Below are 53,814 nucleotides of genomic sequence, written 5' to 3'. Positions count from 1 at the left end.
GGGTGTCCAGCAACAAGAAGAACGGAAAGGCGAACGCGCCGGTGGCGCCCACCCCGCCGAGGTAGAGCCGCTTGCGCCCGAGCCGGTCAGAGAACCTGCGGATCCGGAGGGGCGGTCGCCGAGCTGGCCACGCGGTTGTTGCTGGATTTCGGCGGAGTCGAAGGGCTCGCTCGCGCCGAGGCCGACGAGCTGTCGAGACACACCGGAATCGGTCTCGCCAAGGCGTGCCGTCTGGTCACCGCCTTCGCGCTGGCAAATCGGGTTCGAACGAGCGGAGATCTCCCCGAGGTGCGAACGTCCGCCGATATCGCCGCGGTCGCCGCTCCGCGCATCGGACGGGCGAGAACCGAGCAGGTGCTGCTGATCCTCGACGACCGCCACCGGATACATCGAGTACTGACAGTCGCCACCGGTAGCGCGACGTCCAGCATCGTGCCGGTGCCCGAAGTTCTTTCGCTCGCACTCCGGCACGACGCCGTGGCGTTTGCCCTCGCCCACAACCACCCCAGCGGATCACCGGAACCGAGCCGGGAAGACATCGCCGTGACCGACCGGATCCGGCGCGCCGCCGCCGAAGTGGGGCTTCGCTTCCTGGACCACGTAGTCGTTTCGGGCGACCAGTGGCGCAGCATCACCGCATCGAGCTGAAGACCTCGTTGCGAGCGGCGGGGAGGAGAGCCTCCGACAGGACAGAAATCCTATTTGCAAGACCTCGAACCGAATCGATCTTATCCAGGCGCGTAGCGATGCGGCGCTGCTCGGCGATGTCGGGAAGCTCGCTGAAACTCAACCAAATTTGTAGTTCTGCGCTCCTGCGCTACGTCAAGATACAAATTCGCGCAGTCGGATCTCGCTGGAGCAGTCGGGTAATGTGCCTCGCCGCCAAGCCCGTCCTGGCGAGAAGCCGGACGATACGTTCGAAATCCCTTGTACTGTACCGGCCCTCCGGAATCGCCCTGCCGAAGCGGTCAAGCTGCCCCGGATCCGGTTCCCACCCGTCCGCATCCGGGCTGAGCACGACTCTCCTGAGCCGATAGGGCGCAAGGTAGCCGTCTTCTACACCCTGCCGCAGAAAAAAGGATGGCCGCGTTACCGCCCCGGTCAGTTCCCCCGCGCCGAACACCTCCACCGCCACACCCTTAAACTTCCTGTCCCCCACGACAATGACGACCTCGCAGACCTCTACCTTCAGGCGTTCGCGAAAGTGATCAGCAACTACCGCGACCTCAAGGAGGCCCACCCGGCATGAGCCTGCCCGACGTCAATGACCTCACCCGCCAAGACATCGCTGACGGCATCCAGCAGCAAGTCGTCGGTGCCGTCATCGACCACAACGGACAGATCCTCCTCCTACAGCGACCGCGCAACGACTTCCGCGGCGGCACCTGGGAACTTCCCTCCGGCAAAACCGAACCTGGCGAAGACCTCACCACCGCCCTGCACCGCGAAGTTCTCGAGGAAACCGGACTTACCATCAAAGCCATCACCGGCTACCTCGGTGCCTTCGACTACACCTCCGGCAGCGGCAAACGAACCCGTCAGCACGCCTGGTCCGTCACCGTCACCCACGACAACGAGGTGCGGCTGAGCGAACACGACGCCCACACCTGGGCCATCCCGACCGATACTCTTCCGGTCAGCGTCGCCACCGTGATCACCCAGCACACTCACCGGACGAACACCTGACAAATCCTTCTGGTCGGCTCGGACCAACTCCGGTTCGAGCCGACCAGACAGCGAGATGAGCCACGAGTAGCACTGCGCAGCATGACCTGCAACGGATGCGGTTTTCGGCAAGGGCAGCGTTGGTAGGGTGCGTAGCGTGAGGTCAGGTGCTTGGCGACGATCCCTTCCAGGTAATGCTGTGCCGCGATCTCTAAGGGACTGGAGATTATTAACACGCAATCTTCAGCGTTCGCGGGTGAATCCGGTTGCACCGGAGATGAATTCGTGTATGTCTGCGGCGGTGGTGAGGGTGGTTGCTGTCGGTTCGGGCAGGTGGTCGGTGTCGTCGAGGAGCGCGTGGGTGCGTTTGATGGCTTTGGCTATGGCGGCTGGGCTGATTCCGATGAGTTCGGCGAGGACGGTCAGGGGTGTGGAAAAGCGTTGTTTCTGCAGGGTGATGGCGATCCGGTCGGCGAGGGAGGTGGCGGGGTGGCGGCCGTTTGCCCGGGCACGGCGGCCGGCTTGGTCTTTGGGGGTGAGCGCGGTGACGAGCTGGTCGAGTCGGCCGGGTGGGAGGCCGGTCAGTTCGGGGGCGTGGAGCCAGAGAAGGTCGTCGCGTTGCCGCCCGGTCGAGGTGGTGGTGGTGTCGCTGGTGCCCGATTCTGGCGTGGAGGTGAGGGGTTCGGGGCTGATGGTGTAGTTCCATTCGCCGTGCCAGTCATGACGGGTGATCGGCACGGCGGCGAGTTGTTCGTCGCTGACGGTGACGCCGGTCGGGTAAGTGCCGGTATCGAGGTGCGCTGCCACGCTCAGCCCGGTGCGGGTGGTGGTCGCGGCGATCGTGTTGATGATGACGTCGTGGCTGATCAAGGGACGTCCGCGCCAGTTGGTGGAGATATGGGAGAACAAGCGGTGCTCGATGGCGTTCCATTTGCTGGTGCCTGGCGGGAAATGACAGACGGTGATCTGCAGGCCGATCTCGGCGGCGAGCGCGGCGAGCTCGGTTTTCCAGGCGCGGGTGCGGTAGCTGTTGGATCCGCCTGCATCGGCGGTGATCAGCAGGTGCGTCGCCTCGGGGTAGGCGGTTACGCCGCTGCTGACCCACCAGCGGCGCAGCGATGCCACGGCGAACGTGGCGGTGTCGTGGTCGGTGCCGACGTTGACCCACCCGGCGTTGCTGGTGGGGTCATAGATCCCGTACGGAATCGCCTTGCCCACCGCCGAACTGGGGAAATCATGGGTGTTGACCTGTACCGGGTCACCCTTGCGGCACCATTCGCGCCCGGCGTTGGCGAACTGACCGATGAGTTCCTTTTTCTTGGTATCGACGCTGACCACCGGTTCACCGGCGTCCTGATGAGTTTTGACCTGGTCGTTGATGTACCGGAACTGAGCATCGCGATCCGGGTTCTGTTTGCCCTCCAGGGTTTTCGCATTCGCCTGCAAACTGAACCCCTGCTCGCGCAGCAGGTCGGCCACCACATCGGCGGAGACTTGGTGACCCTGGTCGCACAACGCCGCGGCGAGGTTACGGGTCGAGCGCGTCGTCCACCGCAACGGCGACTCCGGATCACCACGCTCGTCGGGTTCGACCAGCGCCAACAACGCCGGGACCAGCCCGGGATCGATCTCGGCCACCCGCTTACGGCCACCACCGGGCCGGCGGACCCGACCCACCGGCGGCGCACCCGATTCCAGCTCGGTCACCCCGCGAGACACCGTCGCTTCACGCACACCCGCTGCCCGCGCCACCACCCTGCCACCACCGTGGCCCAGCATCCGCGCCTCGGCCCCCAACACCAACCGACGCTGCCGCTCATCCAGATGCGGCAGCACCACCGAGAACTTCGCCGCAAGCTCCGCCTCGGTCACCACAAAATCGCCCATACCACAATATATTTCAAAAACCCGGGATGTTACGTCTTGTTCCCCGGCAGTCCCTTAGCATCACACCAGTCTTTCCAGACCTGGAAATCAGGGTGCGGCCCCATGTCGGACGGTCCAGTACTCCTGTCCCCAGAGCCACAAGTTCGCGGTGCCGTTCTCCGGCGACGCTGACGTGCCGCCGACCTGGGAGTGTCGCATGCACGGCACCGCGTCCACGAAGCTGCTGCGGTTGCGCTTGTTGCCCAGACGCGCCGCGATCAACGCCCACGCCTGTTCGGGCGAGGCCGGCTCGTCGTCCTCGACGTCGTTGTCCTCCTCGTCGACGGTCAGCAGTGCCGAGGCGATGGACGGGAAGTAGTCCAGCTCCGCGACGGCCTCGCGCCAGGCGTCGTCGATGGAGTCGGCAGCGGGAATCTCGTGGGTCACGTTCTCGACGGCGCCGTTGTTCGACGAGACCACCGCGATCTCGAACCCGGTCAGTTCCGGTATCCACTCGTGGACCACCCGAGTCCAGTCACCGGTCTTCCACGTGTACTTCTGGTCGGTGAAAGCGTCCTCGGGACGCGTCAGGTCAGCGAGGCGGCAGGCGCGCTGCACCACGAGTGCAGCGATGAGATCGCGCAACATCGTGGTCTTCCCGGTTCCCGGTGAGCCGTTGACCCCGAAAAGCGCCGCGTGGCCCTGCATGCTCAGAGCCGAGCCGACTGCGAGCTGGAACAGGGTGGGCTGCACGTGAGGTGCCGGGTTCGCGGTGAGCCTGGTCCTTTTCGTGCAGCCTCCCTCCGAACCACGCGGGCATCTTTCGATGCACGTGGCTCTCCAGTGACTATGCCGCGGTCGGGCTAGGAGTGGCGTGGATGGCGTCATGGCAGAGTTGGCAGACTACGAGGGTCTTCCGTCGTTTGGTTGCCATGATCGCCGCCCATGCTGGTTGGTCGGGTCCGGGTTGGCCGAGCCGGGCGAGTTTGGCGACGTGGTGAACCACCACGGGGCCAGTAGTCTCACACAGCTCGCACCTGCTCCGCACGAGCCGGTTGACGATCTCCTTGCGCGGGTAGGGAACCCGGGCTGGGGCACGGTCGACGATGACCGCGCTTTTGTTCCGTGTGAGCGGTATCCCGCCGAACCGTGCTACCAGGTCTTGCTTGCCGTCACGGTGAAGCCGAGCTTCGAAGCACGTGCGTAGCCCATATGGTGTCACGATCTTGGCCCGGTGCCGGGCCGCCATCTTCATGACCGTGGACTTGTGCTTGGCCGCCAGGGTCTTCAGCATGGACGTCTGCGCGTTCCAGTGCAGCGTGTGGAGTCGCCAGACGTCGAGGGCAAGAAGGTAGTAGTTGACTACTCCCCGATATTCGGCCGCATAGGTTCGCACGATGTCGTAGTCGTGCAGGTTCTGCATGGCCGGGCGGTGCCAGGGTTTGCCGTGGCGCCGGTAGGGGGCGCAGTGGGCCTTGATCACATCGCGGGGCACGCGCAGCGCGATCGCTCCGTTGGCCGATCGTCGGCCGTTGGTGAGCTTGCTGTCGGAGTGCTGGACGGTGATCTCGTAGCCGAGGAATCGTGCCGCGTGGGTGCGGGCATGGGTGATGAGCGTCTTGTCGGCGTTGAGGTCCAACGCGAGGTCGTCGCGCAGGAACCTGGCCAGCTCGTCTTTGATGGCCTCGGCTTCGGCCTTCGGTCCGATGAACCCCAGGATGTGGTCGTCGGCGTAGCGGCAATACCGTAGCCGCCGGTATCCGGGGTCCAGAGGATCACCCGAGGGTAAGGTGCGCAGTTGCTTGGTCAGTTCCCGCGTTGTGTCACGGTCGCCGCGCGTGCGCGCCTCTTGCCGTTGGAGCTTTACCCGCGAGTATTCAGGGTTGCGCCGTCGGCGTTGTCCTCGGGTGTACTGCGGGATAAGGATTTTCTCGACGAACTCGTCCAGTTTGTTCAGGTAGATATTCGAGAGGACGGGAGATGCCACACCACCTTGCGGAACTCCGCTTAGGTTGTCGTGGTGTTCCCAGTCTTCAAGGTACCCGGCTTTGAGCATGTTACGAACAAGCCGGAGAAACCGGTTATCGTGGAGCTTCTCCGCAAGGATCTTGATCATTATTTCGTGATCCAAACTGCCGAAACAGTCAGCGATGTCGCCCTCGATGAACCACACGGTGCCGGTCCAGGTGTGTTCCACTTCGCGTAGCGCGGTGTGGCATCCCCGTTTCCGGCGGAATCCGTGTGAGCGGTCGGAGAACGTCGGCTCGTAGTAGGCTTCCAGCAGGAGACGCACCACTTCGCCAACGAGTTTGTCCGACCATGTCGGCAGTCCCAACGGGCGCAACTTCCCGTTCTTCTTCGGGATGAAAACCCGTCGGGCGGGAGCGAATCGATAGCGCTCGTGGCGCATCGCCTCGATGATGGCGTCGATTTTCTCCCCGGACATGCCGTCCACGGTCTCGTCCGTGGCCCCGGATGTCATCGCGCCCTGGTTGGCGTAGATGTTCCCGTAGGCCAGCAAGTACAGTTCCTTGTTGAACATCTGGCGATACAGTTCATCGCACGGCAGACCTCTCCTGCCACGATCGTGGAGGACGTCCAGCACCGTTGCGGCGGTTTGCATTACGCATGCCTTTCGGTGTTGTTGATGTCCGATCACCTGGAACCCTTCGCCCTGTGGACGGGCCTTCCCCGCCCTCCCTGGCAGGTCGTTACTCCTGCGACTACTACGGCTCCTCTGTCACCATAGGACTCGCGTCCCTTAGGCGATCCCACGTTTGTCAGTGCCATACGTTCTAGCGCGACTTAGGTGCCCCACTCATCTCCTTGAATACCGTTATCCGGCATCGCCCCGTGCCCCAGAGGATTACGACAGGCCATTCCTCATCCTGCTGTAGGGGGCGGCGTTGGTTTCAGGCGTCTTTCCAACGGGTGTTCCAATTGCACCTTCTGGAGATTGGGATTCAGGCAGTCTAGCTTTCACCGTATCGCGCGGATCCCTCGGCGCGTCATCCCATACGCCTGGGCATGACCGCCGGTTTTCTGCCATGCTACTGTCCCCGTCTTTCCTTTCGGATCAAGGTTAGGCATCAGATCCAGAGATATACCTCCAATCTCTGCCCGCTGCGCGGGCGATACGACACTGCACCTCGTGGCGCAGGGAATGCTGGAGACCTGTGGATCGGCTGGGAAGGGGCGTACCTTCCCAGTGATCGGATGAAGGTTCCAAGCATGGCCGACGTTGGCGCGTCGGTCGGGAAGGTACGACCCGATGCTCAGCGTAGCCCCTGACCCCGACTCCCGTGATGACCGCCCTTCCACGGATTCCGCGTCGTTGATCGACGAGATCGTGCGCGAGGGTGCCCGCCGGATGCTGGCCGAGGCGTTACAGGCCGAGGTAGACGCCTACCTCGCGCAGTTCGCCGAGGCCCGCGACGAGCGTGGCCACCGGCTGGTGGTCCGCAACGGCTCTCACCAGCCCCGCGAAGTCCTCACCAGCGCTGGCGCCGTGGAGGTCACCGCGCCACGGGTCAACGACAAGCGAACCGACCCGGCCACCGGCGAGCGGATGCGGTTTTCCTCCGCGATCCTGCCACCGTGGGCGCGCAAGACCCCGAAGATCACCGAAGTGCTGCCGCTGCTGTACCTGCACGGCCTGTCCAGCGGGGACTTCGTGCCCGCACTCGGGCAGTTCCTCGGCAGCAGCAAGGGCTTATCCGCCGCAGTGATCACGAAACTGACCGAGCAGTGGAAGACCGAACACCGCGTGTTCACCGAACGCAATCTGTCCGAAGTGGACTACGTGTATTTGTGGGCGGACGGAATCCACATCAACATCCGCTTGGAAGAACACAAACTCTGCCTGCTGGTCATGATCGGCGTGCGTGCTGACGGCCGGAAAGAACTCGTCGCGCTGGCCGACGGCTACCGCGAGTCCACCGAGTCCTGGGCCGATCTGCTGCGTGACTGCAAACGCCGCGGGATGCGCGCGCCGGTGCTGGCCGTCGGCGACGGAGCGCTGGGGTTCTGGGGCGCGCTGCGCGAGGTCTTCCCCGGCACCCGGGAGCAGCGCTGCTGGTTTCACAAGATCGGCAACGTGCTTGCCGCGTTGCCGAAATCGGCGCATCCCGGGGCGAAGAAGGCCCTGGCGGAGATCTGGAACGCCGAGGACCGCCGGCACGCCCTGGACGCGGTGAAGGCGTTCGAGGCTGCCTACGGGGCGAAGTTCCCCAAAGCCGTCGCCAAGATCACCGACGATGTCGACGAGCTGCTGGCCTTCTATGACTTTCCCGCGCAGCATTGGGTGCATTTGCGCACGACAAATCCCATCGAATCGACGTTCGCGACGGTGCGTCACCGGACCAAGATCACCAAAGGGCCGGGCTCGCGGGCGGCTGGCCTGGCGATGGCGTTCAAACTGATCGAGTCAGCCCAGGCCCGCTGGCGCGCGGTCAACGCACCCGAACTCGTCGCCCTGGTACGCGCCGGAGCACGCTTCGAGGGCGGCAAACTCGTCGAACGCCCCGACGACCACGCCCCACCCACCGCCGCCTAAACAATCTTGATCCACAGGTATTGACAATTCCTCGCGCCAACGGGTACTTGGACTTTTTCCGGCCATCGGCCGAGTGGTACCTGATCCGGTGCCGTGGCCCGCTGGACTGTGTCTAGGTTCTTCTGCACGTCGACGCGGCGCGAGGTATCCAGCGCGGCGTCCGGTCGCAAGTATTTCTCGAGTGCGCCGCCGATGGCGCCGGTTTCGGCTCGTTCCGCCACTTTCGCCAGGTCGTCGACGATGAAGCTGCTCAGGAAATCGTGCCCGTCGACGCCGTACGCCTTGCGCTTGGTTACCGCCTGGCTTTGAACCCTGATCTCCACCGGCTGCAGCGCCGTCTCGACCCCGTTGAGCTCGGCCGCGAGATCCCGGCATTTCTCCAGTTCGTCGGTGAAGATCGGCCGTCCGACTTCGTGGCCGCGGCGACGGAGCCGTTTTGCCCATTCGTCGTCTTCGTCGGCTGCCATGAGGTCTTCGAAGTCGGCGCTGAACTCGGTCCCGACAACCATCCCGGCGTTCCGGGACCGGGATGCAGCACGCGGTCCGTCGCCCATGCACAACTGGACAGCACTTCAGAGCCGATCAACGGACGCCCCTCGCCTGAGACCACGAACGCCGCGAGCGCGCTCTCCCCGTTGGGACGTTCGTCGAAGCTGTCCGCATCCGGGGTGAACACCCGCGACAGCACCTCGAACACCGACTCCATGGGGTACACGCCCACGTAGACCACGTGCCGCCATGCCTGGTCAGGGCGCAGTCGTATACGACACAGCTCATGATCAGGTTCCCACGGCAGCGGCTGTCCCGGCTTGACCTTGAATACCCGGCGTTCCCGGCTGACCGCTTTCACCGACTGCGGGCTGAACGCTCCACGGCACGCCAGAACCGGATGATCTCCGCCCGCTCCGAGTCCTCCGCAACCACTCAGCGCCCCAATCCGAGAAGACCCCCGCGACGAAACGTGATCGCCCACTATGCGACCAGTGACCTTCGGAGAAGCCATCACCTGGCAATAATTGCGACCTGGATCACTTCTGTGTGAGTTCGTCGATCGTCACGCCTTCGTCGCGCCGGGTTCGATCACCTCGAGCGGAGGCAGAGCGTCGACGATCTTCATCGTCTCGACCGACACCGTGACCACGCGTGCCACCAGATCGAGGATGTAGCGCGGGTTGCTTACCTCTCGGGACCAGTCATTGGGGTCGTTGACGATGCCGGACGCCTTGTCGGTCTTGATGTAGTAGCGGTCGATGATCCACTCGATTGCCGAGCGGCTGCCGAGCATGTAGCGGTGTGCCTCGTCCGGGATGCCTCGCAGGGTGATCCGGTCGTTGTAGTACAGCGTGCTCTTATCCTGCTTCTCACCGGCGGCCTTCTGCTCCGGCGTGGGCTTGCCCCACTTCATCTTCTTGCTACCGACCGCGAAGAATTCGTACGGATCGCCTGTCGGCCCGACGTCGAGTCCATCGAGCGGGTACGGCTCCACCGACTCGTAGCCGATGTGCAGCTCGCTGAGCTTCCGGCCCGCCTCCACGTATCCGACGAAGTCACGGACGAATGGTATACGCGGCAAGGACTTCTTCAGATCGGCCGCGTAGGTCTCGCGATACTCCGGCGAGTGCAGCAGCCCGTAGACGTAGAAGAAGATGTCGTCCTTCGTCACCTTTTCGCCGGGGTAGATCGCCTGGAATCGCTTCTGAGCCCCATCGGTGATGTTGTCAATCCGGCGGTAGCCGTCTATTGCCTCGCCGTCGCCGAAGTCGAGCATTCCTGAATCCTCAACCTGCTCGTAGCGGTATCGACTGAGGATCCGGACAGCGCCGAGCCCTGCCATACCTGAATCCACTGCGTCGCGCAGCGCGACAGCCATGAATGGCGGCGCCATCGAGCCAGGCATGGGAATCACGATCCCTATGTTCGCGGCGCCGTTTGGGAAAATCTGGCGAAGTGCGCCTGGCCTGTCGATCCAACGCTCATCAGCGTACGTCCACAGCCTCTGGAAAGGCCGATACGTGCACGACCGGACCAATTCACTTCGGAAGCTCATTGGAGTTCGTCTCGCGAGGCGGGCTTCCAGCCCTGACGACCACTTTATCCGTTTCTCGTCGTTGGATCGTTCACCGCATAGCGCGTCTGTGTAGGTTTCAACGGCTCGAGCCATTGCGGCAGTCAAAGCTACCTTTCCGAAGTTGAAGATCCAGGCGTCGCGGTTCGACTTGATACCTGCTCCACCGGAGGAGAACACTGACTCGTCGGCATCGTTAATAGCAAAGAATGAATCGAAGTCGCCGCGCCGCTGGTTAATCCAATCACCATGCTCGTTCGGCGCGATCGACCGCGATTCAAGACCAAGTATGCTCTTCATGTTAGCAACTTTAGCTAGTTTTTGAGCGCGGGTGAGGTAGTCGCCTACATCGGTGTAGTGGATCACCGCTCGACCAGTCTTCATGGGATCCTTGACAAGGAGCGTGATCGCAACCGTCGCTCGGCTGCCGCCGCCGAAGATCTTGCCGCCTTCTTTGCGAGACTGCTCGCCAACGGTGCGCTGGTTACCGCGAAGATTGTAGACGTATATGGAAGAGAACTCCTCAATGAGCGTCTTTCTCATGCCCTCGAATGCGTTCGAGTCAAGGAATCCACCATTCGTGACGTACGCGATCACGCCACGGTCCTTGATTCGCAAGGTCGCCCACTTAATAGCGCGGATATAAGAGTCGTATAGAGAATTCTTCAGTGTCGCGCTCGAACGCTCGACATACGTGCGGCGAATCTCTTCGTCAAGGCTCGGGTACTTTTCGTTGGCGTTGTCATCGTTCGCGGAATCCTGCCAAGCCGAGTAGGGCGGGTTGCCGACAATGACAGTGATAGGTAGGGACTTGAGGTGTTCGAGACGTTCGTTGTTCTCGACAAAGATGCCGAGGTCAGGGACGTCGTCGGGCTCCCAGGACTGGAACGTATCGGTGAGGATGAGCCCGGGGAAGCCCTGCGGGTCGCCGGTGAGGTCGGCGTAGGTGGTTTCTATGTTGACGGCGGCGATGTAGTAGGCCAGCAACAGGATCTCGTTAGCGTGGAGTTCCTCGGTGTACTTGCGAGCCAAGTCGTGTGGCGTGATCAGCCCGGACTGGAGCAGTCGGACGATGAACGTTCCGGTGCCGGTAAATCCGTCGAGGATGTGCACGCCCTCATCGGTGAGACCCTGTGCGAACTCGGCGCGGAGGACTTCGTCGGCGGAGCGGAGGATGAAGTCGACGATCTCGACGGGGGTGTAGACGATGCCGAGCTTGTCGACAGTCTTCTTGAAGGCGGTGGCGAAGAACTTGTCGTAGAGCTCGACGATGATCCGCTGTTTGCCTTCGGCATCTGTGACGCCTTCGACGCGGCGGCGCACGGACTTGTAGAAGCCCTCCAGCGCGGTGTTCTCGGCGTCCAAGCTCGTCTCGTCGAGGACGGCGAGCATCTTCTCCATCGACTGCGCGACCGGGTTGGTGGCGGCGAAGTCGTAGCCGGTGAACAAGGCCTCGAAGATCGGGCGCGTGATGAGGTGCTGCGCCAGCATCTCCACCGCCTGGACCTCGGTGATCGAGTCGTTGAGGTTCCTGCGCAGGCCGGTCAGGAACTCGTCGAACTCGCGGGCCTGCGGCGAGGACTTGTCGGTCAGTAGTCCGTTGATGCGGGTGATGTGGGTCTGGGCGATCTCGGCGACGTCCTTGGCCCAGGACTCCCAGTACTTACGTTCGCCGACTTTCTGCACGATCCGGGCGAACATCGCGTCGCGGAATGCCTCGAAGTCGAGAGCCAGTTCGAGCTGCGGGCTGTCCTCGCCCGGTGTGCCTTCGCCGGGTTCGCGTTCCCGGCCGGGGGTTCCGTCGTCGATGATCAGCTTGTCGGGCCTGGTCTTGTTCAGCTCGATCGAGTTGATCATGGCGTGGAACCGGTCGTCGTGCGACCGCAGCGCCTGCAGCACCTGCCAGACGACCGTGTAGCGCTCGTTGTCCCGTAGCGCTTCCTCGGGCGCGACGCCGGAGGGCACGACGATCGGCAGGATGATGTAGCCGAGCTCCTTGCCAGGGGCTTTGCGCATCACGCGGCCAACGGACTGGACGACATCGACCTGTGAGGAACGCGGGGTCAGGAACAGCACCGCGTCCAGCGACGGGACGTCGACACCTTCGGAGAGGCACTTGGCGTTGGTGAGGATCCGGCACAGGTTCGGCTCGGGTTCCTTCTTGAGCCAGGCGAGTTTCTCGTTGCGCTCGTGGATGCCCATCTTGCCGTCGACATGCCGGGACTCGATCCGCAGCATGTTGCGGCCCTCGGCGTCGGGGTCCTCGTCTTCGAGCAATCGGTCGACCAGGATCGGGAAACCACTGGTCGCGCGTTCGGATGCCTTGATGTCGCGCGCGAACGCGACCGCGGTGTGCATCGGGGTCCGGTCGGTGACCTGCTCGTCGCTGCCGAAGTGCTTGGCCAAGCCGTTCCAGCAGCCAATCAGCTTGGCGGCCTCATCCAGGTTGATCTGGCCGGACTGAGCCATCGCGTTCTGGAAGTTCTCCGAAATGTGCTTCTCGTCGACCGCGAGAACCAGCACCTTGTAGTCGGTCAGCAGGTTCTCCTCGACCGCCTCACCGAATCCGAGCTGGTGGAACTCCGGGCCGTAGGTGTTCTCGTCACCCATGTCGGCCAGCACGGCCTCGGCGTCGTCGGCCTTTCGCTTGACCTCCTCGCCGAACACCTTCGGCGTGGCCGTCATGTACAGCCGCCGACGAGCCTTTAAGAAGTCACCGTCGTGCACGCGGACGAACGCCGACTCGTCCTGCCGGGCAAGGGTGACACCCGTCGTGCGGTGGGCCTCATCGCAAATCACCAGATCGAAATCCGGTGCCCCAAGTTGCTGGGCCTTCGCGACGACGTCGATCGACTGATACGTCGCGAACACGACCGTCATTCGCTTGCCGATCGTCGAGCCCACGTGCATCCGTGTTGCCAGCACCGTCGCGTCGGTGGTCGCGGGCTCGGGAAGATCGACGGTCGTCATGCCTGAGTCGTCGTCGGCGGTCTTGCGGCCTACCCGCACGTCAGAGCAGACCGCGAACGGGCGGATCCCGACCTCGGTGTTGGCGGTCCACTCCCGCAACGTCTGCGACAACAGTTGGATCGAGGGCACGAGGAGGAGCACGCTGCCGCCCGCGCCGACCAGGTCTTCGGCGATCTTCAATGAGGTGTAGGTCTTGCCGGTGCCGCAGGCCATGACTAGCTTGCCCCGGTCCCGCTCGGTGAACCCGTCGCGGACCGCGTCGAGCGCCTTGCGCTGATGCGGCCGCAACTCCTTCTTGCCCGTGGCGACGACGACCTCCGGCGTGGACCACGAGAACTGCGACCAGTCGATATTGGCGTCATTCAGGTAACTGATGTCGATGCGCTGCACCGGCACCGACAGCCCGTCGAGGGTGTCGCTCGCGTTCTTCGTCCAGCCCTTCGCCGTGTCGATGATGTAGCGCGCGGAGAACTCGGCCTTGCTCGACGTCGCCACGAACGAGTCGATGTCGCCCTTGGCGATCGTGGTGTCCGAGTCGTAGAACTTGCACTGGATCGCCGCATAGTCGCCGGTTTCCCGATGCTTGGCGACCAGGTCGATACCCGTGTCCGGCTTGTTGTCGCGGCCCGGCCACTCCGACCACAGCCAGACGTCGGAGAACTTCTCCGTCCACTGCTGGTCTGTTCTCAGATACGCCGCGATCAACCGCTCGAACTTGTCCCCCTTGTCCCGCTCATCCAACGACGTAGTGCGGAGGCCATCGAGGAGATCAGTGATCGTGGTCGGCATGATCTAAGTGTGTCTCACGATGCGTAGCCGCGGGGTCGAGGGCCGGAAATCGGCGAGCCGGCGTTCTTGTCGGCGGGTGCGGCCTCGAAGACGGGACATCAACTTCCCCCGTCGTTCCCTGATGGCAACAGAGCAGAGCTGGGAGGAAAACGGAGGTTTCGCTGCTCACACAACGTAACCGATGGCCCCCAGCGGCAGCTGGGGGCCATCGGATTTTCAGTGGTCCAGCTCGCCATGCTTGATCTTTGTGACGAAGCCTGTCCAGATCTCGGGCGCGACGATGAGCGTGCCGCCGTCGCGGTTCTTGGTGTCCCGGACTCCTACGATGTTGCTTGTCAGGGCAACCTCAACGCACTGGCCTTGTCCGCCGCTGCGGGACGAGACGCGCCATGTAGCGCGCGTTAACTCCTCCACGTCGTGCTCCTAGCGTGTGTCTCTCACAGGTCATGCGCCAGGTTAGCGATGAGCTGGGAGGTCTCTTCCGGAGACAACGCGAGGCTGCAGATGCGGTCGAAGACGTCGATGTACCGCGCCCGGTCCGCGGGACGTTCCAGCCAGAGGGCGCCTCGCTCGTTCTCGATGTAGACGGCGTCCATGTCGTAGCCCTCGGGGAACTTGAACAGCGTGAACGGCGCAGTCATCCCCGGATGCGGGCCAGCGGAGAACGGCAATAGCCGGAGCGTGACGTTGTCGCGTTCGCCGGCAGCCACGAGGTATTCCAGCTGTTCCTTCCATACCTCGGCCTCGCCGACCTGCCGGCGCAGTACCGCTTCGTTGAGAACGACCTTCAGGACCGGCGGATTCGGTGTCCGAAGCTGCTGCTGACGCGCTTGACGCAGGTCCGCGGACCGCTGGAGTTCATCGTCGGAGATTTGCGGCCAGTACGTCCGAACGATGGCCTGTGCGTAACGCGGGGTCTGCAGCAGCCCGTCGATCAGCTCGGGCGTGTAGGTGCGCAGCTCCTCTGCGTCTGCCTCAAGGCCGAGGAAGGTTTCGAACCACTCCGGGATCGTGTCGCTGTAGCTGGCCCACCAGCCACGTTCGTTCGACTCTCGCGCAAGCCGGATGTAGGTGTCGGCTTCAGGCGCGCCGATATCGAACAGCTGCATCAGCAAGCGCACATGGCTTGGCTTGATCGCCTGTTTGCCGAGCTCGATCTTGCTGAGGTTCGACGTGGTGGTGTCCAGCCAGTCAGCGGCGCCTTTCAGCGTGATCTTGCGATTCTCCCGCTCGCGCCGAAGCGCCTTCCCGAGCTGCCTACGCCGGATTGTCGGGCTTGGTGTGTTCGCCATCCGCACCTCCACATGATCACTGACGCGACAAGTCTGCCTGCTGGTCGATGTCGTGCCTACATGTTCCCCCTGTCGGACGATGTCCTCACGACATCAACTGAGATAACTTGATGTCGCCAGTTGATGTCGTGGAGATACTTCTGGCGCCTGCCCTGCCGCTCTCTCACAGGTCAAGGCGGCAGGGCAGGTCACGACAGGAAAAGCGTGGAAGGTACAGCGGAATGTTGGTGCTGATCGGGGCCGCCGTAGCTGTGTGGTCGCTGGCCTGCAGCGCGGCCATGGCCAGCTGGTGGGCCGACCACCGAGCACGGTCGGCAAGTCGACGCCGCCAAATCCGACGTGAGGAGACGGGATGCTGACCCAGACGTACGCCCTCTGGATTGTGCCGCCGGCGGGGAAAGTGCGGCATGCGACGACGTCCCGTCCCGGCGCCTGGATTCAAGGGGATGTCGTGCAGGTCCTATGCGAAAAGAAGGTCAAGGCGCCGTTCGCCACGCCCTACGGAAAGACCCCACGCAGCAACGGAATCGACGAACGCTGCCCCGAATGTCTGCAGGCTCTGGTGGACGAGACCTCGCGGAACTGGGACGCCTGATGGCCGCCGTCGTCACGCCAGAAACGGTCACCGTGTACGCCATGGAGCTGCGCGGCATGCCGACCTGGCACTTCGTTCCCGAGCGGAATCCGTTGACCTGCGTGCTGGGTGGCGAGCCGGTGGTGGTTGCTCTCTGCGGAGAACTCAGCCGTCACCTCATCGGCGAACCCTCGCCAGACCTGGACCTGTGTTCCCACTGCCGAAGCCTCTATGAGCTCGGCTACCGATAACCATGAACTTGGCGCTTCTCCCTGCCCCGGCACAACGACGTCCTTGGGTAAGCGCCGAGACCGGTGGCCAGGTGCGCGCTACTTCCGACACTCCCGACGCACCTGGCCACCACCCTTAGGAGAAGCCAATGGGCATTAATGGAGAAGACCGAGCCGAGCGAAAGCTCTGCCGCTGGACCGCCTACGCGCTGCAAAACCACCTCGTCCTGGTTGACCAGGGCGATTCCGAGACATCGACAATCATGGCACTCTGCGGACTGCTCGGTATCCCATCCGACGCGCCGACACAGGACAGCTCGTTGCCCAAGTGCGCGTGGTGCGCCTACGCGGAACTCGACGGGGCTATCGAGGCAGAAGGCTAACGAGCCACATAGCTCATGTTGGCGACTTTGTTCAGGATCCAGAGACTTTCTTAGCGATCTCGCTGGCCAGGGCCTGAGCCTGTTGGTTGGTTTGCGGGGGAGGCGCGGTTTGGTTCTCTGCCCGAAGATCCACATTCTCGTAGCTCAGCTGCAGGTTGAGGTTGCCGATCACAATGATGTAATCGACGGTTTTTCGGGTCTGTCCCTTGATCGCCCGCTCACCGATCCCTGGGCTTTGCTCCAGCTTCGTAGGCGAGTCTCGTTGGATGCGTTCGAGCTCGTGAAAGGCTTTGTCGGCACCCGAGGTGCTGCCATCGCCCCGGAATAGGCTGCCGTTCAGTGAGATGATCCGGTGGTAGGAGCCGTCGGGGGTCAACTCGTTGTTGGTGTAGGACCATGCGCAAGATCCGACTTGGCCGCCGCCCGACGGTTTGACCTCGGGTTGGCCACCGAGGGTGTCGGTCACGATCTGCTCAGAGAGCAGGCTGCACATGTCCGGCATCGCTTTGAAGCGATCGTACTCGGGATCAAGACCTGCGTTATTGCCACAGCTGACTGCAGCGATGCCGAGCACGCCGACCGCAGCCATACGCCCGAACTGCGCAGAGTACTTTTTCACGCCACTGCTCACTTTGCTCTGACCTTCCAATCGGTTGACTCTGCGGCAGCAGTCGGGAGTGTTTCGGGAATCTTGAGGCCAGCTGCGGCTTGTGCGATCTCAACAGCATTGCGCTGGAAGTTCGTCATGATCTGGGTCACTTGCGAGGCCGTCGAAGTGAGTTGCCGCATGAAGTTCGCGAGTGCCTGGAGAACCGCATCCGCTACTCCGAACCAGGATTCCTTGATGGACGCGATGACGCCGCCTGTCATGCTGATGATTTCAGCGCCTGTATTGCCGATGAGGAGGATGGCTTCCTTGTAGGCATTGGTGATCTGGTCGCGAACGTCAAGGAGTTTCTGTCCGAGCTGATCGAACAGGTCGGAGGTGTCCTGCATGACCTTCGAGACGTGGTCCAGGTAAGCCAGGTAGGCGTCAGCGGCCGCCCCACTCCAGTTCGCCGTGATGGAGGTGCGGGCTTCGAGAATCGTGTCATCGGCCTTGACGAGCTCAGCCTTGGCACCGGGTGACCAGCTCTTCGCTAAGTCGATAACCACTTCGGGATGCCCGAGCCAGTCTCGAACCTCGTGCACTAGCGCGGCAATCATGGCTTGGCCCGTCTTTACCGCGTACTCGTTGATCTTTGCGGCTGCTTCGTCGGGGAACGGTGCGACCCCGAATGTCGTTGACGTCATTTGTTAGTCAGCTCCAGGAAATCACTGGGTCTTCTTAAGCTGCGCGGTGATCTCTTCTTCGCGCCTGACCCGGTCTTCGGCAACGGCCTTCAGCGAGTCTGCGGCCTTCTGAAGGTTCTCCACGCCTCGTTTGAGACCTTCCGCCAGCTTCGCTGATGCGTCGTTGCAGTCCTGGATCACGCCGTTCTGCTTGCCGAGCAGACCAAGGTCGTCGGGGCCGAGAAGCTTCCCGTCGATCTTCCCGAGCGCAGCTGCCCAGCTGTCTTCGGCTTGGTGGAGGAAACGGACGTTTTTGTGGAGTGCTTCGATGACGACTTCGAAACCAGACATGGGTCACCGCCAGGAATTCTGTGCTTGTTGCTGGACGGCCGTAGCACGTTCCTCGGCGCGCTGGAGAGTTTGGACGATCTGCTGGCCAAGAGCGCTTTCGTTGGTGTAGCGAAGGTTGGCTCGTTCCAGCGTGATGTCGACCAGCTGCCCATAGCCGTTGACCACGATAGCCCCCAGATCTCCGTCGAGAGCTTCAGTGATGCGCTCCGAAACGAGGCTCTGGCCGCGTTCTTTGGCTACGGTCAGCTTCTGCTCGATCTCTTCGAGCACGAGCTCGATTTCGTCCATCGACGACATGGTCACTCTCCTGCCAGTTCCGGGGCGACAGCGCGGAACGCTTCCATCGCACTCGCCGATGCCTGGGCGCGGGCGTTCAGGATCGCTTCCTTGACCTCGGCAGCGATCGTTTCGGGGCGACTTCCGTTAAGCGCGCCATCCTTGATGGCAACGCCGGTGACCGTGCCGTTGCCACGGCACGTCGCCGTCACCTGGCCGGCCTCCGACGACGCTCGGAACATCATGTGATCGTGCTCCTCCCGCGCCGCGCGAATGACGTGCGCTTGGCGTTCGAGAGCGTCAGCTGCCTGATGCAGCGCTTCGAAGTCCAACGTCCTCCCCCTGTCTGTCAACTTGAGCTCGGATCGAGCCGCTACTCGTCCTTGTCCGGCGAAGTATCTGGACGTTCGTCGCCGAGTACTGCTGGCGCAATGACCTGACCGGTGGCAGCGTCGATCTCGGGTTCGAACACGAAGTGTTCGTCGGTGTTCTTGACGTACTTGCGCTCGTGCTCCTGGTCGTCTTCGCTCCGCCCGCGCTGGCCAGGCCCTGCTGCGCCACCGAGCGCACCTGCCCCACTACGAGCACCAGCAGCACTAGTGCCTGGGCCTCCGGAAGTGGAGGGACCGCTCAGACCAAGAGCGCCACGTCCGCCACCAACACCGGGGCCACCACGGGTGCCAACACCAGAGCCACCGCGGCCGATGCCACGACCAGTCCCGGAGCCCGGCGTACCTCCGGTTCCAGGAACCATGCCGACCCCGATGCCTCCGGCCGGCGGCACGTTGGTCCCCGCGCTCGGCGGCTGGACGGTCCCCGGCGTTGGGGATGCGGGATTTGCCCAGGCCGAGCCGGATTCAGCTGGCGCACTTGGCCGTTCGGGCTGGACGGCCCCGGGCTCATTGCCGGATGGGATGGGCGCCGTGCTGTCGCTGCGCGGTGTTCTCGCCCCAGAGACCGCTGTGGATGAGCTGGTGCCCGAATAGTTGGTGCTCGGGTCGACCGAGTTCGGTCGCTGTGTTTCGGCGACGCCGACATCGGCTACGGATGCGGGCACAGCCGGGTACGGCTGTAGTGACTGCACGGTGCTGTTGGACGACGTCCGGTACGCGGTGTAGTCCTCGCGCGCCTTCTGCTCAGCCTCGTTGTGCTTGGACTCGTGAATCTCCTGACCTGCCAGCTTCATCCCGAGGTTGGTCGGTGCCAGGTCGCTGAAACTCAGATCCAGCGGCGGCACGTTGTGGGGTGCCGGCATCGTGTTCTTCGTGCGACTGAAGTGCCCGCCTTGGTCTTCCACGCCTTTGGCCAGCGCTGCCGAGAGCTCTTCGGACTGCTGCACAACATTCCGGAACGGCGAGGACTCCTGCGTCATCGCCTCCGACGCACTGCCGGTCCACGACTTGTTGCACCGGCCGATCGCTCCTTGAACAAGCTCGTCAACGCGCCGCAGCCGCGCCGTGAACTGGCCGGACAAGTTGCCCGCCGCAATCGACAGCGGCGAAACCCCCACGCCGCCATTGAGTTCCCGGTGGATCTTCGGGTGATCGAACGCCGCCTGCGCCTGTCCTTCGATCTTCTTCGGTTGGCTGAACGGCCACACAGTCTTACCCCCTCAGTTTTTGGCTGGAAGATTCGACAGCACCATGCTCGCCACCTGTTTCGCCACGGCACACGTGTCCCGGTGCTCAGGTCGATGGCTTTCTGTCGCGTCGACGTCAACGACAAAGGTGTCCTGTGACGTTGCGGAGATGTAGATGCCGCAGCTGGTGCTCAACGGCTGCGTTGTCACCATGGGATATCCGTCGACCTGTTCGTCCGGAGCTTCCTTACGGACGCTACGCAACGCGCTCTTCAACCCGTGATCCATCGTCGTCGACGGGCTGAGCTTCACGCGAAGCACGCGGTTATCCCAGGTACATGTGTCTTGTCCCCAGGGCGAAGGGCGGTGGCTTGGTTCGCCTCCTGTGCCCAGTTGGTTCAACTGCTCGCTGGTGAGGAGCTGGCACGGATCTGCGACTGCGTCGAGGTTCTTCGGGTTCGAGACCGCTGGCATGGCCGGGTCAGAAGGCGGCGGCGGAGGGGACGCAGTACCGGGCTCGTCTTGCGACAGACCTCCAGAAGTGCAGCCGGCAGCCGCGAATGCAGCGGTAATGAGGATGACCAGACCAGTCTTGGTTCGTTTCATGACTTCTGAATCTCGTTTTCTTGGTCGATACGCTCGTACTCGCGTTGTGCGGCCTCGATCTTGTCGCGGAAGTCCTTCACCCAGCGGGCCATGTCGTCAACGGTTTGCAGTGCGGAGCCAGGACCTGATGTCAGGTGATCAATGATCTTGTTGGTCGTATCGACACTGACTTCGTCATCCCCCGGAGGCAGGATGTCTCGGAAGGCGTTCGCGTCTTCGCGTGCGAGCTTGAGCTCTTCGTGCGCGGCATCGAGATCTGCTTTGACGGCGTTGAGCTCTTCAGGTGCCACTTCGAAGCCGCTTGCCGCTGCGCCGGTGCCGGAGGCCATGATCAGGGGAATCTGGAACATCCCTGTCACGGAGTTCAGGGCAACAGCCTGGGCAATTTGGGCCTGTGCCATCGGATCGTTCGGTGCTGTCATGGCTCCCCTCTCTTGTGGCTCAGTGGCGAAGTCCGTCGGTGATCGTCGCTGCCTAGCCGCGTCATCGCCGTAGTTTCTGGGTGAGCTCGGAAAGCGTGCGCGCCACCAGTGGTGGGTCGGCTGGTGCGGTCACGAGAAACTCGCCGCGCAGGTACTGCAGGTACGAGCCCTGGCTGGTCCCGGTGAGCAGCACGACACTGCCGGGAGTCCGCAGTTTGCCCCAGCTATCACGAACTGCGACCGAGAATTCCCCGTCATGGACGCGCTCTCCAGAGACCATGCGGGCGTACTCATGAGCATCGTCGCTGCGCACCTTGCGGGCGCGTAGCTCACGAATCGTCGCCCTGACCTGCTCCTGGCCTTGGTGCTCGGCTGCTGCTTTGCTGGCGGCCTCGGCGTCTTCGAGCCGGATGCTCACGGCTGAGCCAGTTACGGGAGTGATCTCCGGCCACAGACCGACCAAGGCGCTGTATACCGAGGTCGACCACACAGGATCAATGCAGACCTTGCGGCCTTCTACTCGCGTCCGGATGGCGCGATCGCCTGTGATCGACACCAGTCCGCGGATGTGTTTGCCGCGCTTGGGCGCGAACCTCGTGTCGGCCTCGGTCGAGGCATGCGCCAGCAGCTGCATCGTGTCGGCAACCCACGGAACCGCCTCGCCGGCCCGGTTGATCCATCCTCGTGATCGAGCCTTGCTCTGGGCTTTCTCCCATTCGGCGGTCGGATCATCGGGCTCGCCAAGATCGGGGAAGTACTGGAGCAGCCGTGGTGGCGGAACCAGTCGTTCTTCGCCGCCTTCCTGGCGGGCGAGTCCAGCGCCGTACCAGAGTGGCCCGAACAGGCTGGCGTCGAACTCCAGCGCCCCAGACACGCACTTCCCCCATACGTCGTTATGCTTGATCTTCGGTGGCCAAGGGTATCCAGCCGTCTTCCCACCGTGGGCGAGTCGAACGTCTACCTCGCTCTAAGCGGACGATCTCACTCGAATGGTCCAACCACCAGGTCCTCTTTTGTGCGCCGTGCCACGTTTTCCGCCGACGTAGCGCTGTCGAGCTCGACATCAAGTGAAGCTCGTCAGTGGATCGAAGCTCGAACAATATTCCTGGTCATACGGCTGAGGAATCGGGAGTGTTCGTGCCCCAGTCCTGACATAATGAGGCTACGACCGTTTGACCCCGCCCCACCATCAACGACGGGGACGTATGTGGGTTGAGGCAATGGTGGTCGGAGCAGCGGTGCACCGGGTTCTTCTGGAACAGCACGGTGAAGCTGCATCCGGACGGATACGGCTGCTGGGCCGAACACGGTCAGTGGGTGCGGTTCTTCCTCGAATACGACAAGGGCACCGAGGCGCTGTCGAAGGTCACGCGCAAGATCGCCGACTACGGCGCGTTCCCGACCGATTCCTTCGGCATCCTGCTGTTCTCGGTTCACTCGGCGAAGCGGGAATGGGCGCTGCGGCAAGCACTCCGGCCCGCGGTCGGCACCGCGCGTCCGCCGCTGGTAATCGCCTCCACCCCGCGCGATCAGGCGCACCCTCCTAGCCGCCGACCTCGACGGCATCGACGACCGCGCCACCCGACAACGCCAAGCCGAACGCGAACGCCTCCAGCGGGTGCTCGCCGACATCGCCCGCCGACAAAACTCGATCCTGCGGCGAGCCCAGGACAGCGACCCCGACGACCCCTTCACCACGGGCCTGCGCGGTACCTACAACGAACTGGAGGCCCAGAAGAGGGCCACACTTGCCACCGTGGCCGAGCTGGACGCCGCCGATGAAGCCGAACCAGGCAGGCCCAGCGCCGACGACGCCGCGCTACTCGACACACTGCCTACCTGGCGCTCAACCTGTCCCACGCGCCCGAGGCGCTGCTTAGACGGCTGTTCGAGGTCACCCTGCTCGCCGTCCGTCTGCATGACGACAGCGACGAGGTAACCATCACGATCAACTCCCTGCCGACGACCTACCCCAGATCGCCCACGCGGCAGAATGGATCAACGAAACGACGCCATCTACACAGGAAACGCCTGCTCAGCGAGCAGGCGGGGCTTGTGTAGATGCTGTACGTGCCCCCGGTCGGGTTCGAACCGACACTTGGACGATTTTAAGTCGTCTGCCTCTGCCAATTGGGCTACGGGGGCCTTCGGCCGCGCGCACGCGCGCCGCACTAGTTACGACGCAGCCGCGGCTCGCTCGGTTCCCAGGAACCGCCGAACGTGTTGTCCTGTTGGCCCCCTCACCAGCTCCCCCGCCCGCTCGTCGCGGCCGACAGGTCCGCGAAGCGACCTCGCACCCAGTCGTGCACAGCGGTCGAGACGTCCGCGCAGTCGGCCCGGTGTTCGAACCAGCGCCAGTCGCAGTTGACGTTCACCTCGAGGAACACCCACTCGTCGCCGACCCCGAGTAAGTCGAAGGCCGCGACGTCGAGCCGCCACTGGCGACACAGCGCCAGCAGTCGCTGGAGCAGGTCCTCGGGCACCTCGACGCGCTCCACCGCGACCGAATCCGGGTCGACCCACAGCTGCGCCGGGTCGAGCTTCCGCACCCGGAAGCCGATCGCCTGGTCGCCGATGACGAACACGCGCAGCTCCCGGTCCGCGTCCAGGTACTGCTGGACGAGCACCGGTGCCGGTTCGCGCGCTTCGCCCGTGCGCCGGATGTCCAACGGCTGCGGGAATAGGCCGCGCAACGCACCCGGTTTGGGTTCGAGCAGGTGGTGGCCGGCCGTCTTGACGATGCACCGGCCGCCGCCCGGGCGGCTGCGCCCGGGCATGGTGGTCACCGCGGTCCGCGGCACCCGCAGGCCGGCCGCCGACGCGCCTTGCAGCTGCGTCAGCCGGTCGAGGTGCTCGGTGGAGCGCACCGAGTTCACCTGCTCCCAGTCGTCGCGGCAGGCCAGCCAGTTCGCCACCGCTTGCCACTGCTCGCGGACGTACGCGCCGTGCACCGTGGCCGGATCAACCGGGATGGCGGTTATGTCGAAGTGCCGCCGCCACACCAGGACCGGGCGCAGCAGCCAGCGCTGGAACTCGATCAGCGGCGTGTCGGTGTAGATGGTGAGGGGCAGGTCGAGGCAGCGGTCGGCGTCGATGCGCAAGAGGCGGATGTCGTGGTCCGCCAACGCCAGCGACAGCTCATTCATCTCCATGTCGGCGGCGCGAGCCAGCACCAGCACGCACGGCACCGGGTCGCCCGGCTCGTCGGCGACCAGGTCGGCCCGGAACATCCGCTCCTGGAAGTCCAGCGGGGTGTCGGGCGATCGGAAGAAGTAGTCCTGGCCCTGCAACAACATCGGAGTTGGGCGAAGGGACGGCTGGTCGGTCGCCCCGGACGGGTTTCCGAGACCTGAGGGCAGCCCCTCGGCCACATCCATGCTCAGTCGTCCTTCTTCCGGAAGACCCGAGATGCTTCCTGGTAGTCCACCGCGAAGTCAGCGAGCGGTCCTTCCTCGACCTCACCGCTGCGCAGCAGGGCGGCTAGCTCCTTCAGCGTCAAGGGATTCACCCCTTCCCCCGTTGACCCATCCTTTCAGGTGAAGACCTTGCCACAGTCTTCGATTTCCCACTACGGATTGTCAAGGATAGTCGGCCCCCATGTAGCCCGCACGGAGCATGCATTGGGAACAAAAAGGCCGCGTGCCCAGTGCGGCACGCGGCCTGGTTGCTGCGAATGCCCGGCGCTCGGCCGGTCAGCTCGCGGCGGCGCGCTCGAAGGCTGCCCTCGGGTTCTGGATCTGACCCATGGACACCACCTCGCGCTTGAACAGGAACGCCAGCGTCCAGTCGATGATGATCCGCAGCTTGCGGTTGAACGTGGGCATCCGGCTCACGTGGTAGGAGCGGTGCATGAACCAAGCGATAAAGCCCTTGGCCTTGAAGCCGTAGACGTCGGCGACGCCCTTGTACAGCCCCATGCCGGCGACCGAGCCAGCGTAGGCGTGGCAGTACTCCTTGGTCGACTTGCCACGCAGCGAGGCCAGCAGGTTCCTGGCCAGCTGGTTGGCCTGCCGCACCGCGTGCTGCGCGGACGGCGCGCAGGTGGCGCCGGGGTTCTCCTCGGTCTTGGACAGGTCCGGGACCGCGGCGCAGTCACCGGCCGCCCACACGCCGGGCAGACCCTCGACCTGCAGGTGCGCGGTTGCCTTGACCCGGCCGCGCTCGTCCAGCGGCAGATCGCTGTTCTTCAGCACCGGGTTGGCCTTCACGCCCGCGTTCCACACCAGCGTGTCGGTGTCGAACTCGGTGCCGTCCGAGAGCACGGCGTGGCCGCCCTCGACGGACTTCAGGAAGGTGTTCAGGTAGACCTTGATGCCGCGCTCTTCGAGTGCCTTGACGACGTAGACGCCCATCTTCTCGCTGACCTCGGGCATCACCCGGCCAGCGGCCTCGACCAGCGCCCAGGACATGTCGTCGGGCTTGACGTTGTCGTAGTAGCGCGTGGCGTAGCGGGCCATGTCCTCCAACTCCGCCAGCGCCTCGACGCCCGCGAAGCCGCCGCCGACGAAGGTGAAGGTCAGCAGCCGGTTGCGCAGTTCGGGGTCGCCGGTGTTGGCCGCGGCGTCCATCTTGCCCAGCACGTGGTTGCGCAGGTAGGTGGCCTCACCAACGGTCTTGAGGGAGATGCCCTCTTCGGCGAGGCCGGGGATCGGCAGCAACCGGGAGACCGAGCCGAGGGCCACGACCAGCACGTCGTAGGCGATGGTCTCCGCACCCGTCTGCGGGTTCTCGACCGTGACGACCTTCTCGTCGTGCTTGATCTCGGTGACAGCGGCGGTGATCACGTTGCACCGCTTCAACACTCGTCGCAGTGGCGCTACCACGTGGCGGGGTTCGACCGAACCCGCGGCCGCTTCCGGAAGGAAGGGCTGGTAGGTCATGTGCGGCTGAGGATCGACGACCGTCACGGAGGCCTCGCGGCGACCCAGCTTCTTCTGCAGCTGAAGTGCCGTGTACATGCCGACGTAACCGCCGCCGAGGATGAGAATCCGCGTGGGATCGGATTTACCAGCCATGCGCTCATGGTCGCACCACTGCCCGCATTCGCGCTGCGCCGACCCCCCTTAATGTGACGCCAGTCGCGGATGGCATCGATCACGATCAACGCGCTGTGCACGGACAAACGCGCTGCGTACGCGCCCGGAATGGGCGGCGGGGGATGACGTCAGGGTGACATCACCGAGGTGTCATGGAGGCTGGTTTTCGCCACCCTACCGAATCTTGAACCCGGATGCCCACGCCCGAGCAATTTCTTCCGGGAGATCGGCGCCGTTGTCGCGCTCTACGACCTGACCATCGAGCAGGCGCCCGGTCAGGAGTCGATAACGCGGCTGTCCGACCAGAGCAGTTGAAGGCGTTCCGTTGCACCCCCACGCGAGTGGGGAGACTGACCTGATGGTCTGACTCTCGAGCTGGCACCCGCAGCCGAGCAAATGCACGACCTGGAGACCGTGACCGCGATCCGGCGGGTGGTCGAGCGTCACGGTGGCGGGCCGTACCCGCCGGACGAACTGGCCGGCGTCGCAGGCATGGAGGACCTCGCCGAGCTGCAACGAGTGTCACGGGCGGCGTGGCGGCTGGAGCAGGCCGAACGGGAACGGGTGTGGGCGCTGGTCTCGGCTCGGGCCGAGGGCGTCTCGATCCGGACGCTGGCGAAAGCGGCGGGGCTCTCGTCGCCGGGGCCGACGTGGAGGCGGCTGTGGAGGCGGCTGTGGAGGCGGCTAACGGATAACAGCCGCTGCCAGCGGCGACACCCACGAAAGCCGAGGGGCCTCAGGGCGAGGCAGGGCAGCTCAGCTGCTGGTCACTGCGACGCACAACCAGCCATCCGGGACAACCCGTTCCGTCCCCGCTGAGCACGCGCCGATTTTCGCAGCTCAGACGGCTCGATTCATTGACTTATGCTCCGAACGGGCGTGTACTAAAAGTGCGGTGAATCGATTGAGAGGGTCGGTGAACCGAAGGGGCGAGTCGCGACAGCCCCGAAGGAATGCAAGGTCAACTCAAGGACCGTTTCGTAGTCCTGAGCCCTGCCGGAAGTTCTGGAGCAGGCGGAGTTCAGTAGTACGAAAGACGCTCGTCAAACTCGATCGAGCTGGCGTTCCGGTAAGGGCCTCCGCAGCTGGGGAGGCATATGAAAAGGCTTCCGCAGCGCTGCGGAAGCCTTTTCATATGCTCAAAAGCGCCGCCTGCTTGGCGATCAGCGCCCGTGATCACGCGATTTTGCGGCCTGAGAAGCCCGGTTCCGTACCGCGCATAATTCCACGCGGACCTCCGCGACGCGCTGCGCCTCGTCCCCTCGGAGCGCCGCAACCTCGACCTCATGGAGCGCGAGCTCATCGAGGCGTACATGGACTGTGACGGGACCTGGCAGGCGCTGGCCGAGGCGACCGGCCAGCGTTCCGGCGACGCGGTACGCCTGCGGTACCGCCGCCTCGGTGGCACGCGTATCTGGCCCGCCGGCCGCCCCGCGACCAGCAACACCACCGCCAGCAGCGCCGCCGAGCAGCAGAGCAACGACGAGACGGAGGGGCGATGACCAGCACCGATGAGGTTGCCGTCGACGTCAGGACCGAGCTGCGGCAGTGGCAGGAGCAGCTGCAGGCCATGATCAGGCACGCGGACACCAAGGCGCAGGCCCTGGTCGGCGTGCACAGCCTCGCGATGGCCGGCGCCGTGGCGCTGGTGAAGACCTCCGCTGATGCGTCGCCGTGGTTGACCGGCGCGGCCGTCCTGGTGGGTGTGGCGCTGGTCGTGACGTTGTCGGCGCTGCTGCCCCGGCTGGGGCACGGCGGGACCAGCATCACCGCGTGGTCGCGGATGTCGGCGGCCGCCGTGCTCGCGAGCGTGGCCGACGGCGGCGCGCCGAACGCCTCGCCGAGCACGTCACGCGGCTGGCGAGGATCGCCACGCGGAAGATGCGCGCCGTCCAGCTCGCCATCTGGCTGCTGATCGCGGGCGTGGTCGGAGTGGCGCTCGGCCTGGTGTGACCAGCAGGCCAGGCCGCCCATGACCGGTGGGCCAAACTCGCCGCCGACACCCCCGACGTCACCCGAAGCACAACCGCCTGACCAACCCCTGAAGTTTTCCGCGCGGGGCGGGCGCCGCCAAGCACTCCCGCCCCGCTCTCCAACTCCCGTCAGACAGAGAACCGGAGAACACCATCATGAACGAAACACACCGTGCCCCGGACCAAGGGCGGCTTCGCACCGGCCCGCGACGTGCAGACATATCGTCCACCGCCTCCTGCGTTTTCTGTGCCATCGCCGCAGAACAGGCACCGGCCACCGTGGTGCGCCGCTGGGACACCGTGATCGCGATCCGGCCCCGGCACCCGGTCACCAGCGGGCACGTCCTCGTCATCCCTCATACCCATGTCGCCGACGTCGGTGTTGATCCCACAGTGTCGGCGCACACGATGGCGTGCGCAGCGGAACTGGCCGCCGAGCTGGCGGCGTGCAACGTCATCACCAGCCGCGGCTCGGCGGCGACGCAATCCGTCTTCCATCTGCACGTCCACGTCGTTCCCCGCGCCGGCGGCGACGGCCTGCCGCTGCCGTGGACACCGCAGCAAGCCGCCCAGCAAGCCGTCGCCTCGCCAGCTGGGGCGCGGTCATGAGCGTCACCGTCGTCTGGGCGCGCGAGCCGATCCCGGCGCAGCCGAGCGTGTTCCTCGCCGGGCCGACCCCGAAAGACGGGGAGGTCGCGTCCTGGCGGCCGAAGGCGGTCGAGCTGATCGAGGCCGCCTGGCGCCGACCGGACCGGTTGACCGTGCTCACCCCAGAATCCCGGGGCAACCTGCGCGCCGAGCGCTACGCCGATCAGTTCGCCTGGGAGAACGACGCCCGCGCCGCCGCCACCGCGATCCTGTTCTGGATTCCCCGCGACCTGAAGACGCTGCCGGGGTTCACCACCAACGTCGAGTTCGGCCATGACGTCAGCACCGGCCGGGCGGTGCTCGGATGCCCGCCGGAGTGCCCGAATCCCGAGCGCAACAGGTACCTGATCCACCTAGCCCGCCGCTACGGCGTGCCGGTCTGCGACACCCTCACCGACACCATCGCTACCGCACTTGCCCTAGTCGAGACCCGCTCGGTCACGGTTTCACGGAATTCCGCTAGGTAAATAGGCATTCACCGAACCCGTGAAATGCGTTTCACGGCAAAGGCAGAGGGCCCGGCAGTCCACGAAGACTGCCGGGCCCTCTGTGCCACCCCCTTACAGCCCCCATCGCCTCCATCGCGGGTTGTGCCTGATTAGCGATTCCGGGCGCGAACAGGGGTTCGGGATCATGCGTGGGTGCGCGCCTTGATCGCTTTCACTGTGGCCACCGTCGTCAGCACCGCGCCCGCAGCCAATGCAAAGCGCCCGATGCTCCGAAGCCTGCCGGGATGGACACGGTGTGCATTGTTGATTCTGATCTCAAGCCGCAGTACCCCCACAAATCTCGTGGCGAGGAACGCAAGGGAAAAGCACCTTCGATCGATGCCAAAGCACGCGGCTACTGCAGTGGCGGTGAAAACGTCACCGAACTGTGGGTAGATGTCCAGGTTGAACGCCTCATCAAGGGCCGCTGGACGGACACGGGTAGCTCGGTGAAGACCCCGGAACCATGCCGAGGTGATGAGATCACGCAAGGGTGTATGCGTATGGCGTTTGTGCCGTGGTGTGAGGACGGCACCTACCGTACGAAAGCTAGGCTCCGAATCACACTGGTGTCGGGACGAAACGCGTCCGGGGACTGGAAGTATGCCCCTGCTACGGGAGGGTACGACATCACATGTTGACCAAGTTGTGCCCCATGACCCACACCGTGGTCCGGTCTGGTCACGTCGAACTGAGTGAGCTGGACGAGTCGGCGCTTGACGAGCTTGCTGATCTTGTCCTCGTCCATCGTGCCGGTGCGGCGATCCCTGTGGCGTACAGCCGCCGGGTAAAGGGCTCCACGCATCGCGAGGTCCGGGCGAGTCTGAAAGCGATGGCCGAAGATGACAGTCTCGGGTTCATTCCCCCGGCTTGGGAGATCACCTTTGTAGCCCGAGCGGATGGCCGTGTTGCAGGGGTCGTGAAGTTGAACGGCCAGCGCGACGACTGCGGACCCGACCTAGACATCGAGGTCATGACCTGGTTTCCACCAAACCATCAGGAAACCGAAGCAGTGGCGGTCAACGCCATGACAGCGATGATTTTCGATCATCTCGCGCCCATGGTGGTACCCATCCACGTACGCACCGTGACGGCCGGTGATCATGCGCAGATCGCTGCCGACCAGGTCAGTGCGACGGAATCGGTTCGGGTGTCGGGTGTTGACGACTTCGCGTCGATGATCCCCTGCGATGACGAAGGACACTTCTAGACCATCCAACCCGCGTGATCGTCGGCGCACTGGATGGTTCCGAGGAAGTCCGCGCGCATCGCCTGGCCCAGCTCGCGCACCGACCCGCTGGGGCGCCGTCACCCGTGGATTGAACGCCGATCCTGCTGAGGCGTCGTCGTAGAACACCGAACAATCCGCATCCCGTACCTCAGGTACCCCTTGCAGACTCGGACCGCACAGGCGATCTCAGCCCGTTTAGCTCTGTGACCAGCAATTTTGAGCCACGTATGATCACGGGTATGGCCGCTCCGCTTCCCCAACCGCACACCAGGGACGACGCCGAACGGATCGCCGACTCGGCTCACGAGGCTTTCGGCGGCTGCACCGGCCTGACCATCGGGAACTCCAGGGTCGTGCACGGCGTTACCTGGCGGGATTGGCTGCCTGGACTGCAGCTGCCCGCGCCGCGGTGCCGGCAGGGCTTCTCCGGGCACGGCGTGCTTGGAGAACTGCGGCCGACGTCGTGGACGGTCACCTGCAAACGCTGCTGCAAGCTGCTGGACGAGCAGCCCGCGCTGGGGCTTGTATTTCCCGCGGACGCCCCGATCCAGCCGGTGCTGTGGACTCCGTGAGTTTGCGTTGGGGCTGGAAACTCCACCAGGACCCGGTGGACTGCTCGGGGCGGCTCGCTATTCTTGATCGTGACCGCACCTGCAGGCCGTCTCAGTGAGGACCTGCCGGCCATGACGGGGCAGCACCCCGGCCGGATCGAACGAGATGTGCTGTGCAGGACGTTCTGCAGGGGGTCGCTCGGGTCGGGGAAGTCACCGAGCGCCCTGCGAGAGCACGTTTGTACCGACACACGCCACGTGTTGCGCGTTCGATCGCGACACCCACGTGGGGTGAGTCGTGTCCGCTCTCGCGCTGCTGTTCCTACCCGTTCCGGCCGTGGCCGCCTCGCTGTGCATGTACCTGCACGTTCGGCATCGCCGACGCCTTGCCCGGAAAACGGCCGATGGCGGAGACCCGGCCACTCGAGAGCAGTCCCCTACCGTGCCCGACGAGGCCCTGCGGGACTGGATGCTGTTCGTAACCGCGTTGGTGCGCTCACCGGAAACGGTGCGGGCACTCGGACAATCACTGCAGCGCGATCGAGGCCAGGAACGAGCGGAGCCAAAGGCGCTCCCACCATCGCCCGAGCTGCGGGCGAACGAGTCCGACGAACCACAAGGCCCAGAACGATGACACTCCACGGGCTACTTCGTTCCCGAGATAATCGGGCATTATCTCTGATAGATTGGATCACGAGCTGGACCAACACCTCAGCCACCGAGGTATCCGGCGACGGATTATCTCGGATAGCACGGGGAGGTGCCGGTGGGCACGGTGACCGAACTCCGCTCGACGCCCGCGGGCGTGACCGTCGGGGAGGCGGTGCGGGCCTTCGAGACCCACCTGCGCACCACTCCGATCAACCGTGCCGGCGACCGCTACGCCAGCGCGCACACCGTGCGCGCCTACACCACCGCCGTCGGCTTGGTGCTGCCCGCCGCGATGCCGGTCGCCGAGCTGGCCACCGGTGACGGCGCCCTGCGGCTGCGCACCGCCTTCACCGACCGGTGGGGCACCGCCGCGGTGGCCACCCGCAACGCCAAGCGCGCCGCCCTGCTCAAGTTCGTCGACTACTGCCAGGGCGCGGGCCTGCTCGATGGTGATGCCGACCCGATGGCCGGCATCGATCCGGCGGGCACCGCCGCCTCCCAGCCCCGGACCCGGCCGCGCACCGGTATCGACGCGCTGCTCGCCGATACCGGCCACGGGCTGCGCGAGCGCGCGCTGTGGGCGCTGGCCTACGAGTCCTACGCCCGCGCCGAGGAACTCCTGCAGCTCAACGTCGAGAACCTGAACCTGCGCAACCGATCAGCCCGCACCGTCGGCAAGGGCGGTGACGAGGCGGTGATCATGTGGGACGTCGGCGCCGCCCGGCTGCTGGCCCGGCTCGTCCGCGGCCGCGCCAGCGGGCCGGTGTTCCTCACCGAGCGGCGTGGCAAGGGCGAAGCCACCGGGCAGATCGAGCGCGGCAACCTCGCCGGCGACGGCCGTAAGCGGCTGTCCTACGACCGGGCCCTGCAGCTGCTCAAGGCTGCCAGCGGTGGCTGGACCCTGCACGACCTGCGCCACTCCGGCATCTCGCACGCCCTGGAAGACGGCGTGCCGATGCCCGTGGTCATGGCGAAGAGCCGGCACCGCGACCTCGCGAGCTTCCGTCGCTACGCCAACCCGTCCCTCGAGTACGCCCAGCGCCAGGTTGAGCAGGCCCGCCGCCGCAGCCAGCGCGGCGGCCCACGCTGAGCTCCTCCTTCCCAATCCCGACTGGAAAGGACCCCCACAAAAGGCGGCCGACCTCCTGGAAGACGGCCGCCGGTGTCGCTCTGGATGAAGATCAGTGTCGGTACAAACCATTACTGTGCTGTTCGTGACCGATGAGGTGCAATCGCACTCTGACCCGCTGGCACCGTATCCGACGCTCGCGGAGCGCGACGCCGGACAGATGCCCGAGCCGGAGCTCTACGAGGACGTTCCCCCACACTTGGATGTTCATCTCCAGAGCTGGGTCACCCGCGCGCTTAAAGAGCAGGAAAGTCTCGCGCGCTCAGTCGCCAATCGATGTCGGATGACGTGGCCGGCGGCGGTTCCGACCAAGCCGTCGGGCACATTTCGTCGGATCGCCAGTGGGGAGGCGATCGCCCGCTTCTTTCGCGGCGACGAGAGCGTCGCATCTACCAGGATGCTGGACCGGCTGACCGTCCTCGATGCGATCATCAACCTGCACCCGGCTTGGGAAGAACGCCACGATCCCACGGATATCTGGTTCGAGCGAGACCGATACCGGGAGTGGATCAACCTGCTTGCAGAGCTGAACGACCTGCTCCGGGACTGTGGCTCAGCGTGGTACGTCGACGGAGAATTCCGCGGCCTGTACCGGCGGGTTGACCCCACCGCAACGCAGGCATGGCGGCAGGCACGCCAGTGCGCAGACGACGCTGGCCGGAACTTGGCTTCGCGGCGCAGGCGTGGCAGGAGATCTACGGACAGCATCCAGATCCCAGCGCTGGCTACTCCGCCGCAGTGAAGGCAGTCGAGGCCGCTGTGCTGCCCGTCGTTTTCCCTGACCGCAAGGAGAAAGGGAAAAAGCCGACGGTTCACCAGGCGCGGACCGAGTTGATCAAGCATGGCCCGCGATGGCGGTTCGTGCTCGCGGAGTCCGACCAGGTCGCTCAAGGTGAGGGCTCGGTCGATGTTGTGGCTTCGATGCTGGACCGCCTCCTGAAGGGAGAGACAGAACGACACGCCGACGACGACAACCGTCCGAGTGAGAAGGCCGAGGCCGAGGCAGCCGTCCATCTGGCAGTGCTGCTGGTTCAGTGGTTTGTAACCAGCACTGTCCGTCCCCGCGATTGAGCTGCCCCAGCCCGTCCAGCGCCGCCCAACAGCCGGACCGCGTCGATGGCGGCCACGGTTGGGCGCTCGACGTCGCCCCGGATGGACGCATCGCGACCGTCCGCGCCCCTGCCACGCTCCGGATCATCGCCCTCGACGGTGGCGCCGCCACGCTCGAGCTCGCGAAAGGCGAGCACCGCTGAGTTCGAGGCGATCGTGGCCGAGCGCGCCCTGAAGCCGGGCCAGTTCGGGCGGTTCGCACTCAGCGATTGCGCACCCATCGGTGGCTGGCGTTGGGCGGCGGGCACCGCGCACTCGTGGACTGCCACGCGGCACTGGAAGTGCTGCGGGCAATGACCGCGCCACGCGGGCAGCGATCCTGATCGTTCGCGCCCGGGCATACTGAAGATCACTGTCCGTTATCGGTAGTTGACTGAAAGGTTCGGTGCTGCATGGTGCAGTCGCGTGGGGACGATCAGCTTTTCCAGATCCCGGCCGATACCCCGGAGGAGGTGCGTGAGTTCCTGGATCGGGGGCACCATCGCGCGAGCCTTGTTGAGGACGGCCGGATCATGATGGATCCGGGCCAGGTGCTGACCAACATCGAGAACACGATGCGGCGGATCGACGCCGACATCAACGTGCAGGTCAGCATTGCCGACGACATCGCCACCGAGAAAGAGCTCATGGTGATGATGGACGACTTTCGGATGGCCGAGCCGCTGATCGTCTTCCTAGTCAACACCGGGATGCAGATCATGAAGGCCGATGGCTACCCGGCCGAGCTGGTGACCAAGCCGCTACCGGATCACTACGACATCACCGTGCTGGTGCCCGCGCTGACGGTCAACAAGCGCCAGCACCAGATCGCGAAAGCGATCTTCGATCGACGCAGCACCAGCCCAGCCGACCTGACCGAGGACGACGTCGCCGGCGAGATCGAGCCGCTCGACCTCGCCGGGAAGATCGAAGTCTTCATCATCTTGTTCTACATGTGGGGCACCAAGATCGGCGCGATGAAGCACCGCGCCGACACCGAGTAGACGCCGGACCCATTACGCCCTCCTACCGAGGGTGTTCACCCGTTCCCGGCGCTGTCCTGAGCAGGCCGAGAGCGGGGTGGCTCGCTCACCACCGCATTCGGCCACGGTTCACCGCACTCCTGCACGACGAGGTCCGCGGACTTCGCGCAGCCCTCCGGTCCGGGCAGCTTTCGACCTACGAGGTCGAAAGCAGTTCCTCGGCCACCCCTGGCCGGGACGGCGCCATTCGTCCCCGTGAGTGGTTTGAGGTGCTGTAGCACCTAAAACCACTCACGGGCCTCAGGTGAAGGAGAGCGAGTGGTCCGCCGAGCACATCGCCCGCCCGCGACATGACGCCAGCAAGAAGAAGACCTTCACGAGGAAGGCGCAGTGTGACCATGCAGACCAAGAAGAAGACCGAAAATCTCCCCAGACCGGCCGAAGAACTCGAAGAGCTGGCCGCGTACTACGACGAGCACGACAACGCACCCGGTAAAGGGCGAAGATCTGACACAAATCAACGAACGCCTCGCCCGAATCGAGGCCGCCCTGACCGGACAACCAAAAGTAACGGCGCTGATCGAGCGTAGCCCGGTCATGGCTCATCCGATCCCCGCCAGGTCCTTCGCCTGTTCCAGCACGCCGCGCAGCATCGCCGGGGCCAGCTTGCCCGTGAAGGTGTTCTGCTGCCTCAACGTTCCGTATTTATTGGCGCCCGGCCCTCTGGCAGTCGCTGGAGCGAACATGGAGGCTCAACGCGCCTCGATCGCATGACTGATGTGGTCGCCGATGGCAGAGACATCATCCAGGTCACCAGTGGCCACAGCGATAATGAAGTCATATGCCTCGTCGTTGGAGAAGGTCAGCCGCCTTCCGTTTACACCGAGAAAGGCAATCATCGCAGCCAAAGCCAGTCGTTTGTTTCCGTCGACAAGAGGATGGTTGCGGGCAAGGGAATGCAGCAACGCCGCAGTCTTCGCTTCGAGACTGGTATACGCATCGCCACCGAACACCGATGCGCGTGGCCGCGCCAACGCCGCCTCAAGCAACCCGTAGTCTCGGACCTCAACCTTGCCGTCCAGCGTTCGCTCAGCGACGTGGATCAGTTCATCCAGCGTCAGGTAAATCACTGACCGAGTCGCTCCAGCGCCTCCGAGTAACGCGGCAGCTCATCGTCAAGAACCCGGTCCAGCAGGTCGGCTCTGCTGTGGCCCTCTACGTACTCCCGAATGGCCTGCCGCACGACATCCTGCATCGAGCGGTGCTCATACTCGGCGCGACGGCGCAGAGCCTCGGCTTCGCCATCTGAAAGGCGCAGAGTCATCGGCATGGAGGCATGGTATCACGAGTGATACCGCTTTGCCTGTCGTGGCAATCCTGCCAGCCCCTTCGCCTGTTCCAACACCTCCCGCAACATCTCCGGGGTCAGCTTTCCCGTGAAGGTGTTCTGCTGGCTGACGTGGTAGCAGCCGAGGAGGTGGAGGGGGTTCCCGCCGTCCGCCGGCGGGAGCTCTACGTGGGCGTTGTGGCCGAACTTCGGTCGGGGTGTGGGGACTTCCCAGGCCGCGTCCGCCAGGACCGGGAGCAGGGCTTGCCAGCCGAACGCACCCAGCACCACGACCGCGTGCAGCGTCGGGCGCAGCAGGTCGAGTTCGCGGACCAGCCACGGGCGGCAGGTGTCGCGTTCGGTCGGCGTCGGTTTGTTGGCTGGCGGGGCGCAGTGCACCGGCGCCGTGATCCTGGTGTGGCGCAACGTCAAACCGTCGTCGATGTGCCGGGCCGCCGGCTGCGAAGCCAGGCCGACGTCGTAGAGCGCCTGGAACAGCACATCGCCGGAGCGGTCGCCGGTGAAGATCCGGCCCGTCCGGTTCCCGCCGTGCGCCGCCGGGGCAAGTCCGACGATCGCGATCTCCGCGTCCGGCGGGCCGAAGCCGGGCACCGGCCGGCCCCAGTACTCCTCGTCGCGGAACGCCGCGCGCTTGACCCGCGCCACCTCTTCCCGCCACTCGACCAGCCGCGGGCAGGCGGTGCAGTGGGTGACCAGCTCGTCGAGTTCGGCGATCCGGTTCGCGTTCGGGGCTGCGGCGGCGGGGTCGCCGACCGGGTCGGCGATCAGCCTGGAGGGCGTGTCGGGCACCTCCCAAAAATGGCAGAAAACCCGTTCGACGGCACGTAATGTGGGCGGCATGGCAGCCAGCGAGGAGAAATCCGACGAGGTCAAGGAATCGACCACCCCGGCCGAACCGGTCGATGATCTGGTCAGCACCCACCACACGATCACCGCGGACGGCGCGGAACTGGCCTACACCGCGACGACCGGCCGGATCGTGTTGCGCGAAGAGGTCCACACCGACGGCAAGTTCGAGGGCTACAAGCCCAAGGCCGAGGTGTTCCTGACCTCCTACGTGGCCGACGCCGAACCCGGCACCAGACCGGTGACGTTCGCGTTCAACGGCGGCCCGGGCTCCTCCAGCGTGTGGCTGCACCTCGGGCTGCTCGGCCCGCGCCGGGTCGTCTCCGGCGACGCCGGAGATCTCGCGCCGCCGCCGTACGGACTGGTCGACAACCCGGAAACCCTGCTGCGGCACAGCGATCTGGTGTTCATCGACCCGGTGTCCACCGGGTACTCGCGGGCGGTCGAGGGCGGCACGCCGGGCGATTTCCACGGCTACCAGCGGGACATCGAGTCGATCGCCGAGGTCATCCGGCTGTGGACCACCCGCAACGGCCGCTGGATGTCGCCGAAGTACCTCGCCGGCGAGTCCTACGGCACGCTGCGCGCCGCCGCGCTCGCCGAGCACCTGCAGTCGCGGCACGGGCTCTACCCGAACGGCCTGCTGCTGATCTCCTCGGTGCTGGACATGGGCACGATCCGGTTCACCGAAGGTAACGACCTGCCGTACTCGCTGTTCCTGCCGACGTACGCGGCGATCGCGCACTACCACGGCAAGCACGGCGACCGGCCGCTGCGCGAGGTCCTGGACGAGGCGGAGAAGTTCGCCGCCGAGGACTACCCGTGGGCGCTGGCTCGCGGCGCGCGGTTGAGCTCGTCCGAGCGCGAGGACATCGTTCGGCGGGTCGCCGCGTTGTCCGGGCTGTCCGAGGAATATGTCGACCGCGCCAACCTGCGCATCGAACACATCCGGTTCTTCACCGAGTTGCTGCGCGACCAGCGGGCGACGGTCGGCCGGATGGACGGCCGGTTCACCGGCTGGGAGCCGGATGCCGCCGGGGAGCACTTCAGCGACGACCCGAGCATCTCCGGCATCCGCGGCGCCTACGCGGCGGCGATCAACCACTACCTGCGCGAAGAGCTCGACTACGCCAGCGACCTGCCGTACGAGACGCTGTCCAGCCGGGTGCAGCCCTGGTCCTACAAGGAGTTCGAGGGCGCGAGCGTGTCCGTTGTGGACAAGCTCGGTGCGGCGTTCCAGGCCAACCAGCACCTGCGGATCCACGTCGGCTGCGGCTACACCGACGGCGCGACCCCGTACTTCGCGGCCGAGCACGTGCTGGCGCAGCTGCCGATTCCGGAGCGGCTGCGGGAGAACGTCGACGTCCGCTACTACCCCGCAGGCCACATGATGTACGTCCACGAGGAGTCCCGGATCCAGCAGTCCGCCGACCTGGCGGAGTTCGTGGCACAACGCGTGTAGCGGATCCCCCGAACAGCGGCCCTCGCGCACATCTGATCAGCTGGTCAGCTGGTCAGCTGGTCAGCTGGTCAGCTCCGCGGATCGCCGGAACTTACTCGCGAACCGAGTGATCACCGCGGAAACCAGCCGGGACCTGCGGTTCGGGCCGCTGGCCTACCACTGGCTGATCACCGGCGAGCCGCTGGACCGGGCCACCGCCGAGACGCTGATCGCGGCCGCCCGCAGGGCCGTCTCGCACGGTGCTGCGGCGCCGCAGTGGGCTGGAACCACCAGCAGGCCCCGCTCCTGGCGAACGGGAGCGGGGCCTGCTGGCGCGGAAATCAGTGCTTGCCGACCACCTGGGCCTGGGTGTTGTCCTGCCAGTCCCCGGCCTGGGTCTGGTTGGCGTTGTTGGTCTGGTTCGAGCCGGTGTTGGCGATCTGCTCCTTGCCGCCGATCTGGACGACCGTCGAGGGCGAAACGTTCGTGTTCGTCGGCTTGCTCACCTGGATCTCGTTCTGGTTCTGCACCTGCGTCGGGGACCCGTCGTCCTTGACCAGCTGCGCCTGGGCGTTGCCGTCCCAGTCGCCGTCCTGGTCCTGGTCGGCGTTGTTGGTCTGAGTCGAGCCGGTGTTCGCGACCTGCTTGTGACCGCCGATCTGGACCACGGTCGAGGGCGAAACGTTCGTGTTCGTCGGCTTGCTCACCTGGACTTCGTCCTGGTTCTGCACCTGCGTCGGGGAGCCATCGTGGTGGCCGTCGGCCATCGCCACGGCCGTCGCTCCGAGCAGCATCGGGAGGCTCACAGCGGCAACCGTCAGCACGCGCTTCGCAGTACGCATCAAAGCACTTCCTTCCAAGAGAACCGGGACTTGCGGCGCCGAGTTCCGCGCCGACCAATTCGGACGAGGCGAACCGGTTCCAACACTTCTCCGTCAGCCTCGCACGGAATACCGTATCGCCATCGGCACAAAGGTCGGCAACTCGGAACAACAGGGCTCACCTCATGCGGTGACACCGCATTCGAAAATCGCAACCACGGATCGGTGAACGGCACGAGGATCGACATTTTCCCAACTCAACACGATGTAAGAGGCCTTTTCGAGGCACATTCCACCCTTTTTCGCGACGCGCGGCGAGCCAGATTCGATCAATTACAAAAGATCAATTGAATCCGTGCGCCATAAACAAATCCGGAGACCAGCCCGGAACATCACCCGAAAAATACGAAAACGATTCCACCCAAGGCGACACCGCGTGGATTCACCGACGGCGGCGGCGAATCCAGCCCGCCCAACCACCCGTTCGGATTCATCCCAATTGTCCGAAACTCGGGCACAACCTCCGCTCCGTCCGATGCATTTGATCGGTCTGCATGTAGCATCTCTGCTACAAGCAGACCTATCCTTGCTATGGAAGGCAACGGGGTTATGACAGTCGCGAACGAATCGGCGGCACCACTGCCGCCGGTGCGGTTACCCGACGATGACGCCGCGCTCGACGTCCGCGACCTGCGGATGCGGTACGGCACGACCGACGTCCTCAAGGGCGTCGACTTCACCACGCGCCGGGGCGAGGTGGTGGCGCTGCTGGGGCCGAACGGGGCGGGCAAGACCACGACGATCGAGGTCCTGGAAGGCTTCCGGATGCGCTCCGGCGGTGATGTCCAAGTCCTCGGCACCGACCCGGCGCGCGGCGACGAAAACTGGCGGGCCCGGCTCGGCGTCGTGCTGCAGTCATGGCGCGACCACAGCAAGTGGCGCGTCCGGGAGCTTCTGACACACCTGGGGACCTACTACTCGCCGTACTCCACGGCGCAGATCACCCGGCCCTGGGACGTCGACGAACTCATCGCGGCGGTCGGCCTGACCGAGCACGCGAACAAGCGGGCCGGGCAGCTCTCCGGCGGTCAGCGCCGCCGGCTCGACGTCGCGATCGGCATCGTCGGCCGCCCGGAACTGCTGTTCCTGGACGAGCCCACGGTCGGCTTCGACCCGCAGGCCCGCCGGGAGTTCCACGACCTCGTGCACCGGCTCGCCGACGACAACACCGGCATCCTGCTGACCACGCACGACCTGGACGAGGCGGAGAAGCTGGCCGACCGCATCCTGATCCTGGCCGGCGGCCGGATCGTCGCCGACGGCTCCGCCGACGAGCTGTCCCGGCAGGTGGCCGCCGAGTCGGAGGTCAAGTGGACCCGCGACGGCCAGCGCTACGTGCACTCGGCCGCCGACGCCACCAAGTTCGTCCGGGACCTGTTCGCGCAGCACGGCGACGAAATCACCGAACTGGAGGTGCGCCGGGCCACCCTGGAGGACACCTACATGGCGATGGTGCGCGCGCACGAATCCGGGCACGGTGACGACGCCGCGCTGCCCTTCAACGCCGAGGAGGTCAACCGGTGAAGGCCAACGCCGCACGCGCCGGCCTGCAGCGCGGTTGGATCGAGTTCCGCCAGACCCTGACCACCCCGCAGGACCTGTGGGGCTACCTGTTCCCCACCGTGATCCTGCTGGTCGTGATGTCGTTCCAGCGCGGGTCCACAGTGGCCGGTTTCTCGCTGGGCGCGATGACGCTGCCCGGCGCGCTCGGCATGGGCATCGGGTTCTCCGGGCTGATCACCATCGCGCAACAGCTGACGGTCGAGCGCGAGGACGGCACCCTGCTGCGCGCCAAGGCCACCCCGGACGGGATGTTCGGCTACCTGATCGGCAAGATCACGCTGATCGGGTGCATGTCGCTGGTCAGCCTGGTGATCCTGCTGGTGCCCGGCCTGGTGCTGTTCGACGGCCTGGCCACCGGTGTCGACACCTGGCTGACGCTGGTTTGGGTGCTGGTGCTGGGGCTCGTCGCGACGATGCCGATCGGCGCGATCATCGGCTCGCTGTTCGCCAACCCGCGGAGTCTGGGCCTGATCATGCTGCCGATGATGGGGCTGATCGCGATCTCCGGGATCTTCTACCCGATCACCGGGTACCCGGAGTGGTTGCAGTGGATCGCGCAGGTCTTCCCGATGTACTGGCTCGGGCTCGGCATGCGGTCGGCGCTGCTGCCGGACGGGATGGCGGCGGCCGAGATCGGCGAGTCCTGGCGGCACCTGGAGACTGTCGGGGTGCTCGGCCTGTGGGCCGTGGTCGGCCTGGTGGTGGCCCCGGTGGTGCTGCGCCGGATGGCGCGGCGCGAGTCGGGGTCGAGCGTGGCCGCGCGGCGCGAGAAGGCCATGCAGCGCGTGCGGTGACGCCGGCGGAGGGGACCATGAGCGAGACGATCTACAACCGCATCGCGATGCTGCGGGCCGAACGCGGGATCTCCCGCCGGCAGCTCTCCGAGGCGCTCGGCGTGCACTACCAGACGATCGGCTACCTGGAGCGCGGCGAGTACAGCCCGAGCCTGCACCTGGCGCTGCGCATAGCGGAGCACTTCGAGGTCCCGGTCGAGGTGGTGTTCTCCATCCACCCGTTCCCCCGCATCGGCAGCGGCGAACGCTCCGCCTGACCGATCCGAAGAGGCGTGCAGGGCATCTTTGCCGACTTGCTCGGCAAAGATGCCCTTCGTATCAGGCACTTGGCGGGATCTGGCAGCATTGCTCACACCTACAGCCGTATTCGTTGTAGGCGTAGATGGTCCCGTGTTTGCCGGCCGGGACTTCCATCTGCGACTTTCGTTGTCTTGTCTCCCCCTGTATCTGGCGTGTTCCTCTCTTCTGCATTGGGCGCATCTACACTTGTGGGCTTGATATCTGCTGTAGGTGCCGTGAGGCGGCAGGGTTTTCGACCCCTGGCCCGGGGCTGGCATGGGAAAGCAAGAACTACCGAAGATCTGGCGTCCCGCGTTCACCACGGCCGGACTGGACTACCGCACCCGCATTGACGGCATGCACGCACTCCGCCACACCTTCGCTTCCACCATGCTCGCTGGCGGGGTCACCATCCGGGAGCTAGCCGAGTACCTCGGCCACAAAGTCCCGGGCTTCACGCTCCGCGTCTACACACACATGCTGCCCTCGTCCCACAACCGGGCACGGGCCGCGAACGACGACTTCACGGCCCTACTCACGGCCAACGATCCGCTTGCAGCCTGATACGGCCTCCACACGGCCCGACAAGATCCACAAACCATAAAACCGCTGGTCAGAGCGCATACGCTCCCAGATGGCCCCTTCGTCTTGAAAGGACCGCCGCCGCCGTGGGGCAGCCGATCCAGCCGTCTGTCCAAAATGGATAAAGAAGTGCCGTTCGAGGACGCGTCGGCCGCGCTCGCGAAGAGCACCGTAGCGCCCAGTAACGCCATCGCGACCGAGCGCGTTTGCGCCGACATCGTTGGTTTGCCCGATTCTTCGGTTTCTCCTCTAGTAGATGGGCGCTGCGCTGCTTAAGATTCGATCTCGGCACTGTACCGTTACGCGAATCGGAGGGACGTGACTCCACCTACCACTGAAGTGGCGGGTTTCCCCCGGTGCTGGCTATGCAGTATCGGAGAGGACCAGCCCGGCCCTGGAAAGGATGTTGACCGAGCCGACGACGTCCGCGTTCGCTGTGTGACCACAGCGTTGGCACGCGCCCGGCTGGTCGGGGTCGGGTTGAGGTTTGGGTGCGCGGGTCATGCCCGCGATGTTGAGGTCTTCCACCGCTATCACGTCGTGCGCACGCACCAGCACGAGCGCTGTCTTGTGGTGGTGATCCAACCGCTGACGCCGGGTCTTTCCGTGCAGCCGAGCGACCTTGTGGGCGGCTGCACCGTGCTTCTTGCTGCGGTTCGCGGCACGAACACGTTTGGGGAAGTGGTCCAGTTCGCGTTGCGCTTCGGCAAGTTCATCAGCAGCTTCGCGTGCGTAACGAGGGTTCGGGAAGTGTTCCCCGTCGCTGGTGGTAGCGAAGTGCGCCACCCCCATGTCGATGCCAACCATGCGGCCGGTGGCGGGCAGCGGTTGCGCTGGTACGTCGTCGCAGGACAGCACGACGAACCACCGATCGCCCACACGTTTGACGCTGATCGTTTTCACGCGGCCCTGAACTGGGCGGTGCTGGTGTACCCGGATGTGCCCGATTCCTTGCAGGCGGACACGGGTTTGGGTGTCATGCGGCGTGGAGTCCCACCGGCACCCGTCACCGTCCTTAGGGAACTCAACACTGTCGAATCGGCCAGCACCTTTGAACCGGGGATACCCGGGTTCTTGGCCTGCTTTGACGCGACGGAAGAACGCGGCGAACGCTTTATCCAGGCGCCGCAGGGTGGCCTGCTGCGACGAGAACGACCAGCGCCCCTGACGTTCGGGGGCGAACGCGCGGATCGCTTTGAGTTGGCTGGACTGGTCGCCGTAGCGGATTCGGGTCTGCGAGGTATGTCGGTAGGCGTCTCGGCGTTCCTGCAACGCGGCGTTGTAGAGCGCACGATGATCGGCCAGCATTTCCCGCAACGCTTGTTGTTGCTTGCTGGTCGGCCGGAGCAAGAACTTGTAGGCGCGTCTCACATGCGCTCCCACTGGGTGTCGATGTACCGACGTACCGTATCGGCGCTCACCGCACCCACCGACGCCGCGAAATACGACGACGACCACAACGTGGGCAGACGCGACCGCAAATGCGGGAACTCTTCCCGCAGCACACGGGATGTGAAGCCTTTGAACTGGTTCGCTAGATACGACGCCGACGACTTGGGGTCGTGCTTGACGAACAGGTGCACGTGGTCCGGCATCACTTCCAGTGCCACGATCTCCCACCCCCGTTCCTCAGCCTTCACGCGGATCAGTTCTTCCAGTCGTGCCGCGACCCGACCACCAAGGACTGGACGGCGGTACTTCGGGCACCACACCACGTGCAGCTCAAGGTCGTACACACCACCGGAAAACCGGCGAACCTTCCTAGCCACAGACACACCAAAAGTATACAAACGACACACGTATAACGAGAGGAGGCTGGCGAATAGGACCCGAAACCTGCGAAACGTAGCGGCGATTCACCCCGCAGCTAAAGCAGCGGGTCCCCTCGCCGAATACTGATGGAGGGGAACATCCTCGATCCGGACAGCGCTCACGAGCGTTTGGCCGCTTGGAAGGACCGGATCGACAAGCTGGCCGCCGACACCCAAGCGATGAGCGAGCGGCTGCAGGAAGTGCGGGTCACCGCGAGCGATCCGAACGGGCTGACCGAGGTCACGATCGACTCGACCGGCGCGTTGGTGGACCTGCGGCTGACCGAGCGGATGCAGCGGACGAGCCCGGAGGTCGTCGCTCGCACGATCATGGCGACTCTCGGCGAGGCCAAGAACAAGCTCGCCGACCGCTCGCAGGAGATCATCGCGGACACGGTGGGCACCCAATCCCCGGCGGCGCGGGCGATCGCGGACAGCGTCGGGCAGCACCTGCGGAGCGGTCCGGCTCCGGAAAGCGCCGCCGCTCCCGGCGTTGACGACCAGGACTACGAGACGCACTCCTACCTCGACGAGCGGCGGTGGTGACATGGGCGACGGATTCAGCGTCGACGCCGAGCAGTTGCGCGCCCACGCGAGCAAGGTGTCGGAGATCCAGGCGCGGTTCGGCGCGGTGAAATCCGCCAGCTCGCACATCACGCAGGACGACCAGGCGTACGGGCCGCTGTGCGGGTGGATTTCCGGCTTGCTGGAGGAACGGCACGCCGACCAGGACGAGCTGATCGCGTACGTGGCGGAGAACCTCGAACTCGCCGCGGCGGCGCTGCGCGACACCGCCGACTACTACGAATCCCTCGACAAGGACCACGCCGACCTGATCCGCTCCGCAGGCGAGGGCATGCCATGACCGACAAGTCACTGGTCGCCCCCGTCGAGTCGTCCCGCGAGGCGTGGACCGGCGCCGGGCTGGCCGAAAGCATCGAGGGCCTGGTCGATGCGATCAAGAGCGAGGGCTGGGTCGACGACCTGCTGGCCGGCACGGGCCTGGCGATCGAGGTCGCGGCGAGCGCGCTGGACCCGTTCAGCGCACTGCTGTCCAACGGCCTGGGCTGGGCCATGGAGTACTTCGAGCCGCTGCGCGAGATGCTGGACGAGCTGACCGGCAAGCCGGACGTGGTCATGTCGCACGCGTCGACGTGGAACAACATGGCCCAGGAACTCGGTTCCATGGCCGAGGACCTGCGCGCGAGCGTCGAGGCGGACGTGTCCGGTTGGCACGGCGGGGCCGCGGACGCCTACCGCCGCCTGATGGGCAACAACGTGGAGGCCGTCGGGGGGCTGGCCGCGATCTCCGCGGCGATGGCGGAAGCCACCCAGGGCGCGGGCGGTTTGGTGGAGCAGACCCGCGAAATCGTTCGCGACCTGATCGCCGACCTGGTGGCCAGGGTGATCGTGTGGGCGGTCGAGGCGATCTTCGTGGTCACCATCCCGGTGGTCGCCGCGCAGATCGCCGCCGCGGTGGTCAAGTGGGCCGCGCGCATCTTCACCTACACCACGGCCCTGATCACCAGCCTGACCAACCTCAACAAGCTCCTCAACGATTAGGCGGGCGCGATGCGATTCCTCACGTTCCTCGCCCTCGCCGTTTGGTTCGGGCTGCACAGCACCAAAACCCCGGACGGCCCCGGCGGAACCCACAGCGGCAAGAAGAACCAGCCGACGAAGGTCGGCAACGTCGACGCCGGCAAGGGCGCCAAGAGCGCCATCAGGGCCACCAAGGAATACGCCGACAAGGGCCGGGCCGATCAGGGCGACCAATCCACCAACCCGACGGATCCCTCCGACCCCTCGAAGACCGATCCCAAGGCCCAGCAGAAGCAGGCCCTCATCGAGGAGGCCCAGGCGCAGGGGATCAAGATCAGCGCGGACCGGGTCGTGGAGATCGGCAAAGACCCCAACGGGAAGATCGTCTTCCTCGAAGAGGGCAAGGGCGGCAAGCGCGGGGCCGGACTGGAGCACATCTACGAAGAGCACGGGAGCCAGTTCGAGCAAGCCGGGATCCCGAAGGAAGAAGTGCCGGATTTCGTTCACAAAGCGGCCACGGAAGGCGAGTACACCGGGTACACCCAGGGAAAGGAACCCGGCCGCCCGATTTACGAGGTCGAGCACAACGGCCAGAAGCAGTACGTCGCGGTGAGCGTCGGCAGCAATGGATTCATCGTCGGAGCCAACATGAGAGGTGCCGATGATCCGTTCAAGGGCGCCCAGAAAGATCCCAAATCAGAGACCGATCCGAAACACCGGGGGTATTAGCGATGGACCAAGCGGAAACCCTGCTCTCGGTGCGTATCTCGGCGGAATGGCGAACGGGGCCGCTCTGGGTCACCACCAGCGGGGATCGCTTCGAGGACAACGCCGAACCCGAAGACCTGGCGGAGAAGTTCGGCGTATCCGTGGAACTGGTCGCCGAACTGAACGAGTGGGATGACGAATTCCAGCAGATCTGGGATCCGGCCGACCCCGCTTCAGCGGAATTCCCTAGCGAAGAAGCGGAAGTTCGTTGGGAAGAGCGCGGCAGGCGACTGGCGGAAAAACTGGCCGCCGAACTCGGACCGACCGTCCGGGTAAGCTATTACAAGGAAATCATCCAGGCCGGCGCGACGGACAGAGAACGGGAAGATGACTGAATCAGGCGCGGATTTGATCAGGAACCGCCACGGCGCGGACTTCGCGCGGTGCGGCGTCAGCGGCGACCTGATCAACAAGCTGGTCATGCACGTCGCGACCAGCCGAACCGAGGCGGTGCGGGTCGTCGGCCACAACCGTCCGACCTACGTCGTCGAATTCGGCGGCAAGCGGATTCCCGTCGCGCTCAGCATCGCCGCCAGCGGTTACGTGATCTCCGCGCATCCCGAGCCGCTGGCCCGCGTGGACGGTTCGCAGTGGCCTCCGGCGGGAAACCGTCCGACCAGCGTCCGGCTCGGCGCCGAATGGGGAGCCGGGCCGTTCTGGGTCCGCTTCGGGCCCGGCTTCGGCCCCGGGGAGGCGGTCGCCGCGAACTACCTGCCGGACGAGATCCGGAACGTGCTCGACCTCCCGGCCGACCTGCTGCTGGACATCGCCCGCTGGGACCACGACTACCAGGGCATCCTTGACCAGAACTACCCGCCCGACTCGGCGTTCCCCTCCGAGGAGGCCGCGCTGAACTTCCGGCGCACCGGGCTCACCCTGGCCAAGCGCCTCGCCGCCGCGCTGCCGCCGGGGCTCGTCGTCGAGTACGCGGAGAACTTCAGCGACCGCATCCTCACCATGTGAGCACGTGTGACGGGCACCGCTGAGCGAGCAACTGGTCGGCAGATCGGGCGCGTCACCTCCAGGGGGCGTCGCGGCGATTTCGCGCGAAATCGTCACTTTCCACGCGTGCCGAGGGGCGATTTCGCGCGAAATCGCCCCTCCTGGGCGCGCCCGGTCCGCGCACCTCCAAGCCGCCCGAGGGCGCCCTTCGCCTCGGAAGATCAGTTCAGGACTTCTTGGCGAGCCAGGTTTCGAAGGTCATCAGGTCCGGGTGGACTCGGCGCAGGGCCGGGAGGTCCACCGACAGGTCCAGTTCGTTGATCGCGGAGTAGGCGCGGTAGAGGACGGGGTTCTGTTCGCGCAGGGGCTCCAGCGGCAGTTCGACGTGGCGGAGTTCCCGGCCGGTCGCCCGGGACAGCGCGGCGGCGATCTCCGGCGGCGTCAACGAATCCCCGGCGATCTCCACCGCCCGACCGACGTACTCGTCGGGGTTCTCGAAGGCCAGCGCGGCGAACGTGCCGATGTCCTCCAGCGCGATCAGGGGCTGCGACACGTCGGCCCGGACCGCGCTCACCAGCTCGCCGTCCGTGGCGGCCTGCCCCGGCATCATCGCGAGGTAGTTCTCCATGAACGACACCGGCCGCAGCATCGTGGCGGGTACGCCCAGCGCGCGGATGTGCTCCTCGATCGCCCACTTGTTGTCCAGGGTCGGGGATCCGATCCGCCGCTCCGCGTTGGTCGCCGAGGCGTAGACGAGGTGCCGCACCCCGGCGGCCTTCGCCGCGTCTGCGACGTTCTTGCCCCACCCGATCTCCTTCTCGTTCGTCAGGTCGGGAGTCAGCTCGGGCGTGATGAAGGTCGGCTGGACGCTGAAAGCGCCATACACGCCCCGCATCGCGTCCTCCAGCGTCGCCCGGTCGCCCATGTCTCCCTCGACCAGTTCCGCACCGGCGTCGGCGAGCCGCCGCGCGGCGGCGCTGGACGCGCTGCGGGTGAATGCCCGAACCCGCCAGCCCCGCTTGAGCAGCTGTGCGGCGGTGGCGCCGCCCTGCTGCCCGGTGGCTCCGACGACCAGTACGACCTTGTCTGCTGTGGACACTTCTGCCTCCGCATCAACGGGCACAACCGGAACGTGCGCCCCGATTTCGCAATATACGGAACGTCCGCCCCGCTTGTCCACGGCAGCGGTAGGCTCGACTCGTGACGACCAAGAACGCCTCAGGAAAGCGGCTGCGCGCGGACGCCCAGCGCAACCGGGAACGGGTCCTGGCCGCGGCCCAGGAGCTGTTCGCCGCCGAAGGCCTGGCCGTCCCCCTGGACGACATCGCCCGCCGGGCCGGCGTCGGCCCCGGCACCGTCTACCGCCACTTCCCCACCAAGGAAGCGCTCTTCGAGGCGGTCGTGGTGGAGCGGATCCAACGGATGGTCGAGGAGGCCCGCGACCACGCGACGGCCGACGACCCCGGCCGGGCGTTCTACGACTACTTCCAGCGGGTGATCGAGCACGCCGCGCTGAACAAGGACATCTGCGACGCCCTGGAATCGACGGGCCAGCAACCGAGAACGGCCTGCCCGGAAAACGACTTCAACAACGCCATCGGCACGCTGCTGGAACGCGCGCAACAGGCAGGAGCGGTCCGCGCCGACGTGACGACGGCCGAGTTGCGATCGCTGATCGTGGGAGCCCTGACCATGTACCGCCGCGCCGTGGCCGAACAACGCCCGGCGCACGAACTAGCGGTCCTCTACGCGGGCCTCCGCCCGGCCCGATGACCCCCGGGTGCCGTGAGCACTTTGGGTTGCCGTAGCAGCAGCCGTCGCAGCCCAAAGCACTCACGAGCGGAGCCGGGCGCAGCGGTCCCTCCCGGGGGGTGGCCGGGCGCCGGATCGGGGGCGGAGCGCCCGGCCACCATGAGGTCCGGCGAGGGAGGGGATGCGCCGGACCAGGTCTCGCGGTCAGATGCGCAAGCGCGCAAGGGTCTCGGTATCGAGGTGGTGTCGGCCGGTAGCCACGGCTTCCCGTTGTCGCTCCGCCTCGATGTCCTCGATCAGCTGCCACACATTCAAAGCACCCTCACCGGCACCGCCGTGCTGTGCGCGCGGAAGCCGGACGAGCAGCATGCTCGCGATCAGCACGTTGACCAGGACAAGAGTGCTCACCTGAAGCCAGAACATGATTTCTCCTCATTGCTGTGGGTTGCTTTTGTGCCGGTCAGGGGTCGTGAGTGCGAAAACCGGTAAGAACCGGATCTCGCACTCACGACCCCGTGGCCCACGCGAGCTGATGCGGCGCCAGCAGTCCATGCAGGTGTCCTCGTCGATCCACTCCGCCTCGGGAGGCAACCGCTGCACCTGCCACGCCTCCACCTCAACCCCGCAGAAAGACGTCACGCGCGCATGCGGCTCGGCCCGCTTCGCGGTCACACCGAAGGCGTGCCGCCCAACCCCCACAGGCCGCCAAAACCAGTCCACAGAAGCCTTTTCAAACATTGCATCTCCCGACTTGTTGCAATCCCACTTTACTGTGATTGATGCGTCTCATGAGGCGCAAGCTAAACGATCAAGAACCATGCGAACGGGTTACGCTGCGGGACACAGATCAAATGCGATGCTCTACGGCATGCCAACACCGACTGTCCGGCGACTGCTCGTAGGTCATCTCTTGCGTCACGCGCGGGAGCAGACCGGTCTCGACCTCGATGCCGCGGGCAAGCTCATCGGGAAGACCAACAGCACGATGAGCAGGATCGAACGCGGCCACACCGCGCTGCCGCAGCATGTGCTGAAGAAGCTCGCGAACGCGTACGAGCAGCACGCACCGAACGCCATCGACCTGGACGAGCTGCTCGATCTGGCACGCGGGAGCCAGGATCGTGGTCGATGGTCCGGCTATCGGTCCGTGTACTCCAAGTACTTCCGCATGGCAGTGGATCTCGAAGCAGACGCCGCTGCGATCTTCCAATACCAGACCGAGATCGTGCCAGGCTTGCTTCAAACGGAGCAGTACATCCGCGCGCTGTTCACCACGTCTCAGGTGCAACCCAGCGATCAGTCCACAGAGGATGCGGTGGAAGCACGGCTGGAACGCCAATCCGTCTTGACCAAGCCGAAAGCGCCGCAGGTCAGCTTCGTCCTTTCTGAGTCGTCACTTCGCCGCCTCGTAGGTGATCGGGAGCTGATGGAAAATCAGCTCCGCCACACGGCCGAGATCGCGCGACTTCGAAACGTCCAAATTCAGGTTCTTCCCTTTGACGCAGCGACAGCACCGCGTGCGACGCACGACTTCAAGCTTTTCCGCGTACCGTCGCCCGGCAACGCCGGTCCGCTTGAGTTCCTCTACGTCGAGGACTTCACTGACGGCCGCTACCTGGACAGACACGACGATGTACACGCATACACTCTGCTGTGGCAACAGCTCGTGGCGGCTGCGCTGGACCCGGTGGAGTCCGAGAAGTTCATCCTGCGCGTCGCGGACGAGTTCGCGCGATGACGTTTGGAGACTACGGATGCAGCGCGATGAAGCGATTCTCTGGCGGAAGTCCTCGTACTCGCAGGGGCAAGGCACCTGCGTTGAGGTCGGATGGCGGAAGTCCAGTTATAGCCCCCACAACGACAACTGCGTCGAGGTCGGTGTTGGTTTCGACGCCGTCGGGATTCGGGACACCAAAGATCGAGATGGCGGGCACTTAGCCGTCACTCCTGCCCGATGGCAGGCGTTCCTGCGGGCCGTCAAGGACGGCGCGCTCGACGCCTGAACCACCGGATCGGGTGAGAGGTGAGGGGACCCTTGGGTGGCTGTACCGCCCAAGGGTGCCCCTCACCTCGAAAAAATCGCCCGTCAGGAGATTACGCGGGGGCGTTCCTCGGCGAAGTGGCATGCCGAGGGGTGGTCGCCCAGGCGGACTTCCAGCTCCGGGACCTTCTCCGCGCAGATGTCCTGCGCCTTCCAGCAGCGGGTGCGGAAGCGGCAGCCCGACGGCGGGTTCGCCGGGCTCGGCACGTCGCCCGTCAGCCGGATGATCTCGCGCTTGCCGCGCAGCGTCGGGTCCGGCACCGGCACCGACGACAGCAGCGCCTGCGTGTACGGGTGCTGCGGGTGCTCGTAGATCTGCTCGTCGGAGCCGATCTCCACGATCTTGCCCAGGTACATCACCGCCACCCGGTCCGACAGGTGACGGACCACCCCGAGGTCGTGGGCGATGAACACGTACGACAGCCCGAACTCGTGCTGCAGGTCGCCGAGCAGGTTCATCACCTGCGCCTGGATGGAGACGTCTAGCGCGGACACCGGCTCGTCGCAGATGATCACCTTCGGCCGCAGCGCCAGCGCCCGCGCGATGCCGATGCGCTGCCGCTGTCCGCCGGAGAACTGATGCGGGTAGCGCTGGATGTGCTCCGGGTTGAGCCCCACCACCTCCAGCAGTTCCTGCACCTTCCGCCGCCGCTCGCCCTTCGGCGCCACCTCGGGGTGGATCTCGAAGGGCTCCCCGATGATGTCGCCCACGGTGCGCCGCGGGTTCAGCGAGGTGTACGGGTCCTGCAGCACGATCTGCAGGTCGCGGCGCAGCTTGCGCAGCTCGGCGCCGCGCATCTTGAACATGTCGCGGCCCTCGAACAGGGCGGTGCCGCTGGTCGGCTTCTCCAGCCGCATCAGCACCTGCGCCAGGGTCGACTTGCCGCAGCCGGACTCGCCCACCACGCCGAGCGTTTCGCCCCGGTTGAGGTCGAACGACACGCCATCAACGGCCCGCACGTGGCCGATGGTGCGCTTGAACAGCACGCCCTGGGTGACCGGGAAGTGCTTGACCAGGTCCCGCACCTGGAGGATCGGCTCAGCCACGGGTCATCAACTCCTCCGCGAAGTGGCAGGCGCTGGCCCGCCCCAGACCCAACTGGTGGTAGGTCGGCACCTCCTGGCGGCAGCGTTCCTGGGCGCGCGGGCAGCGCGGGTGGAACGGGCAGCCCGGCGGCACCGCGAGCAGGTTCGGCGGCAGGCCCTTGATGGTCTCCAGCTCCTGCCCCTTGAGGTCCAGGCGCGGGATCGACCGCATCAGGCCCTCGGTGTACGGGTGGCCCGGCTGCTTGTACAGCGAGTAGGCGTCCGCAGACTCCACGATCCGCCCCGCGTACATCACCACGATCCGGTCCGCGACCTCGGCGACCACGCCCAGGTCGTGGGTGATCAGGATGAGCCCCATGCCGAGTTCCCGGCGCAGCTCGTCGAGCAGGTCCATGATCTGGGCCTGCACCGTGACGTCCAGTGCGGTGGTGGGCTCGTCGGCGATTAGCAGTTCCGGGTCCAGCGCCAGCGACATCGCGATCATCGCGCGCTGCCGCATGCCGCCGGAGAACTGGTGCGGGTACTCCTTCACGCGCTGCTTGGCGTTCGGGATCTTCACCTGGTCCAGCAGCTCGACGGTCCTGGCCATGGCGGCCTTGCGGGACATGCCGCGGCGCATCCGCAGCTGCTCGGCGATCTGGAACCCGACGGTGTAGACCGGGTTCAGCGCGGACAGCGCGTCCTGGAAGATCATCGCCATCGAGTCGCCGCGCAACTCCCGGCGACGGCTGTCCGACGCCGTGAGCAGGTCCTCGCCCTGGTACCGGATCGCCCCGCCGGTGATCGCACCGGGCGGGATGTCGAGGATGCCCATGATGGTCTGCGCGGTGACGCTCTTGCCGGAGCCGGATTCGCCGAGCACGGCGAGGGTTTCGCCGGCGTCGACGTGGTAGCTCACCCCGTTAAGGACCTTGGCCACGCCGTCCCGTGTGCGGAACTCCACGTGCAGGTCTTCGACCTCCAGCAGCCGCTCCGCCGGAGCCTTATTGTCCACAGTAGACAAATCGGTTTCTCCTACCTCTGCTTCGGGTCGAGCGCGTCGCGCACGGCGTCACCGAGCATCACGAACGCCAGCACCGTGATCACCAGGAACCCGGCCGGGAAGAACAGCAGGTGCGGCGCCGCCTGGATGTAGAAGCGCGACTCGGCGATCATCACGCCCCACGACACGACCGGGTCGCGCAACCCGATGCCCAGGAACGACAGCGTCGCCTCGGCACCGATGAAGCCGCCCAACGCGATCGTCGAGTACACCAGCACCGGTGCGAGGCAGTTCGGCAGCATGTGCCGCAGGATGATCCGCGGCGCGCTGGCGCCGAGCGCCCGCGCCGCCTTCACGTAGTCCTGCTGCTTCGCCGAGATCGCCGCCGAGCGCATGATGCGCATCGAGATCGGCCAGGACAGCACCGCGATCGTCAGCACGACCTGGGCGACGATCCGCGTCGCGCTGGGAATGGCCACCTCGGCGTTGAAGGTGGTAAGGATGACGATCGCACCCAGCAC

Annotated in this window: 63 protein-coding genes, 1 tRNA gene and 2 pseudogenes (1 of these 66 running past the window's edge); 35 read left to right on the top strand and 31 right to left on the bottom strand. The window is 65.2% G+C overall.

The features are described from left to right. Positions 1–135 precede the first annotated feature (135 nt). Positions 136–648: a RadC family protein gene (locus FDZ84_RS16120; RefSeq protein ID WP_168586583.1), complete on the top strand. Its 513-nt coding sequence runs from the start codon at positions 136–138 to the stop codon at positions 646–648. A 169-nt stretch (positions 649–817) separates the two neighbouring features. Here the strand turns inward: FDZ84_RS16120 and FDZ84_RS16115 are convergent, their stop codons facing one another. Next, a complete protein-coding gene (locus tag FDZ84_RS16115) occupies positions 818–1,240 on the bottom strand; it encodes a hypothetical protein (RefSeq protein ID WP_168586582.1) in 423 nt (140 codons plus the stop codon). A gap of 5 nt (positions 1,241–1,245) precedes the next feature. On the opposite strand from FDZ84_RS16115, the gene FDZ84_RS16110 reads away from it, so the two are divergent. Further along, positions 1,246–1,686: an NUDIX domain-containing protein gene (locus tag FDZ84_RS16110; protein WP_168586581.1), complete on the top strand. Its 441-nt coding sequence runs from the start codon at positions 1,246–1,248 to the stop codon at positions 1,684–1,686. Positions 1,687–1,908: 222 nt separating this feature from the next. On the opposite strand, the gene FDZ84_RS16105 is transcribed toward FDZ84_RS16110, so the two are convergent. Beyond that, a complete protein-coding gene (locus tag FDZ84_RS16105) occupies positions 1,909–3,552 on the bottom strand; it encodes an ISAzo13 family transposase (protein WP_168586580.1) in 1,644 nt (547 codons plus the stop codon). A 133-nt stretch (positions 3,553–3,685) separates the two neighbouring features. Between FDZ84_RS16105 and FDZ84_RS40665 the strand changes: the two are divergent. Continuing rightward, positions 3,686–3,910 (top strand): annotated as a pseudogene (locus FDZ84_RS40665) (hypothetical protein); the annotation flags it as partial. A 468-nt stretch (positions 3,911–4,378) separates the two neighbouring features. Here the strand turns inward: FDZ84_RS40665 and FDZ84_RS16095 are convergent. Beyond that, positions 4,379–5,977 carry a reverse transcriptase/maturase family protein gene (locus FDZ84_RS16095; RefSeq protein WP_246869175.1) on the bottom strand — a complete coding sequence of 533 codons (1,599 nt, stop codon included), beginning with the start codon at positions 5,975–5,977 and terminating at the stop codon, positions 4,379–4,381. A gap of 825 nt (positions 5,978–6,802) precedes the next feature. Between FDZ84_RS16095 and FDZ84_RS16090 the strand changes: the two genes are divergently transcribed. Next, complete coding sequence (locus FDZ84_RS16090) at positions 6,803–8,086, top strand: IS256 family transposase (protein ID WP_168586579.1); 1,284 nt, start codon at positions 6,803–6,805, stop codon at positions 8,084–8,086. Here the strand turns inward: FDZ84_RS16090 and FDZ84_RS16085 are convergent. The 4 genes from FDZ84_RS16085 to FDZ84_RS16070 form a co-directional block, all read right to left on the bottom strand. Next, positions 8,083–8,595 carry a hypothetical protein gene (locus FDZ84_RS16085; RefSeq protein WP_168586578.1) on the bottom strand — a complete coding sequence of 171 codons (513 nt, stop codon included), beginning with the start codon at positions 8,593–8,595 and terminating at the stop codon, positions 8,083–8,085. The genes FDZ84_RS16090 and FDZ84_RS16085 overlap by 4 nt on opposite strands. Positions 8,596–9,140: 545 nt before the next feature. Continuing rightward, the gene (locus FDZ84_RS16080; protein WP_168586577.1) at positions 9,141–13,910 is read right to left on the bottom strand and encodes a type ISP restriction/modification enzyme; all 4,770 of its coding nucleotides are present in this window, start codon (positions 13,908–13,910) and stop codon (positions 9,141–9,143) included. A gap of 216 nt (positions 13,911–14,126) precedes the next feature. Next, positions 14,127–14,324, bottom strand: a complete 198-nt coding sequence (locus FDZ84_RS16075; protein WP_168586576.1) for a DUF397 domain-containing protein — start codon at positions 14,322–14,324, stop codon at positions 14,127–14,129. 23 nt (positions 14,325–14,347) lie between these two features. After that, complete coding sequence (locus FDZ84_RS16070) at positions 14,348–15,202, bottom strand: helix-turn-helix transcriptional regulator (protein ID WP_168586575.1); 855 nt, start codon at positions 15,200–15,202, stop codon at positions 14,348–14,350. A gap of 352 nt (positions 15,203–15,554) precedes the next feature. On the opposite strand from FDZ84_RS16070, the gene FDZ84_RS16065 reads away from it, so the two are divergent. From FDZ84_RS16065 to FDZ84_RS16055, 3 genes are all read left to right on the top strand, one after another. After that, entirely contained in the window at positions 15,555–15,797 is a 243-nt protein-coding gene (locus tag FDZ84_RS16065) for a hypothetical protein (RefSeq protein WP_168586574.1), read from the top strand. Further along, positions 15,797–16,027, top strand: a complete 231-nt coding sequence (locus tag FDZ84_RS16060; protein WP_168586573.1) for a hypothetical protein — start codon at positions 15,797–15,799, stop codon at positions 16,025–16,027. The genes FDZ84_RS16065 and FDZ84_RS16060 overlap by 1 nt, the downstream gene beginning before the upstream one ends. 128 nt (positions 16,028–16,155) lie before the next feature. Then, positions 16,156–16,389 (top strand): hypothetical protein, encoded by a 234-nt coding sequence (locus FDZ84_RS16055; RefSeq protein ID WP_168586572.1) that lies wholly within the window; start codon positions 16,156–16,158, stop codon positions 16,387–16,389. A 31-nt stretch (positions 16,390–16,420) separates the two neighbouring features. Here FDZ84_RS16055 and FDZ84_RS16050 read toward each other — a convergent pair whose 3' ends face one another. From FDZ84_RS16050 to FDZ84_RS16010, 9 genes are all read right to left on the bottom strand, one after another. Continuing rightward, positions 16,421–17,020, bottom strand: a complete 600-nt coding sequence (locus FDZ84_RS16050) for a hypothetical protein (RefSeq protein ID WP_168586571.1) — start codon at positions 17,018–17,020, stop codon at positions 16,421–16,423. Beyond that, entirely contained in the window at positions 17,017–17,682 is a 666-nt protein-coding gene (locus tag FDZ84_RS16045; RefSeq protein WP_168586570.1) for a hypothetical protein, read from the bottom strand. The genes FDZ84_RS16050 and FDZ84_RS16045 overlap by 4 nt, the downstream gene beginning before the upstream one ends. Positions 17,683–17,703: 21 nt before the next feature. Further along, on the bottom strand, positions 17,704–18,012 hold the full coding sequence (locus FDZ84_RS16040; protein ID WP_168586569.1) for a hypothetical protein: 309 nt from the start codon (positions 18,010–18,012) through the stop codon (positions 17,704–17,706). Positions 18,013–18,015: 3 nt separating this feature from the next. Further along, positions 18,016–18,309, bottom strand: a complete 294-nt coding sequence (locus FDZ84_RS16035) for a hypothetical protein (protein WP_168586568.1) — start codon at positions 18,307–18,309, stop codon at positions 18,016–18,018. Positions 18,310–18,311: 2 nt separating this feature from the next. After that, the gene (locus tag FDZ84_RS16030) at positions 18,312–18,620 is read right to left on the bottom strand and encodes a YbaB/EbfC family nucleoid-associated protein (RefSeq protein ID WP_168586567.1); all 309 of its coding nucleotides are present in this window, start codon (positions 18,618–18,620) and stop codon (positions 18,312–18,314) included. A 41-nt stretch (positions 18,621–18,661) separates the two neighbouring features. Further along, entirely contained in the window at positions 18,662–19,888 is a 1,227-nt protein-coding gene (locus FDZ84_RS16025) for a PPE domain-containing protein (protein ID WP_168586566.1), read from the bottom strand. Between the two features lie 12 nt (positions 19,889–19,900). Further along, positions 19,901–20,473 (bottom strand): DUF3558 domain-containing protein, encoded by a 573-nt coding sequence (locus FDZ84_RS16020; protein WP_168586565.1) that lies wholly within the window; start codon positions 20,471–20,473, stop codon positions 19,901–19,903. Continuing rightward, entirely contained in the window at positions 20,470–20,895 is a 426-nt protein-coding gene (locus tag FDZ84_RS16015) for a PE domain-containing protein (protein ID WP_246869037.1), read from the bottom strand. Before FDZ84_RS16015 ends, FDZ84_RS16020 begins: the two co-directional genes overlap by 4 nt. A gap of 61 nt (positions 20,896–20,956) precedes the next feature. Then, complete coding sequence (locus FDZ84_RS16010) at positions 20,957–21,769, bottom strand: ESX secretion-associated protein EspG (RefSeq protein ID WP_168586564.1); 813 nt, start codon at positions 21,767–21,769, stop codon at positions 20,957–20,959. Between the two features lie 338 nt (positions 21,770–22,107). On the opposite strand from FDZ84_RS16010, the pseudogene FDZ84_RS40005 reads away from it, so the two are divergent. Next, positions 22,108–22,281: pseudogene (locus tag FDZ84_RS40005) on the top strand (replication-relaxation family protein); the annotation flags it as partial. 685 nt (positions 22,282–22,966) lie between these two features. Here FDZ84_RS40005 and FDZ84_RS16000 read toward each other — a convergent pair. The 3 genes from FDZ84_RS16000 to FDZ84_RS15990 form a co-directional block, all read right to left on the bottom strand. Continuing rightward, positions 22,967–23,040 (bottom strand) — tRNA-Leu (locus tag FDZ84_RS16000). Positions 23,041–23,135: 95 nt separating this feature from the next. Continuing rightward, a complete protein-coding gene (locus FDZ84_RS15995; RefSeq protein WP_246869036.1) occupies positions 23,136–24,272 on the bottom strand; it encodes a RimK family alpha-L-glutamate ligase in 1,137 nt (378 codons plus the stop codon). Between the two features lie 315 nt (positions 24,273–24,587). After that, positions 24,588–25,910 (bottom strand): NAD(P)/FAD-dependent oxidoreductase, encoded by a 1,323-nt coding sequence (locus FDZ84_RS15990; protein WP_168586563.1) that lies wholly within the window; start codon positions 25,908–25,910, stop codon positions 24,588–24,590. 417 nt (positions 25,911–26,327) lie between these two features. On the opposite strand from FDZ84_RS15990, the gene FDZ84_RS15985 reads away from it, so the two are divergent. The 5 genes from FDZ84_RS15985 to FDZ84_RS15965 all read left to right on the top strand — a co-directional run bounded on the left by FDZ84_RS15985 (position 26,328) and on the right by FDZ84_RS15965 (position 29,019). Next, positions 26,328–26,750: a hypothetical protein gene (locus tag FDZ84_RS15985; protein ID WP_168584100.1), complete on the top strand. Its 423-nt coding sequence runs from the start codon at positions 26,328–26,330 to the stop codon at positions 26,748–26,750. Between the two features lie 467 nt (positions 26,751–27,217). Then, on the top strand, positions 27,218–27,433 hold the full coding sequence (locus tag FDZ84_RS15980) for a hypothetical protein (RefSeq protein WP_168586562.1): 216 nt from the start codon (positions 27,218–27,220) through the stop codon (positions 27,431–27,433). Further along, the gene (locus tag FDZ84_RS15975) at positions 27,430–27,846 is read left to right on the top strand and encodes a hypothetical protein (protein ID WP_168586561.1); all 417 of its coding nucleotides are present in this window, start codon (positions 27,430–27,432) and stop codon (positions 27,844–27,846) included. The genes FDZ84_RS15980 and FDZ84_RS15975 overlap by 4 nt, the downstream gene beginning before the upstream one ends. A 214-nt stretch (positions 27,847–28,060) precedes the next feature. Beyond that, on the top strand, positions 28,061–28,513 hold the full coding sequence (locus FDZ84_RS15970; RefSeq protein WP_168586560.1) for an HIT family protein: 453 nt from the start codon (positions 28,061–28,063) through the stop codon (positions 28,511–28,513). Then, the gene (locus FDZ84_RS15965; protein WP_168586559.1) at positions 28,510–29,019 is read left to right on the top strand and encodes a nucleoside 2-deoxyribosyltransferase domain-containing protein; all 510 of its coding nucleotides are present in this window, start codon (positions 28,510–28,512) and stop codon (positions 29,017–29,019) included. The genes FDZ84_RS15970 and FDZ84_RS15965 overlap by 4 nt, the downstream gene beginning before the upstream one ends. Positions 29,020–29,183: 164 nt before the next feature. On the opposite strand, the gene FDZ84_RS15960 is transcribed toward FDZ84_RS15965, so the two are convergent. Next, positions 29,184–29,531 (bottom strand): hypothetical protein, encoded by a 348-nt coding sequence (locus FDZ84_RS15960; protein WP_168586558.1) that lies wholly within the window; start codon positions 29,529–29,531, stop codon positions 29,184–29,186. Positions 29,532–29,695: 164 nt separating this feature from the next. Between FDZ84_RS15960 and FDZ84_RS15955 the strand changes: the two genes are divergently transcribed. From FDZ84_RS15955 to FDZ84_RS15920, 8 genes are all read left to right on the top strand, one after another. Then, complete coding sequence (locus FDZ84_RS15955; protein WP_168586557.1) at positions 29,696–30,250, top strand: hypothetical protein; 555 nt, start codon at positions 29,696–29,698, stop codon at positions 30,248–30,250. Between the two features lie 260 nt (positions 30,251–30,510). Then, positions 30,511–30,843, top strand: a complete 333-nt coding sequence (locus FDZ84_RS15950) for a hypothetical protein (protein WP_168586556.1) — start codon at positions 30,511–30,513, stop codon at positions 30,841–30,843. Between the two features lie 277 nt (positions 30,844–31,120). Beyond that, the gene (locus tag FDZ84_RS15945; protein ID WP_168586555.1) at positions 31,121–31,456 is read left to right on the top strand and encodes a hypothetical protein; all 336 of its coding nucleotides are present in this window, start codon (positions 31,121–31,123) and stop codon (positions 31,454–31,456) included. 132 nt (positions 31,457–31,588) lie between these two features. Beyond that, positions 31,589–32,563, top strand: coding sequence for a site-specific integrase (locus FDZ84_RS15940; RefSeq protein WP_168586554.1), 975 nt, complete (start codon positions 31,589–31,591; stop codon positions 32,561–32,563). 94 nt (positions 32,564–32,657) lie between these two features. Then, a complete protein-coding gene (locus FDZ84_RS15935) occupies positions 32,658–33,344 on the top strand; it encodes a hypothetical protein (RefSeq protein ID WP_168586553.1) in 687 nt (228 codons plus the stop codon). 17 nt (positions 33,345–33,361) lie between these two features. After that, entirely contained in the window at positions 33,362–33,673 is a 312-nt protein-coding gene (locus FDZ84_RS15930) for a hypothetical protein (protein WP_168586552.1), read from the top strand. Further along, a complete protein-coding gene (locus FDZ84_RS15925; protein ID WP_168586551.1) occupies positions 33,670–33,855 on the top strand; it encodes a hypothetical protein in 186 nt (61 codons plus the stop codon). Before FDZ84_RS15930 ends, FDZ84_RS15925 begins: the two co-directional genes overlap by 4 nt. A gap of 249 nt (positions 33,856–34,104) precedes the next feature. Beyond that, positions 34,105–34,695 (top strand): hypothetical protein, encoded by a 591-nt coding sequence (locus FDZ84_RS15920; protein WP_168586550.1) that lies wholly within the window; start codon positions 34,105–34,107, stop codon positions 34,693–34,695. A gap of 731 nt (positions 34,696–35,426) precedes the next feature. Here the strand turns inward: FDZ84_RS15920 and FDZ84_RS15910 are convergent. The 3 genes from FDZ84_RS15910 to FDZ84_RS15900 are packed head-to-tail and all read right to left on the bottom strand — an operon-like array spanning position 35,427 to position 36,736. Continuing rightward, the gene (locus FDZ84_RS15910) at positions 35,427–35,804 is read right to left on the bottom strand and encodes a type II toxin-antitoxin system death-on-curing family toxin (RefSeq protein ID WP_168586549.1); all 378 of its coding nucleotides are present in this window, start codon (positions 35,802–35,804) and stop codon (positions 35,427–35,429) included. Next, positions 35,801–35,998, bottom strand: coding sequence for a ribbon-helix-helix protein, CopG family (locus tag FDZ84_RS40000; protein ID WP_168590094.1), 198 nt, complete (start codon positions 35,996–35,998; stop codon positions 35,801–35,803). Before FDZ84_RS40000 ends, FDZ84_RS15910 begins: the two co-directional genes overlap by 4 nt. Positions 35,999–36,016: 18 nt before the next feature. Next, positions 36,017–36,736, bottom strand: coding sequence for a uracil-DNA glycosylase (locus FDZ84_RS15900; protein ID WP_168590093.1), 720 nt, complete (start codon positions 36,734–36,736; stop codon positions 36,017–36,019). A 124-nt stretch (positions 36,737–36,860) separates the two neighbouring features. Between FDZ84_RS15900 and FDZ84_RS15895 the strand changes: the two genes are divergently transcribed. Continuing rightward, complete coding sequence (locus FDZ84_RS15895; protein WP_168586548.1) at positions 36,861–38,330, top strand: S10 family peptidase; 1,470 nt, start codon at positions 36,861–36,863, stop codon at positions 38,328–38,330. Positions 38,331–38,650: 320 nt separating this feature from the next. Here the strand turns inward: FDZ84_RS15895 and FDZ84_RS15890 are convergent, their stop codons facing one another. Beyond that, the gene (locus FDZ84_RS15890; protein WP_168586547.1) at positions 38,651–39,151 is read right to left on the bottom strand and encodes a hypothetical protein; all 501 of its coding nucleotides are present in this window, start codon (positions 39,149–39,151) and stop codon (positions 38,651–38,653) included. A gap of 588 nt (positions 39,152–39,739) precedes the next feature. On the opposite strand from FDZ84_RS15890, the gene FDZ84_RS15885 reads away from it, so the two are divergent. The 4 genes from FDZ84_RS15885 (at position 39,740) to FDZ84_RS15870 (ending at position 42,390) form a co-directional block, all read left to right on the top strand. After that, entirely contained in the window at positions 39,740–40,714 is a 975-nt protein-coding gene (locus FDZ84_RS15885; RefSeq protein WP_168586546.1) for an ABC transporter ATP-binding protein, read from the top strand. Continuing rightward, positions 40,711–41,547, top strand: coding sequence for an ABC transporter permease (locus FDZ84_RS15880; RefSeq protein ID WP_168586545.1), 837 nt, complete (start codon positions 40,711–40,713; stop codon positions 41,545–41,547). The genes FDZ84_RS15885 and FDZ84_RS15880 overlap by 4 nt, the downstream gene beginning before the upstream one ends. A 17-nt stretch (positions 41,548–41,564) precedes the next feature. Next, entirely contained in the window at positions 41,565–41,804 is a 240-nt protein-coding gene (locus FDZ84_RS15875; protein WP_168586544.1) for a helix-turn-helix transcriptional regulator, read from the top strand. A gap of 298 nt (positions 41,805–42,102) precedes the next feature. Then, positions 42,103–42,390, top strand: a complete 288-nt coding sequence (locus FDZ84_RS15870; RefSeq protein ID WP_168586543.1) for a tyrosine-type recombinase/integrase — start codon at positions 42,103–42,105, stop codon at positions 42,388–42,390. Between the two features lie 381 nt (positions 42,391–42,771). Here the strand turns inward: FDZ84_RS15870 and FDZ84_RS15865 are convergent, their stop codons facing one another. Together FDZ84_RS15865 and tnpA are read right to left on the bottom strand one after the other, a co-directional pair. Then, a complete protein-coding gene (locus FDZ84_RS15865; RefSeq protein WP_168586542.1) occupies positions 42,772–43,779 on the bottom strand; it encodes an RNA-guided endonuclease TnpB family protein in 1,008 nt (335 codons plus the stop codon). Further along, complete coding sequence (tnpA, locus tag FDZ84_RS15860) at positions 43,776–44,177, bottom strand: IS200/IS605 family transposase (RefSeq protein ID WP_168586541.1); 402 nt, start codon at positions 44,175–44,177, stop codon at positions 43,776–43,778. The genes FDZ84_RS15865 and tnpA overlap by 4 nt, the downstream gene beginning before the upstream one ends. Before the next feature lie 129 nt (positions 44,178–44,306). On the opposite strand from tnpA, the gene FDZ84_RS15855 reads away from it, so the two are divergent. Genes FDZ84_RS15855 through FDZ84_RS15830 form a run of 6 tightly spaced genes read left to right on the top strand, consistent with a single transcriptional unit; the run spans position 44,307 to position 47,492 of the window. Then, positions 44,307–44,765: a YbaB/EbfC family nucleoid-associated protein gene (locus FDZ84_RS15855; protein ID WP_168586540.1), complete on the top strand. Its 459-nt coding sequence runs from the start codon at positions 44,307–44,309 to the stop codon at positions 44,763–44,765. 1 nt (position 44,766) lies between these two features. Next, the gene (locus tag FDZ84_RS15850; RefSeq protein WP_168586539.1) at positions 44,767–45,084 is read left to right on the top strand and encodes a type VII secretion target; all 318 of its coding nucleotides are present in this window, start codon (positions 44,767–44,769) and stop codon (positions 45,082–45,084) included. After that, on the top strand, positions 45,081–45,782 hold the full coding sequence (locus FDZ84_RS15845; protein ID WP_168586538.1) for a WXG100 family type VII secretion target: 702 nt from the start codon (positions 45,081–45,083) through the stop codon (positions 45,780–45,782). Before FDZ84_RS15850 ends, FDZ84_RS15845 begins: the two co-directional genes overlap by 4 nt. A 9-nt stretch (positions 45,783–45,791) precedes the next feature. Then, positions 45,792–46,490, top strand: a complete 699-nt coding sequence (locus FDZ84_RS37800; protein ID WP_210435584.1) for a hypothetical protein — start codon at positions 45,792–45,794, stop codon at positions 46,488–46,490. 2 nt (positions 46,491–46,492) lie between these two features. After that, positions 46,493–46,864 (top strand): hypothetical protein, encoded by a 372-nt coding sequence (locus FDZ84_RS15835; RefSeq protein ID WP_168586537.1) that lies wholly within the window; start codon positions 46,493–46,495, stop codon positions 46,862–46,864. Next, entirely contained in the window at positions 46,857–47,492 is a 636-nt protein-coding gene (locus FDZ84_RS15830) for a hypothetical protein (RefSeq protein WP_168586536.1), read from the top strand. The genes FDZ84_RS15835 and FDZ84_RS15830 overlap by 8 nt, the downstream gene beginning before the upstream one ends. Positions 47,493–47,697: 205 nt before the next feature. Here FDZ84_RS15830 and FDZ84_RS15825 read toward each other — a convergent pair whose 3' ends face one another. Further along, complete coding sequence (locus tag FDZ84_RS15825; RefSeq protein WP_168586535.1) at positions 47,698–48,570, bottom strand: NmrA/HSCARG family protein; 873 nt, start codon at positions 48,568–48,570, stop codon at positions 47,698–47,700. A gap of 101 nt (positions 48,571–48,671) precedes the next feature. On the opposite strand from FDZ84_RS15825, the gene FDZ84_RS15820 reads away from it, so the two are divergent. Beyond that, a complete protein-coding gene (locus tag FDZ84_RS15820; RefSeq protein ID WP_168586534.1) occupies positions 48,672–49,244 on the top strand; it encodes a TetR/AcrR family transcriptional regulator in 573 nt (190 codons plus the stop codon). Between the two features lie 183 nt (positions 49,245–49,427). Here the strand turns inward: FDZ84_RS15820 and FDZ84_RS15815 are convergent, their stop codons facing one another. Then, positions 49,428–49,646, bottom strand: coding sequence for a hypothetical protein (locus tag FDZ84_RS15815; RefSeq protein ID WP_168586533.1), 219 nt, complete (start codon positions 49,644–49,646; stop codon positions 49,428–49,430). A 433-nt stretch (positions 49,647–50,079) separates the two neighbouring features. Between FDZ84_RS15815 and FDZ84_RS15810 the strand changes: the two genes are divergently transcribed. Together FDZ84_RS15810 and FDZ84_RS15805 are read left to right on the top strand one after the other, a co-directional pair. Further along, positions 50,080–50,961, top strand: a complete 882-nt coding sequence (locus FDZ84_RS15810; RefSeq protein ID WP_168586532.1) for a helix-turn-helix transcriptional regulator — start codon at positions 50,080–50,082, stop codon at positions 50,959–50,961. Between the two features lie 16 nt (positions 50,962–50,977). Continuing rightward, positions 50,978–51,226: a DUF397 domain-containing protein gene (locus tag FDZ84_RS15805; protein WP_168586531.1), complete on the top strand. Its 249-nt coding sequence runs from the start codon at positions 50,978–50,980 to the stop codon at positions 51,224–51,226. Positions 51,227–51,309: 83 nt separating this feature from the next. On the opposite strand, the gene FDZ84_RS15800 is transcribed toward FDZ84_RS15805, so the two are convergent. The 3 genes in view from FDZ84_RS15800 to FDZ84_RS15790 are tightly spaced (at most 11 nt apart) and all read right to left on the bottom strand, a layout consistent with a single transcriptional unit that may run on beyond the window. Then, entirely contained in the window at positions 51,310–52,311 is a 1,002-nt protein-coding gene (locus FDZ84_RS15800; protein WP_168586530.1) for an ABC transporter ATP-binding protein, read from the bottom strand. Further along, positions 52,304–53,314, bottom strand: a complete 1,011-nt coding sequence (locus tag FDZ84_RS15795) for an ABC transporter ATP-binding protein (RefSeq protein ID WP_371812860.1) — start codon at positions 53,312–53,314, stop codon at positions 52,304–52,306. Before FDZ84_RS15795 ends, FDZ84_RS15800 begins: the two co-directional genes overlap by 8 nt. Before the next feature lie 11 nt (positions 53,315–53,325). Then, on the bottom strand, positions 53,326–53,814 hold the 3' portion of the coding sequence (locus FDZ84_RS15790) for an ABC transporter permease (protein ID WP_168586529.1). It continues 471 nt past the right edge of the window; the window shows 489 of its 960 coding nt (coding positions 472–960); its start codon lies beyond the right edge, outside the window; its stop codon occupies positions 53,326–53,328.

It is taken from the genome of Saccharopolyspora sp. ASAGF58 (assembly GCF_012277335.1).
Classification (GTDB): Bacteria; Actinomycetota; Actinomycetes; order Mycobacteriales; family Pseudonocardiaceae; genus Saccharopolyspora; species Saccharopolyspora hattusasensis.
This window is presented reverse-complemented; position numbering and strand designations above follow the sequence as displayed.

Excerpts from the sequence above, each read along its gene's own strand:
- FDZ84_RS16095 (WP_246869175.1), bottom strand. The coding sequence starts at position 5,977 with ATGTCCGGGGAGAAAATCGACGCCATCATCGAGGCGATGCGCCACGAG.
- FDZ84_RS15855 (WP_168586540.1), top strand. The coding sequence starts at position 44,307 with ATGGAGGGGAACATCCTCGATCCGGACAGCGCTCACGAGCGTTTGGCC.
- FDZ84_RS15980 (WP_168586562.1), top strand. The coding sequence starts at position 27,218 with ATGGAGCGCGAGCTCATCGAGGCGTACATGGACTGTGACGGGACCTGG.
- FDZ84_RS15995 (WP_246869036.1), bottom strand. The coding sequence starts at position 24,272 with ATGGATGTGGCCGAGGGGCTGCCCTCAGGTCTCGGAAACCCGTCCGGG.
- FDZ84_RS15870 (WP_168586543.1), top strand. The coding sequence starts at position 42,103 with ATGGGAAAGCAAGAACTACCGAAGATCTGGCGTCCCGCGTTCACCACG.
- FDZ84_RS15875 (WP_168586544.1), top strand. The coding sequence starts at position 41,565 with ATGAGCGAGACGATCTACAACCGCATCGCGATGCTGCGGGCCGAACGC.
- FDZ84_RS16080 (WP_168586577.1), bottom strand. The coding sequence starts at position 13,910 with ATGCCGACCACGATCACTGATCTCCTCGATGGCCTCCGCACTACGTCG.
- FDZ84_RS16060 (WP_168586573.1), top strand. The coding sequence starts at position 15,797 with ATGGCCGCCGTCGTCACGCCAGAAACGGTCACCGTGTACGCCATGGAG.
- FDZ84_RS16045 (WP_168586570.1), bottom strand. The coding sequence starts at position 17,682 with ATGACGTCAACGACATTCGGGGTCGCACCGTTCCCCGACGAAGCAGCC.
- FDZ84_RS37800 (WP_210435584.1), top strand. The coding sequence starts at position 45,792 with ATGCGATTCCTCACGTTCCTCGCCCTCGCCGTTTGGTTCGGGCTGCAC.
- FDZ84_RS16105 (WP_168586580.1), bottom strand. The coding sequence starts at position 3,552 with ATGGGCGATTTTGTGGTGACCGAGGCGGAGCTTGCGGCGAAGTTCTCG.
- FDZ84_RS16070 (WP_168586575.1), bottom strand. The coding sequence starts at position 15,202 with ATGGCGAACACACCAAGCCCGACAATCCGGCGTAGGCAGCTCGGGAAG.
- FDZ84_RS15810 (WP_168586532.1), top strand. The coding sequence starts at position 50,080 with ATGCTCTACGGCATGCCAACACCGACTGTCCGGCGACTGCTCGTAGGT.
- FDZ84_RS16015 (WP_246869037.1), bottom strand. The coding sequence starts at position 20,895 with ATGACAGCACCGAACGATCCGATGGCACAGGCCCAAATTGCCCAGGCT.
- FDZ84_RS15850 (WP_168586539.1), top strand. The coding sequence starts at position 44,767 with ATGGGCGACGGATTCAGCGTCGACGCCGAGCAGTTGCGCGCCCACGCG.
- FDZ84_RS15835 (WP_168586537.1), top strand. The coding sequence starts at position 46,493 with ATGGACCAAGCGGAAACCCTGCTCTCGGTGCGTATCTCGGCGGAATGG.
- FDZ84_RS16110 (WP_168586581.1), top strand. The coding sequence starts at position 1,246 with ATGAGCCTGCCCGACGTCAATGACCTCACCCGCCAAGACATCGCTGAC.
- FDZ84_RS40000 (WP_168590094.1), bottom strand. The coding sequence starts at position 35,998 with ATGACTCTGCGCCTTTCAGATGGCGAAGCCGAGGCTCTGCGCCGTCGC.
- FDZ84_RS15990 (WP_168586563.1), bottom strand. The coding sequence starts at position 25,910 with ATGGCTGGTAAATCCGATCCCACGCGGATTCTCATCCTCGGCGGCGGT.
- FDZ84_RS16090 (WP_168586579.1), top strand. The coding sequence starts at position 6,803 with ATGCTCAGCGTAGCCCCTGACCCCGACTCCCGTGATGACCGCCCTTCC.
- FDZ84_RS15885 (WP_168586546.1), top strand. The coding sequence starts at position 39,740 with ATGACAGTCGCGAACGAATCGGCGGCACCACTGCCGCCGGTGCGGTTA.
- FDZ84_RS16085 (WP_168586578.1), bottom strand. The coding sequence starts at position 8,595 with ATGGTTGTCGGGACCGAGTTCAGCGCCGACTTCGAAGACCTCATGGCA.
- FDZ84_RS15985 (WP_168584100.1), top strand. The coding sequence starts at position 26,328 with ATGCACGACCTGGAGACCGTGACCGCGATCCGGCGGGTGGTCGAGCGT.
- FDZ84_RS16040 (WP_168586569.1), bottom strand. The coding sequence starts at position 18,012 with ATGTCTGGTTTCGAAGTCGTCATCGAAGCACTCCACAAAAACGTCCGT.
- FDZ84_RS15970 (WP_168586560.1), top strand. The coding sequence starts at position 28,061 with ATGAACGAAACACACCGTGCCCCGGACCAAGGGCGGCTTCGCACCGGC.
- FDZ84_RS15975 (WP_168586561.1), top strand. The coding sequence starts at position 27,430 with ATGACCAGCACCGATGAGGTTGCCGTCGACGTCAGGACCGAGCTGCGG.
- FDZ84_RS15845 (WP_168586538.1), top strand. The coding sequence starts at position 45,081 with ATGACCGACAAGTCACTGGTCGCCCCCGTCGAGTCGTCCCGCGAGGCG.
- FDZ84_RS15815 (WP_168586533.1), bottom strand. The coding sequence starts at position 49,646 with ATGTTCTGGCTTCAGGTGAGCACTCTTGTCCTGGTCAACGTGCTGATC.
- FDZ84_RS15895 (WP_168586548.1), top strand. The coding sequence starts at position 36,861 with ATGGCAGCCAGCGAGGAGAAATCCGACGAGGTCAAGGAATCGACCACC.
- FDZ84_RS15965 (WP_168586559.1), top strand. The coding sequence starts at position 28,510 with ATGAGCGTCACCGTCGTCTGGGCGCGCGAGCCGATCCCGGCGCAGCCG.
- FDZ84_RS16035 (WP_168586568.1), bottom strand. The coding sequence starts at position 18,309 with ATGTCGTCGATGGACGAAATCGAGCTCGTGCTCGAAGAGATCGAGCAG.
- FDZ84_RS16020 (WP_168586565.1), bottom strand. The coding sequence starts at position 20,473 with ATGAAACGAACCAAGACTGGTCTGGTCATCCTCATTACCGCTGCATTC.
- FDZ84_RS15830 (WP_168586536.1), top strand. The coding sequence starts at position 46,857 with ATGACTGAATCAGGCGCGGATTTGATCAGGAACCGCCACGGCGCGGAC.
- FDZ84_RS16065 (WP_168586574.1), top strand. The coding sequence starts at position 15,555 with ATGCTGACCCAGACGTACGCCCTCTGGATTGTGCCGCCGGCGGGGAAA.
- FDZ84_RS15920 (WP_168586550.1), top strand. The coding sequence starts at position 34,105 with ATGGTGCAGTCGCGTGGGGACGATCAGCTTTTCCAGATCCCGGCCGAT.
- FDZ84_RS15955 (WP_168586557.1), top strand. The coding sequence starts at position 29,696 with ATGACCCACACCGTGGTCCGGTCTGGTCACGTCGAACTGAGTGAGCTG.
- FDZ84_RS15890 (WP_168586547.1), bottom strand. The coding sequence starts at position 39,151 with ATGCGTACTGCGAAGCGCGTGCTGACGGTTGCCGCTGTGAGCCTCCCG.
- FDZ84_RS16055 (WP_168586572.1), top strand. The coding sequence starts at position 16,156 with ATGGGCATTAATGGAGAAGACCGAGCCGAGCGAAAGCTCTGCCGCTGG.
- FDZ84_RS15950 (WP_168586556.1), top strand. The coding sequence starts at position 30,511 with ATGGCCGCTCCGCTTCCCCAACCGCACACCAGGGACGACGCCGAACGG.
- FDZ84_RS15805 (WP_168586531.1), top strand. The coding sequence starts at position 50,978 with ATGCAGCGCGATGAAGCGATTCTCTGGCGGAAGTCCTCGTACTCGCAG.